44 protein-coding genes and 2 pseudogenes are annotated in these 57,671 nt (G+C 68.4%); 31 read left to right on the top strand and 15 right to left on the bottom strand.

Annotation, left to right across the window (positions count from 1 at the left end):
- Positions 1 to 620 precede the first annotated feature (620 nt).
- From ACFU6I_RS22145 to ACFU6I_RS22135, 3 genes are all read left to right on the top strand, one after another.
- Positions 621 to 2,402 (top strand): SpoIIE family protein phosphatase, encoded by a 1,782-nt coding sequence (locus ACFU6I_RS22145; protein WP_384369372.1) that lies wholly within the window; start codon positions 621 to 623, stop codon positions 2,400 to 2,402.
- A gap of 380 nt (positions 2,403 to 2,782) precedes the next feature.
- Positions 2,783 to 3,550, top strand: a complete 768-nt coding sequence (locus ACFU6I_RS22140; protein ID WP_384369369.1) for a hypothetical protein — start codon at positions 2,783 to 2,785, stop codon at positions 3,548 to 3,550.
- 497 nt (positions 3,551 to 4,047) lie between these two features.
- A complete protein-coding gene (locus ACFU6I_RS22135) occupies positions 4,048 to 4,272 on the top strand; it encodes a twin-arginine translocase TatA/TatE family subunit (RefSeq protein ID WP_384369367.1) in 225 nt (74 codons plus the stop codon).
- A 48-nt stretch (positions 4,273 to 4,320) separates the two neighbouring features.
- On the opposite strand, the gene ACFU6I_RS22130 is transcribed toward ACFU6I_RS22135, so the two are convergent.
- Entirely contained in the window at positions 4,321 to 4,515 is a 195-nt protein-coding gene (locus ACFU6I_RS22130) for a hypothetical protein (protein WP_384369396.1), read from the bottom strand.
- A gap of 59 nt (positions 4,516 to 4,574) precedes the next feature.
- Positions 4,575 to 8,237: a family 78 glycoside hydrolase catalytic domain gene (locus tag ACFU6I_RS22125; RefSeq protein ID WP_384369364.1), complete on the bottom strand. Its 3,663-nt coding sequence runs from the start codon at positions 8,235 to 8,237 to the stop codon at positions 4,575 to 4,577.
- A 457-nt stretch (positions 8,238 to 8,694) separates the two neighbouring features.
- Here ACFU6I_RS22125 and ACFU6I_RS22120 point away from each other — a divergent pair.
- Positions 8,695 to 9,116: pseudogene (locus ACFU6I_RS22120) on the top strand (transposase); the annotation flags it as partial.
- Between the two features lie 335 nt (positions 9,117 to 9,451).
- On the opposite strand, the gene ACFU6I_RS22115 reads toward ACFU6I_RS22120, so the two are convergent.
- The 4 genes from ACFU6I_RS22115 to ACFU6I_RS22100 all read right to left on the bottom strand — a co-directional run bounded on the left by ACFU6I_RS22115 (position 9,452) and on the right by ACFU6I_RS22100 (position 12,473).
- Positions 9,452 to 10,549, bottom strand: a complete 1,098-nt coding sequence (locus ACFU6I_RS22115) for a P1 family peptidase (protein ID WP_384369361.1) — start codon at positions 10,547 to 10,549, stop codon at positions 9,452 to 9,454.
- 230 nt (positions 10,550 to 10,779) lie between these two features.
- On the bottom strand, positions 10,780 to 11,565 hold the full coding sequence (locus ACFU6I_RS22110; protein WP_384369358.1) for an HpcH/HpaI aldolase/citrate lyase family protein: 786 nt from the start codon (positions 11,563 to 11,565) through the stop codon (positions 10,780 to 10,782).
- 81 nt (positions 11,566 to 11,646) lie between these two features.
- Entirely contained in the window at positions 11,647 to 12,039 is a 393-nt protein-coding gene (locus ACFU6I_RS22105; RefSeq protein WP_384369355.1) for a cupin domain-containing protein, read from the bottom strand.
- A gap of 32 nt (positions 12,040 to 12,071) precedes the next feature.
- On the bottom strand, positions 12,072 to 12,473 hold the full coding sequence (locus tag ACFU6I_RS22100) for a cupin domain-containing protein (RefSeq protein ID WP_384369352.1): 402 nt from the start codon (positions 12,471 to 12,473) through the stop codon (positions 12,072 to 12,074).
- Between the two features lie 648 nt (positions 12,474 to 13,121).
- On the opposite strand from ACFU6I_RS22100, the gene ACFU6I_RS22095 reads away from it, so the two are divergent.
- The 17 genes from ACFU6I_RS22095 to ACFU6I_RS22015 all read left to right on the top strand — a co-directional run bounded on the left by ACFU6I_RS22095 (position 13,122) and on the right by ACFU6I_RS22015 (position 34,721).
- Complete coding sequence (locus ACFU6I_RS22095) at positions 13,122 to 14,285, top strand: PucR family transcriptional regulator (protein WP_384369349.1); 1,164 nt, start codon at positions 13,122 to 13,124, stop codon at positions 14,283 to 14,285.
- 59 nt (positions 14,286 to 14,344) lie between these two features.
- Complete coding sequence (locus ACFU6I_RS22090) at positions 14,345 to 15,181, top strand: VOC family protein (protein WP_384369347.1); 837 nt, start codon at positions 14,345 to 14,347, stop codon at positions 15,179 to 15,181.
- Between the two features lie 311 nt (positions 15,182 to 15,492).
- The gene (locus ACFU6I_RS22085) at positions 15,493 to 17,052 is read left to right on the top strand and encodes an APC family permease (protein ID WP_384369344.1); all 1,560 of its coding nucleotides are present in this window, start codon (positions 15,493 to 15,495) and stop codon (positions 17,050 to 17,052) included.
- Between the two features lie 337 nt (positions 17,053 to 17,389).
- A complete protein-coding gene (locus tag ACFU6I_RS22080) occupies positions 17,390 to 18,682 on the top strand; it encodes a glutamine synthetase family protein (RefSeq protein ID WP_384369341.1) in 1,293 nt (430 codons plus the stop codon).
- A gap of 92 nt (positions 18,683 to 18,774) precedes the next feature.
- Positions 18,775 to 20,325 (top strand): aldehyde dehydrogenase, encoded by a 1,551-nt coding sequence (locus ACFU6I_RS22075; RefSeq protein WP_384369338.1) that lies wholly within the window; start codon positions 18,775 to 18,777, stop codon positions 20,323 to 20,325.
- The gene (locus tag ACFU6I_RS22070; RefSeq protein WP_384369335.1) at positions 20,322 to 21,059 is read left to right on the top strand and encodes a gamma-glutamyl-gamma-aminobutyrate hydrolase family protein; all 738 of its coding nucleotides are present in this window, start codon (positions 20,322 to 20,324) and stop codon (positions 21,057 to 21,059) included. The genes ACFU6I_RS22075 and ACFU6I_RS22070 overlap by 4 nt, the downstream gene beginning before the upstream one ends.
- A 106-nt stretch (positions 21,060 to 21,165) precedes the next feature.
- Positions 21,166 to 22,017: a fumarylacetoacetate hydrolase family protein gene (locus ACFU6I_RS22065; RefSeq protein WP_384369332.1), complete on the top strand. Its 852-nt coding sequence runs from the start codon at positions 21,166 to 21,168 to the stop codon at positions 22,015 to 22,017.
- Positions 22,018 to 22,057: 40 nt separating this feature from the next.
- A complete protein-coding gene (locus ACFU6I_RS22060) occupies positions 22,058 to 22,930 on the top strand; it encodes a catechol 1,2-dioxygenase (protein WP_384369329.1) in 873 nt (290 codons plus the stop codon).
- A 322-nt stretch (positions 22,931 to 23,252) separates the two neighbouring features.
- Positions 23,253 to 23,774 carry a flavin reductase family protein gene (locus ACFU6I_RS22055; RefSeq protein WP_384369327.1) on the top strand — a complete coding sequence of 174 codons (522 nt, stop codon included), beginning with the start codon at positions 23,253 to 23,255 and terminating at the stop codon, positions 23,772 to 23,774.
- Between the two features lie 210 nt (positions 23,775 to 23,984).
- The gene (locus ACFU6I_RS22050) at positions 23,985 to 25,385 is read left to right on the top strand and encodes an acyl-CoA dehydrogenase family protein (RefSeq protein WP_384369324.1); all 1,401 of its coding nucleotides are present in this window, start codon (positions 23,985 to 23,987) and stop codon (positions 25,383 to 25,385) included.
- A gap of 92 nt (positions 25,386 to 25,477) precedes the next feature.
- Positions 25,478 to 27,031 carry a 4-hydroxyphenylacetate 3-hydroxylase N-terminal domain-containing protein gene (locus ACFU6I_RS22045; protein ID WP_384369321.1) on the top strand — a complete coding sequence of 518 codons (1,554 nt, stop codon included), beginning with the start codon at positions 25,478 to 25,480 and terminating at the stop codon, positions 27,029 to 27,031.
- A 122-nt stretch (positions 27,032 to 27,153) separates the two neighbouring features.
- Positions 27,154 to 28,782, top strand: coding sequence for a 4-hydroxyphenylacetate 3-monooxygenase, oxygenase component (gene hpaB / locus ACFU6I_RS22040; protein WP_384369319.1), 1,629 nt, complete (start codon positions 27,154 to 27,156; stop codon positions 28,780 to 28,782).
- Positions 28,782 to 30,227 carry a fumarylacetoacetate hydrolase family protein gene (locus ACFU6I_RS22035; RefSeq protein ID WP_384369315.1) on the top strand — a complete coding sequence of 482 codons (1,446 nt, stop codon included), beginning with the start codon at positions 28,782 to 28,784 and terminating at the stop codon, positions 30,225 to 30,227. Before hpaB ends, ACFU6I_RS22035 begins: the two co-directional genes overlap by 1 nt.
- Positions 30,224 to 31,189: a 4-hydroxy-tetrahydrodipicolinate synthase gene (gene dapA, locus ACFU6I_RS22030; protein WP_384369313.1), complete on the top strand. Its 966-nt coding sequence runs from the start codon at positions 30,224 to 30,226 to the stop codon at positions 31,187 to 31,189. The genes ACFU6I_RS22035 and dapA overlap by 4 nt, the downstream gene beginning before the upstream one ends.
- Positions 31,186 to 32,673, top strand: coding sequence for a 5-carboxymethyl-2-hydroxymuconate semialdehyde dehydrogenase (gene hpaE, locus ACFU6I_RS22025; RefSeq protein WP_384369310.1), 1,488 nt, complete (start codon positions 31,186 to 31,188; stop codon positions 32,671 to 32,673). The genes dapA and hpaE overlap by 4 nt, the downstream gene beginning before the upstream one ends.
- Positions 32,670 to 33,683, top strand: coding sequence for a 3,4-dihydroxyphenylacetate 2,3-dioxygenase (hpaD, locus tag ACFU6I_RS22020; protein ID WP_384369307.1), 1,014 nt, complete (start codon positions 32,670 to 32,672; stop codon positions 33,681 to 33,683). The genes hpaE and hpaD overlap by 4 nt, the downstream gene beginning before the upstream one ends.
- Positions 33,684 to 33,764: 81 nt before the next feature.
- Positions 33,765 to 34,721 carry a helix-turn-helix domain-containing protein gene (locus ACFU6I_RS22015; RefSeq protein ID WP_384369304.1) on the top strand — a complete coding sequence of 319 codons (957 nt, stop codon included), beginning with the start codon at positions 33,765 to 33,767 and terminating at the stop codon, positions 34,719 to 34,721.
- 9 nt (positions 34,722 to 34,730) lie between these two features.
- On the opposite strand, the gene ACFU6I_RS22010 is transcribed toward ACFU6I_RS22015, so the two are convergent.
- On the bottom strand, positions 34,731 to 34,958 hold the full coding sequence (locus ACFU6I_RS22010) for a hexameric tyrosine-coordinated heme protein (protein WP_384369301.1): 228 nt from the start codon (positions 34,956 to 34,958) through the stop codon (positions 34,731 to 34,733).
- A 568-nt stretch (positions 34,959 to 35,526) separates the two neighbouring features.
- On the opposite strand from ACFU6I_RS22010, the gene ACFU6I_RS22005 reads away from it, so the two are divergent.
- The 3 genes from ACFU6I_RS22005 to ACFU6I_RS21995 all read left to right on the top strand — a co-directional run bounded on the left by ACFU6I_RS22005 (position 35,527) and on the right by ACFU6I_RS21995 (position 38,543).
- Positions 35,527 to 35,655, top strand: coding sequence for a GMC oxidoreductase (locus ACFU6I_RS22005; protein WP_384369298.1), 129 nt, complete (start codon positions 35,527 to 35,529; stop codon positions 35,653 to 35,655).
- Between the two features lie 40 nt (positions 35,656 to 35,695).
- A complete protein-coding gene (locus tag ACFU6I_RS22000; RefSeq protein WP_384369295.1) occupies positions 35,696 to 37,138 on the top strand; it encodes an aldehyde dehydrogenase family protein in 1,443 nt (480 codons plus the stop codon).
- Positions 37,139 to 37,424: 286 nt separating this feature from the next.
- Positions 37,425 to 38,543, top strand: coding sequence for a PP2C family protein-serine/threonine phosphatase (locus ACFU6I_RS21995; protein ID WP_384369292.1), 1,119 nt, complete (start codon positions 37,425 to 37,427; stop codon positions 38,541 to 38,543).
- Between the two features lie 230 nt (positions 38,544 to 38,773).
- On the opposite strand, the gene ACFU6I_RS21990 is transcribed toward ACFU6I_RS21995, so the two are convergent.
- The gene (locus ACFU6I_RS21990) at positions 38,774 to 39,481 is read right to left on the bottom strand and encodes an SDR family oxidoreductase (protein ID WP_384369289.1); all 708 of its coding nucleotides are present in this window, start codon (positions 39,479 to 39,481) and stop codon (positions 38,774 to 38,776) included.
- Between the two features lie 103 nt (positions 39,482 to 39,584).
- On the opposite strand from ACFU6I_RS21990, the gene ACFU6I_RS21985 reads away from it, so the two are divergent.
- Complete coding sequence (locus ACFU6I_RS21985) at positions 39,585 to 40,424, top strand: helix-turn-helix transcriptional regulator (RefSeq protein WP_384369286.1); 840 nt, start codon at positions 39,585 to 39,587, stop codon at positions 40,422 to 40,424.
- A 238-nt stretch (positions 40,425 to 40,662) separates the two neighbouring features.
- Here ACFU6I_RS21985 and ACFU6I_RS21980 read toward each other — a convergent pair whose 3' ends face one another.
- The 3 genes from ACFU6I_RS21980 to ACFU6I_RS21970 form a co-directional block, all read right to left on the bottom strand.
- Positions 40,663 to 41,847 carry an ArgE/DapE family deacylase gene (locus ACFU6I_RS21980; RefSeq protein WP_384369283.1) on the bottom strand — a complete coding sequence of 395 codons (1,185 nt, stop codon included), beginning with the start codon at positions 41,845 to 41,847 and terminating at the stop codon, positions 40,663 to 40,665.
- Between the two features lie 133 nt (positions 41,848 to 41,980).
- Positions 41,981 to 43,255: a M20 family metallo-hydrolase gene (locus tag ACFU6I_RS21975; RefSeq protein WP_384369281.1), complete on the bottom strand. Its 1,275-nt coding sequence runs from the start codon at positions 43,253 to 43,255 to the stop codon at positions 41,981 to 41,983.
- Positions 43,256 to 43,603: 348 nt separating this feature from the next.
- Positions 43,604 to 44,725: a diaminopropionate ammonia-lyase gene (locus ACFU6I_RS21970; RefSeq protein WP_384369279.1), complete on the bottom strand. Its 1,122-nt coding sequence runs from the start codon at positions 44,723 to 44,725 to the stop codon at positions 43,604 to 43,606.
- Positions 44,726 to 44,841: 116 nt separating this feature from the next.
- Between ACFU6I_RS21970 and ACFU6I_RS21965 the strand changes: the two genes are divergently transcribed.
- The gene (locus ACFU6I_RS21965; RefSeq protein ID WP_384369393.1) at positions 44,842 to 45,762 is read left to right on the top strand and encodes a LysR substrate-binding domain-containing protein; all 921 of its coding nucleotides are present in this window, start codon (positions 44,842 to 44,844) and stop codon (positions 45,760 to 45,762) included.
- A gap of 107 nt (positions 45,763 to 45,869) precedes the next feature.
- Here the strand turns inward: ACFU6I_RS21965 and ACFU6I_RS21960 are convergent.
- The 3 genes and pseudogenes from ACFU6I_RS21960 to ACFU6I_RS21950 form a co-directional block, all read right to left on the bottom strand.
- Positions 45,870 to 46,073 (bottom strand): annotated as a pseudogene (locus ACFU6I_RS21960) (saccharopine dehydrogenase); the annotation flags it as partial.
- Between the two features lie 44 nt (positions 46,074 to 46,117).
- The gene (locus ACFU6I_RS21955) at positions 46,118 to 47,617 is read right to left on the bottom strand and encodes a DUF6056 family protein (protein ID WP_384369276.1); all 1,500 of its coding nucleotides are present in this window, start codon (positions 47,615 to 47,617) and stop codon (positions 46,118 to 46,120) included.
- Positions 47,618 to 47,677: 60 nt separating this feature from the next.
- Positions 47,678 to 49,093, bottom strand: a complete 1,416-nt coding sequence (locus ACFU6I_RS21950; protein ID WP_384369273.1) for a glycosyltransferase — start codon at positions 49,091 to 49,093, stop codon at positions 47,678 to 47,680.
- 754 nt (positions 49,094 to 49,847) lie between these two features.
- Here ACFU6I_RS21950 and ACFU6I_RS21945 point away from each other — a divergent pair.
- Together ACFU6I_RS21945 and ACFU6I_RS21940 are read left to right on the top strand one after the other, a co-directional pair.
- On the top strand, positions 49,848 to 51,131 hold the full coding sequence (locus ACFU6I_RS21945; protein WP_384369270.1) for a DUF6056 family protein: 1,284 nt from the start codon (positions 49,848 to 49,850) through the stop codon (positions 51,129 to 51,131).
- 519 nt (positions 51,132 to 51,650) lie between these two features.
- The gene (locus tag ACFU6I_RS21940; RefSeq protein ID WP_384369267.1) at positions 51,651 to 52,946 is read left to right on the top strand and encodes a PIG-L family deacetylase; all 1,296 of its coding nucleotides are present in this window, start codon (positions 51,651 to 51,653) and stop codon (positions 52,944 to 52,946) included.
- A gap of 354 nt (positions 52,947 to 53,300) precedes the next feature.
- Here ACFU6I_RS21940 and ACFU6I_RS21935 read toward each other — a convergent pair whose 3' ends face one another.
- Positions 53,301 to 53,957, bottom strand: coding sequence for a TetR/AcrR family transcriptional regulator (locus tag ACFU6I_RS21935; RefSeq protein WP_384369264.1), 657 nt, complete (start codon positions 53,955 to 53,957; stop codon positions 53,301 to 53,303).
- A gap of 116 nt (positions 53,958 to 54,073) precedes the next feature.
- Here ACFU6I_RS21935 and ACFU6I_RS21930 point away from each other — a divergent pair, with 116 nt between their 5' ends.
- The 3 genes from ACFU6I_RS21930 to ACFU6I_RS21920 all read left to right on the top strand — a co-directional run bounded on the left by ACFU6I_RS21930 (position 54,074) and on the right by ACFU6I_RS21920 (position 56,507).
- On the top strand, positions 54,074 to 55,084 hold the full coding sequence (locus ACFU6I_RS21930) for a hypothetical protein (RefSeq protein ID WP_384369390.1): 1,011 nt from the start codon (positions 54,074 to 54,076) through the stop codon (positions 55,082 to 55,084).
- Positions 55,085 to 55,400: 316 nt separating this feature from the next.
- Positions 55,401 to 55,652, top strand: a complete 252-nt coding sequence (locus tag ACFU6I_RS21925; protein WP_384369261.1) for a hypothetical protein — start codon at positions 55,401 to 55,403, stop codon at positions 55,650 to 55,652.
- Positions 55,653 to 55,793: 141 nt separating this feature from the next.
- The gene (locus tag ACFU6I_RS21920) at positions 55,794 to 56,507 is read left to right on the top strand and encodes a hypothetical protein (RefSeq protein ID WP_384369258.1); all 714 of its coding nucleotides are present in this window, start codon (positions 55,794 to 55,796) and stop codon (positions 56,505 to 56,507) included.
- Positions 56,508 to 57,671: the final 1,164 nt, after the last annotated feature.

Here is a 57,671-nt window from a genome sequence, read left to right as displayed (position 1 = left end):
ACGAGCACCGCGATGTCCAGTGCCCCTCCCGGCAAGCCCTGCGCCGTCGCGCCGCCCGGCGCGCGCTCCCCCCAAGGCCTCAAGGGCCAGGGGCCCCTTCCACGTCGGCCAAAAGCCCTGATAGTTCCATCCCCAAGCCCTCGAATCCGTTCGAGCAGGGGAGACCCCATCCGAGGACTTCCGGCCGCCTTGCGATCGCACGCGCGGACACCCGGGATGGTGCAGCGGATGCCGCGTCGGCGCAAGTAGGCACGGTTCTTTCGGGACGCATACGCTTTGCCGGCGCGGACCCGGTCGGGCCGGGTCCGCGGACGCCCCGGTGACGGTTTCGGTGTCTGGGGTGCCCCAGGTGCCGGTCTGCCCGAAGACGAACTCGCCTCCGTTCCGGGGCGGCCGGCGACGGCCTCGCGAGGCCGGACGGTGCGATCGTGGGAATCCTCGGTCAAACTGCCGGGATGCGCACGATCAAGGCTGCGGAAGGCAGGATCTTCTGGGGCTGAGGGGGATGCGTGACGGGCTGTTTCGTGGACATCATGGAGGCTGCGAAGGACAACGGTCTCGGGTCCCAGGACGGAACCCGGAGGCAGCTGGGGTGACGGTTGCAAGAGGGGATGGCCGGGATGAACACATCAGAATCCTTTCGGGCCGAAGACGACACCCACAGAACGTCCCAGCCTCGCAGGCTGCTGAATGAGCTGTCCGGGAGGCTGGTCTCGCAGTCCCCGGTCGGGCTGGCTGTCATGGACACCGATCTGCGCTACGTGGCCGTCAATCCGGCGCTGGAGCGCATCAATGGCCTGTCGACCGAGGAGCATGTCGGCCGCCATGTCTCAGAGATCCTGCCGCGTGTGGACACCGGGGCCATCGAGTCCGCGCAGAGGCGGGTTCTGGAGACGGGAGTCCCGCTGTTGGACCTGAGCGTCGTCGGCCGCACCTGGGCCGATGCGGATCACGACCATGCATGGTCGGTTTCCCTCTACCGGCTGGAGGACCCCGTCGGCCGGACGTGGGGAGTGGCCGCCTCGATCGCGGACGTCACCGAACGGCACCGCCTGGCGACCGAAGCCGCCCGGGCCCGACGGCGCCTGGCCCTGATTGCTGATGCCTCGGCTCTCATCGGCACCGTGCTGGACGTGGACCAGACCGCCCGCGAGCTGGCTGGGGTCACCGTGCCCGAACTCGCCGACATCGCGGCGGTGGACGTCCTCGACACGGTCCTGGCCTGCCACCGCGCCGCCGGGCCTGGCAGCGGTCCGGAACCCTTCCGCGCCCTCGCCCTGGCCGCCGCGTACCCCACCGAGGCCACCCGCGCCGCCGAGCAGGTTGGCGACCTGGCCACCTACGCCGCGGACCGCCTGGTCACCCAGTGCGTCCGCACCGGGAAACCGGTCCTTGTACCCCACGTGACCGACCGCGACCTGTCCCGTATAGCGCGCGATCCCGAGGCCGCCACGCTCCTGGCCCGCGCCGGCATCCACTCCTACCTGGCGGTGCCGCTGAGCGCCCGCGGCATAGTGCTCGGCGCCCTGGACCTCAAACGCGCCCGTAACCCCCTGCCCTTCAACCATGACGACGCCGTACTGGCCGGCGAGCTGGCCAACCGTGCCGCGGTGAGCATCGACAACGCCCGTTGGTACCAGAGCGTGCGCAACACCGCGGTGACCCTCCAGCGCAGCCTGCTGCCGGAGCACCCCTCGCACCTGGTGGGCCTGGAGATCGCCTCCCGCTACCAGCCCGCCCAGGCCACCAGCGAAGTCGGCGGAGACTGGTTCGACATCATCCCCCTGACCGGCGACAAGACCGCCCTGGTCGTGGGGGACGTGATGGGCAGCGGCATCGACGCCGCCGCCACCATGGGACGCCTGCGCACCGCAGCCTGCACCCTGGCCGAACTCGACTTCGACCCCGCCCAGGTGCTCCAGCACCTGGACAGGATCACCAGCGGCCTGGAGCACTACATCGCCACCTGCCTCTACGCCGTCTACGACCCCCATCACGCCGAGTGCCACATCGCCAACGCCGGGCACATGCCCCCCGTCCTGGTCCACACCGGCCGACCACCCGAACTGCTCGACCTGCACCCCGGCGCGCCGCTGGGTGTCGGCGGCGTCACCTTCAACAGCAGCACGATCGATCTCGGTCCCGGCGACGATCTGGTCCTCTACACCGACGGCCTGGTCGAAACGCGCCACCATCCCATCGACGACCGCCTCGACACCCTCCTCGGCCTGCTGGACGGCTCTGCGTGCCGCCCCGTGGGAGAAACCTGTGACCTGCTCCTGCACGCCCTGCGGGACCCCGGCGACCACGACGACATCGCCCTACTCATCGCCCGGATCTGCCCGCCCAGTGCTGACTACCGGATCATCGGGGCCCCTCCCACGGTGACCTGGGGCCTCTGACCGCGCCGTGCCCACCGCGTCCTGACCGCCACGGGGCCCCAGCAATCACGGGTGCAGTGAGAACGAGACCAGCGAAGTGAGAGCAAACCCCACGAGCGAAGCAAACGCCATTGCTCAGCACGCGACGCGACGAGAATCTTGAACACCAACAGAGCCTTTTCGTCCCTCCTGGGGGGACCGGGACACGGGCCTGCGCCTCGCCGGGCCCGCCGGGGTGCCGAGACGGTAACCGGACGGCCACGGGTTGCCTCACCCGTGGCCGCCGCCTCGCCGGCGAACACCGGGCGCGCCGCACGCTCCACTGAGTACGCCTACTCATGCCGACCCGCACCGGGCCGGGGACGATGGGCTGCGTCGACGTACAGACGGGAGGCGGGGGCATGGGCAGATTTCTGGGGGCGGTGGCAGCCGTCGTGGCGGCGGCCGCAGCATTGGTCCTCGCATACGTGGCGGGGGCACCGCCCGCGGTCGTATTCGCCGTCGGGGCGGGCGTGCTGAGCCTTCTGTGGCTGCTGCTCCTGCTCACGCTGCCCTGGAATCTGTACTTCCGCGCGCATGCGGTACTCGCCGAGATCGCGGTAAGCCGTGAGAAGGGCATGGAGGTCTCCCCCGCCCGGGATGCCGAGGCCGCGCGCATCGCCCGCACGACGCTCCGAGCGGCGGTCGCGGGTCACGTCCTGACGGCGGTGGTTGTCTTCGCGGTCACCTGGGCGACAGGCGAGTTCACGGGTTACTGGTTCGCCACGTTCTTCCTGCTGAGCACCTTATTCCGTCCGGCCGGCGCTTACTTCGGCCAGCTCCGGCGGCGCCTGAGCACCCTCCTGAAGGACGTCACGTATCCGCGGGACGACGTCGTTGAGCTGCACGCCCGGCTGAACCGCGCCGAGGCCGGGACGCGGGTCCTGGAGGAAAAGGCGGAGGAACAGTACCGAGCCCTCGCCGAATTGCGCCGCACCGTGGACGCGCTGGCCATGAACACGTACGAGCGGACCGAGCAGGCGAACCGCAGGATCGCCGCGCTGGGGAGGGAGTTCGAGTCCACGGTGAACCGCCTCACCGACAACCAGGAGATCATCGCGGGCGTGAAGGCGTTCCTGCGCCTGCTGCGCTCCACCGACGCGGCCGACGGCGCCCCGGCCTCCGGTTGACCGGGCCTCATCGCTCGATGCGCGGCCGCGCCGCGTCATCCGCCCTCCTCGGTCTGGGGGCAACTCCGTCAGCGCCTACGAGGCGGCTTCGTTTGGATCAAGCGGGCCGACCAGAGAAAGGGCCGTTACGGCGTAAAGATGCACCGTCTGCTGTGGTGCGCCGGGCGCGTTGGAGCCCGCGCCGCCGTTGTCGATGCGCGGCCTTGGTGAGGATCACCGCGAACACTGTCACGGAGAACCACCATGCCTCCGTGACAGTGCGGCAGCGGCGCGCCACCGCGGCTCGGCTCGACGGACTCGCTGCCCCCGGTCGTCGTGTTCCGGCATCCTGCTTCCTCTGCTCCTTCGCGCATTGTGCCGCTCCCGGCGGGCCGAGCCGGGATGCGGGCTTGTTGAATGATCACGCTCCAGGAGAGACTTCTACAGCAATGTAGATGTTGCTGTGTTGCCGGTACCCCGTATCGGCCGTCGACCGTCCCGGGAAGAAGGCAGACCTGATGTTCGGCCTGAGTGAACTGGCCCTGATTCTCCTCGTCGTCGTGGTGGTCCTAGGGGTGAAGAAGCTGCCCGAGTTGACGCGTTCGGCAGGGACGGCGACCCGGATCTTCAAGAGCGAGGCGAAGGCGTTGAAGGACGAGGGCGGTGCGGAGGCCGGTCCGCGCACCGTCTCCGGGACCGTCGTCGGGCGGCCCGATGACGGTCCGTCCGCCCCGCGTGCCTGAAGCTGTCGAGGCGGACGCCGGTTGTGGCGCACACCCGACAGCTGCCGGTCAGGCCGCCTGCGGCTGCAGGTAACAGGCGAGCAGGTCGTCCAGGCTGACCATGCCGGTGGGGTGGCCGGTGTCGTCGCAGACGACAGCGAGCGAGGCGCTGCGCCTGCGCAGCAGGTCGTCCGACGCGGCCGTCGGTATCGCACCACCGGCCGGCTCCTCTACGGACTCGTGCTCGATCGTCGTCTCGCTCACTTCGTGTCTCTCCTTGATCAGCAGATCCGCCGTTGATCAGACGCTCCCAAAGTGTGTGCTCAGGAGTTGAAGCGGTATGTTCCTGCGGTAGCGGAGTAAACCCGGTAAGGCGCTCCACCAGCGGTGTCATTGCGGAGGAGGGTGACTCCGCTCGGGGCCGTAACCGATTTGCCCTGTGTGGGGACCCAGACTTCGGCTTCGGTGTTGTGGGGGATGAGGACGGTGAGGTCGATGCGACCGTCGGGCCGGCGTGTCCAGTGGGAAGCGACTTCCCCACGCACGGTGTTGATCGAGGCCGCGACCTGGTTGAGCGGCGCCGGCGCGAGGTCGGTGTCGGTCGTGGAAGTCGGGACCTTGCTGTTGACGGGAACCGACGGGATGAACGGACGGATACGCAGCGTCTCGTACGCGACGGAGGTGGGCTTGATGCCGGCCAGGCTCTGGTAGAACCAGGTCGCGACCTCGCTGCGGTAGTGGTGGTTGAGCGATCCGCCGTTCCAGTTCTCCCACAGGGAGGTGGCGCCTTGTGCGATCTGGCTGACGTAGCCGGGCGCGCCGCTCTGCGTGACGGCTTGGAGGAGGATGTCGGTGTAGCCGTACTCGGAGAGGATGTTGAATTCGTACCGGGAGCCGTACATGTCGCTCTGCAGATGATAGTTCGCGGCGACGATGCGGTCGGCGCAGAGCTTGGCGAGGGCCTCCTTGTTCTGGTCGACGGACTTGCTGCCCGCGAGGTAGCGGGGGTCGCTGCTGGGCAGGTCGGATCCCGGGACCAGGCCGAAGGCGATGGCCATGGCGTTCTCGCTGGAGATGCTTCCCTGGCCGAAGGTGCCGCTGGTCTCGTCCCAGTAGTTGGCGATGAAGGCTCGTCGCAGGGTCTCGCCCAGGTTCTTGTAGTAGGCGGCCCTGCCGGTGCGGCCGAGGATTTTGCCGATCTCGACCATGTAGTCGCAGAAGTGGATGTAGAACGCCAAGCTGATGACGGCGTTGTTTCCGGCACTCTCCGCGCCGGAGTAGGCGCCCAGCGCTGCCTTGAACTGGTAGTTGTTGTCGGCGGTGAACAGCTTCTCGTAGCCGGCCAGGAGCGCGTCCTGGTGGTCGTAGAGCTCGTCGAACAGCACGCTGTTGCCGTAGTACTTGTTCAGTTCCCACGGGATGACGAAGTAGGCCGAGTCCCAGGCGGGAACCGCTTTCCAAGTGGCGTTCCAGCCCGGCGTCCGGTCGTATCCGTAGCCTCCCTTGGCAGCGGGAAGGATCATCGGGAGTTGTCCGGTGGAGATCTGACCGTCGGGGAAGTGACGCAGGTACTTGGTGAAGGCCGCGTTCACGTCCCAGGTCAGCGACTGCGACTCCGAGCTGGACATGGTGTCGCCGGTCCAGCCGTTCTTCTCACGGGACGGAGTGTCGGTCGGCTTCTGGACGATGTTGTTCTGCTCAGCCCATTCCAGGTTGTGCTGGATGCGGTTGATGAGTGCGTTGCCCGTCGTGAAGGTACCGGTGCGAGCGAATCCCGATCTGGCCACGTTGACCGTGAACAGGTCGCGGTCGCGGTTGAGGCTCGGGGTGCGTCCCAAAATCGGTTCGAGGTTGCGGACTTCGAGGTACCGGAACCCCCAGTGTCCGAACTGAGGCTCCCAGTGCTGCTGGGAGGCGCTGCTGAGCGTGTAGTAGTTGGTCTGCAGGTTGGCGTCGTGGAAGTTGTTCTCCTCCCCTACGACCCAGGGGGAGGATGCGGTGCCGGCACCGGTCAGCTGGTTGCCGCCCCGCATGCGAAGCGTCAGTCCTTCCGTGGAGCGCGGCAGGCCGGTGAAGTGGACGGCGACGAAGCCGGTGAGGATCTGCCCGAAGTCGACGACCCACACGCCGGAGCCGGGCGAGGTCTCGACGATGGACTGGGCCTGCAAGGTCTGGTTGACCAGGACGGGTTCTGCCTCGTGGGCGCGGACCGTAGCAGGGACGAAGCCATCCGGGATCCTCGTCGTCGGCAGCACACCGTGATAGCGGGGGGAAACGCCCTGGCAGCTGCCGGGCGGAATCATCACCGTGGCCGACTGCCACTCCTTGCTCACAAAGTACTTGACGGATCGCCAGTTCCCGAGAGCGGCTGCACGGCGCGCGTCGTACTTCTCTCCGCTGTAGACGGAGTCGAAGAGAGTCGGACCGTCGGCCGTACGCCATGACCGGTCGGTGACCACGGTCAAAGGGGGTCTGTCGACGTACGTCACAACAAGCTTCGCCCGCATACGGGGAGCTCCGACGTAGGGGGCGAGGTTCCAGTACCACTCGGTCGGAGTGGTCAGCCCGTACCAGCCGCGGCCGAGCTCAGCGGCCAGCACGTTCTCCGTGCCATCCGCGAGGCTTCCGGTGACGTCGAACGTGTCGTAGAGGATAGTGCGGTCGTACGCGCTCTGGTCCGTCAACAGACGTGGGACGTTGGCGCCGTTGTCGGCAGCGGGCTTGCCGTCTGTCGTCAACGGCTCGCCGTTGACGGTGAAGGTGAAACAGCCGGCGCCGCTGATGTACAAGCGCGCGGACGATATCTCACCGCGCGGCAGCGTCACCGACTTGCGCAGGAGCGCGGACGGGTTCGCGATCGGCAGCATCGCGTTCTTTCCCACGAAGGTGAGTCCTCCGATCGTGCCGATACCGCTCTCGAACGGGTTCGCCCCCTCCGTCAGGTCGACCGAGAAGTCCGGGGCTCCAGCTCCCTTGACCTTGACGCTTCGGACGACAGCTGAGCTGTTCGCGCCAAAACCGATGGTGCCGTGCCTACGGATCTGATCACCCTGCAGGGTCCTGCTGTCGACGGTGACGCCGTTGATCGTCGCAGTCACGGTCAGCCCCTGCGCGGAGATCTCCACGGTGTGATCCTGGATGTTCCAGGTGTCCGGGGTGAGCCCCGTACTGACAGGCACGGGAACGGTGGCGATGGAGACCTTGCGGGTTCCGACTGCCGTGGGGTTGGTCTCGCTCTGGGGGTCGTAGTGGTTCACCCCCCAGTCGGGTTCTGACGTTCCGTCATCCACCCACGTGTTTCCCGCGTAGTGGTTGGTCGCCATGACCAACTCCATCGCGGTTCCGTTCTGGTGAATCGTCCAGCTCAGCGCCTCGCCCCAGGCCTTGCCGATCGGCTCGGCCCGGAACAGGAGGACCAGCCCAGTCGTGGGAGTCGCGCCGCCCCGGAAGATCACCGTCTCGGTCAGATCCGTCCAGTCGTGGTCCTGTGGCTGCCGGCCACCGATCCAGCGCGCTCCGCTCCAGTCGCCTTCGCCGAAGAGACCGGTCTCCCAGTGGGTCGTCTCACTCCAGGGCGAGGCGCTCCCGTCCTCGTCCCACGTCCGCACGCGCCACCAGTACGAGCCCTGCGGTGCAAGGGTCTTGCCGTCGTAGGCGACGAAAGTGCTGTCAGATCCGCGCACCTTCCCGCTGGACCACAGGTTCGCCCTCCCCGGAGCGCTGCCGACCTGGACTTCGTACGCCGACTGACGCTCCACGATGGGCAGCCAGCTGAACGACGGGGCAGTCTGGGTGCCCAGCGGCTCGGTCATCGAGTTGACCTGGAGACCTCGGGGCTCGGCGGTCTCGGTTCCGCTCTCGAGTGCTCCGGCGCCCTTGCCCAGCGCTTCGGCCGAGTCCCTCGCCGACAGCGGCAGCGCCATCCCTGCAGTCAGTGCACCGATGACACCGACGACCTGCCTGCGACTGAGCGCATTTTCAGACATACGCCTGACTCCTTTGTAAGCGTGGATGGCTGCCCGGCCCGGGAGGCTGGGTGAACAACGGAAGTGAGCGCAGACCTGGCCATGCCCATACGAAATCAATTCGCAGATCTGCCGGGCTTCTCGAAGTGGACCGTGTCGGCGGGGATCGGCTCGTACGGAGTGGTGCGGAGGCAACTGCTTTGGCGTGTGGTGCACCAGGGGCCGGGAGTCGGTGACCCGCTCCCCTGTTCGCCATCGACTCAGGTTCCAATGGCGCAGAAGCTGTGGCACGCCGAACTTGACGAGGACGAGGACGAGGACGGTAACCGCGGGGAAGACAGCAACTGGCACTCCGTTTGGTACGTTTCAATCGCTCGCCGGAAGGCTAACTATGGTCGTACGTTCAATCAATGGTTCAATCAGGATTTCTTCGGCTCCCTTGACGAAGCGAATGGATTGAACGATTCAACGACAACAGGGAGTCAACCGCCGCAGGAAGAGTGTCGCGAACCCGCCGGGCCGCGCTGAAGTCGATCCGCGCCGCCCGGCCCGACGGCGCACCGATCTCCGTGATCACGGACAACCTGTCCGCCCACAAGGGCGCCGACATCCGCCGCTGGGCGAAGAGGAGCGAGGCCGACTTGTGCTTCACCCCGACCTACGCCTCGTGGGCGAACCCGATCGAGGCGCACTTCGGACCTCTGAAGCAGTTCACCATCGCCAACTCCAACCACACTGTGCAGACCCGGGCCCTGCACGCCTGTCTGCGCTGACGCAACGCCAACGCCCGCCACCGCGACGTCCTGGCTGCCGAACGCAAGGAACGCGGCCCTCGTCCGCAGCGAGAAGGGCGTCCACTGGGGCGGACGCCCCCCTCAAAACTGCATCGTGATCACATAGCCCAGCCAGGGCATGGCTTAACGCCGACGCTCCCGCCGCCGCGGAAACAGCGCGCTGAGAGTCGCTGCTACGGCTGCTCCAAGCAACAACCCACTCCATGGCAGCGCCCCGGCCGTCCGGTGCGAGAGCAACCCGTACGCGAAAACGCCGAGGCCGCCGCCCACGAGGAAGAAGGCACCGCTTCGGAGCGCGAACCACCACCTGGGGCGCTCTGTCCCTGAAGTCACGACGAGCATTATCCACTCACGTCGGCAAGGCACCGCGCAGCCGGCCACCACCAGGTTCGCCGGCCCCTACCCCGGCGAACCCATGCGGTCACAGCACCTGGTCCGGTGTCAGTGCCCCGGCAGCGGCCTGTCGTCGGGTCCCGGTGGTGCCGCGGGACCGGTGAGGGCATCGATCAGCCGGTCCGCCGGCAGGGCCTTCAGTGTCCGGCCGCCGAAGCCGGTGGTCGTCACCGCTGCGAGCAGGGAGTTGAGCACCGCCTCTTCGACTGCGTCGAGTACGGCTTCGAAGAGCGGCCCCAGATCAGCGTCCGCCGCGGGGGCACCGGCGCCCGATCCCGTGGCGAAGGAGATGGCGTAGTCGCCGCTGCCGTGGCTGTAGGCCGCACCCGTGCGGGCGAGGGCGAACACGGCACGCCGGGCTACGCGGGTGAGCTGCCTGGCGTCGAGAGGGGCGTCCGTGGCCACCACGATCATGCAGGAGCCCGTCTCCTGGGCCGGCGCCGGCTCACCGGACAGTCCCAAGGACTGCGGGGTGACGGCGCGGCCGAACACCCGAAGCGTTCCGCCGAAGTTCGCCTGCACGAGGACCCCCACCGTGAACCGCTGTCCGCCCAGGTCCGGAGTGCGTGACGCGGTACCGATGCCGGCCTTGAATCCCAGTGCGCCCGTGCCGGTTCCGGCGCCGACGCAGCCCTCGGCCACCGGCCCGTCGGACGCTCCGTCGAGAGCGGCCCTGACGTGCTCCTCGTTGACCGGCCGTGCGCGGATGTCGGACAGGAGGCCGTCGTTGCACTCCCCCACGACCGGGTTGAGGCTCTGCACCGTCTCGTATCCGGGCCGCTCGAGCATCCAGCCGACCAGTGCGTCGGCGACGCGAAACGCCGACAGGGTGGAGGTGAGCAGCACGGGGGTTTCGAGGGTGCCGAGTTCGGTGAGCTGGGTCGTGCCGATGAGCTTGCCGTAGCCATTGCCGGTGAATACCCCTGCAGGCAGCGGTGTGCGGGGGCCGACGGCGCCGGGCACGACGGCGGTCACTCCGCTGTGCACGTCAGGGTGCCGGCGGACGGTGGTGTGGCCGACGCGGACGCCCGGCACATCGGTGATCGCGTTGAGTGGTCCGGTACCGGCCCGGCCGATGATGATGCCGAGGTCCCGGGCCCGGCGCCTGGTGCCGGGGGCGGACTGTGTGTGAGCCAGTGGTTCCATACGGCCGGACGCTACGCGCCCCGTGCTGTGGAGCGGTATGCGTAATGGTGCAGTGCACCGAGGAGGGCGCCTTGTGTCAGGGGTCCGGGGCCCGGGACGTGCTCCAGCTGTGCTCCCAGCTTCTGTCTGCGCGCTCTCGCCGCAACCGCCATCAGCAGCATGGCGACGGACCACGGCCCAGCCTTCCAGGCCGGAGAGCCAGGAACGACTCCCGAGCGTGGTGCAGGCGGTCATGCACCGGACCGCATCCCGTGGAGCAACTCACGGGCGGCGGTGCGCAGCAACGCCAGTTCGCTGCGTGCGCTGATGATGTGGAAGCCCTGTTCCGCCCGATGGGCGGCGTCGGCAGCGGTGGAGGTCTGGATGCCCGCTGTGATCCCTGCTCTCTGGCATGCCGCCAGGACGTGCTGTACGGCCTGCTCGTGAGCCGGATGCCCAGGGGGGACATCGGGTCCGAGCCCGAGGCTGATCGCAAGGTCGGTGGGACCGACGAGGATCCCGTCGACGCCTTGGGTGGCGGCGATGGTGTCGGCCTGGGCGACTCCGGCTGCGGTCTCGATCATGACCAGACAGGCCGTGTCTTCCAACCGCCGGATGTCCCCGCCACGCAGGAGTGCCGCTCGTGTGGGGCCGTAGCTGCGCGTCCCGCGCGGCGGGTAGCGGCAGGCGCGCACAGCTCGTTCCGCCTCCTGGGCACTTTCCACCATGGGGACGACTACGGCGTCGGCGCCGCTGTCGAGCGCTTTGCCGATCCATGCCGGGTCGTTTGCCGGCACGCGCACCACCGGTGCGGTGCCTCCGGCGTGCAGTGCCTGCAGCAAAGGGACGAGGGCGTCGCTGCCCGCCAGTCCGTGTTGCTGGTCGACCAGGACGAAGTCGAATCCGGTGGCGGCGACGGCTTCGGCTGCTGCCGTGCACGGCAGCAGCGCGAAAGTACCGAAAGCGGTGCCCTGCCCGGCCAGCGCCTGGGCCCATCCACTTGCGGAGGATGGGGATGTCGTGGATGTGCTGGCCATGGAATACCTCCGGCGAGTTTCGGCGACGGACGGGCCGGCCCGCACGCGGACGGGCGATGGGCGGCAGGCGACGGGCGGCGGTCAGCCGACGACGATCACCTTGCGGACGAATTCGAGCGTGTCGATCCGGCCGGACCAGCCCTTGGGCATGACCAGGACGTCGCCGGGGCCGATCTCGAAGGACCGGCCGTCGGAGTCGGTCACCTTGGCCCGCCCTTCGATGATGTGCATCGTCTCCGCCACCGTGGCGTCGGTGACGACGACGGCCGAATCGGCGTCGGCGGCCCATATCAGGGTGGCCGGGCCGCCCTCGGGGGTGTGCAACGGGCGGACTCGGACGTTCGGTTCGCCCTCGTAGGTCACATAGGCAGGTGGCGGACCGTCAGGCAGAAGCCCTTCGGCGGTTGCCCCGGCGGGGAGGTAGGCGGCGGTCACGGTCATTGCTGTGTTCTCCTGGAACTCGTTGGTGGACATGACGTGTGCGAGTGGGGCTGTGGCCGTAGCAGTCAGCAGCAGGTGGGACCGGCCAGATGCCGCCCTTCGGCGTCGACCGGGGCTTCGTCGGTCCATGCAGTGGTGCCCCAGGTGAAGCAGAGGAGCACCGCGTCGGCGCCGGGTGCGGCGCCATGCCAGTGCTCCTCATCCGACGGAGCCTCGATGAGGGTTCCGGCGTCGAGCAGCGTCTCATCGCCGCCGCGGACGCCGACTCGCGCGTGGCCGGAGACCACCCAGATCAGCTGCCCACCGGGGTGGGAGTGCCAGCACGTGACGGAGCCGTCGGGAAAGGACACCAGGGCCACGTCGGGCGCCGAGGCGTCCGATGCCTCCCGCAGCATGGACAGGGCCGCTCCGCCCGTGAAGCTGCCCCCATACACATCGGTGGGGGCAGATGATGCGACGACCCGCATGAATACCTCCTGGAACTGCTGGAACTGGACGGGAAGGGCGCGGGCGGTGAGTACCGCGACGTGAGCGTGTCCGGCGGCCGCACCCAGCCGGTGCCTGCGACGATCGTGGCCCGGGATCCGGCCCGAGGGCTATGTGCACGGCGCCCGAAGGATGAGGTCACGGCAGGTCGTACGCACAACGCCGTCCCGGCGCGTCGCTCGGTGGCCCGTCGCCAGGCAGCTCTGTGCACGGGCTCGAATGCTCCGGGTGGCCACTGTTCTCAGGAACATGGCAGCGCCTTTGCTGAGCACCACATGCTGGTGGCGGGCGGGAGGCCAGTGGCCCAGCACCGCGGAGGAATGCCGTTGTCCGCCCTAGCCATGGGCGAACCGACGACGAGCCGGACGACGCGGTGCCCCTCGGCCGTGGGCTCCCGCGGCGCCGGCCGTGCGTGTGCGCGGCTTGTTGCCCGGCCGACCAACGGGCTTTCACCGGCGGCGCCTACGGGCGTCCGGTGGCAGGTGGCTACAGGCGTCCGATGGCGGTGATCAGCTGATGCTCCGGCGCAGCGGCGGTACTCAGCCGGGCCCTCACCAGCCAAGGCCGCTTATGCACAGTCACCAAATGAACCCTAGGCAGAAAGGTTCTGGTAGTGCATGATGCACAGCATGCTCACTGCTTCGGCGGGCCCGAATCTGACTGACCAGGTGCGGGACTTGATCCGCACGGCGCAAGACGGTGGACTCCCAGCCGCCGTGCTCACCCTGCACCGTGCGCTGTCAGTGGAAATCGGAATTTTCGACCTCGACGGCAACACCCTGGCGGCGGCGCCGGACCGCACCCTGTGGGACTACGAGCAACTCCTCGCAGCCCGGCGTGGGGTCGACGAACGGCTGAGCGTGCGCACTGTACGTCACCAGGGTGAGCCCGCAGCACTGCTGGCCGCCGGCACCCCCGACCTCCCGGCCGCCGGTGCCGCCGCCCACTCCAACGCCCTGCTGGACATCGCGGTCGACGTGATGGCCATGGAGATCGCCCGGCTGCGCGGCCGACAGGAGGGCCGGCGCGAACTCGCCGCCACCGTCCTGGACGACATCATCGCCGACCGGCTGTCGGAGCAGGAGGCGATGGCCGCCCTGCGCCGCATCGGTGTGGACGGTGACCGCCCGCTGCGCGTCCTGCTCGGCTGGAGCCGGCGGTCCAACCCGCGCGCCAGTGCCATCCCATGGGGCCTGCACGCGCTGATGGGCAACCGCCCGGACCCGCTGGTCCGGGTGATGCGCGGCGAGAACGTGCTGATGGTGGTTCCCGACGACCCCATGGTGGAGCGAATCGCACACACCCTCCACCAGCACATGGCGGACCTGGGCACCTCGGCCCGCGTCGGAGTGAGCCTGCCGCACGTCGGCGGCAGCGGTCTGCGGGCGGGGTACCTCGAAGCACTCACCGCACTGCGCGAAGGCACTGGGGTGCGCGTGCCCAAACACGTGGACCTGGCCAAACTGCTGGTGATCAGCAACAAGGCGATGCCGCTGGACGAGGTGGCGCGCAGTGTGCTGGTACCGCTGCTGGAGTACGACCGCACCCGCGGCGGGTCCCTGGTGCAGACGCTGCGTGAGTACCTGGCCAGCAACCGGATAGCGTCGGAGGCCGCAGATCGGCTGTTCATCCACCGCAACACCTTGCGTTACCGGCTCCGCCAGATCGGCGAACTGCTCGAGATCGACATCGAGAGCACCCGCGGCATCGCCAATCTATGGCTGGCCCTCACCGCGCTGGGCCACCTCGACGAGGACGAACTCACGTCGCCGCAGAGGGAAGTTACAGAATGAGAGAGACTGCAGAAGTGTCCGAACACCGCTCGTCCCCAACGCCGCGGCAGGTGCGACCAGTGACGAAACTCCATCAGTACACGCTGGCGACCGAAGCACCCACCGAGGCAGCGGTCTACTACGAGTGGCTACTCGGTCTGCAGCCGCAGGACGCTCCCGGCGCCGCGCTGGCCGAGCTGGGGGTAGGGGTGGGCACCCCTCCGGCTCCCGGTGCGGCCGGCTGGAGCCCGGTCTTCCTCGTCCGCAGCGTCGACGAGGCGATCCTCCGGGCCTCGGCCGAAGGGCCGGTGGAACACCTGGTGTCGGGCAGCGGGGGGGCAGCACGGCACCTTGTCCGCGTGCGGGACAGCGCCTGGACTGTGCTGCAGGAGTTCTCCTCGGTGGGCGAGCACGAGCCGTCCGCCTACTGGCACGCCAACTGTGACTACTCCACGCCCGACCCGACGCAGGCCACCCGATATCTGGGCGCCCTGCTCGGGCTGGACCATCACGCCATCATCGGCGATCCGTACCACATGCGTTTCCTGCACGGCGACCGGATGATCGCCACCGGCATTCTGCGGATGCATGGCGTTTCGGCTTATCCAAAACGCCCGCACTGGCTGGTGTACTTCGAGGTGGGGGATCTGGTCACCGCCGTTGCGCGGGCGGTTGACTCCGGTTCGCGCATCCGCATCCCGCGGTCGAGGTCGCCGTTCAACGACTTCGCGGTGCTCACCGACCCGTGGGGCAGCCTTTTCGGGTTCAGCACCATGACGCCCTCCACGGCCGTTGGTCCCATCCCCACGCTCGGTGGCGACGGCGCGGTGTGCGACCTGCGTGACCTGGTCGACATCCACCCGCCGCATTCCTCGGACGAGTTCAGGCTGCCAGGGCCCTCCCACGAGACCGTCTGAGCCTCCGCGGCCCCTGTCGCTCCTCGGAGCCCGATGCTGCAGGCCGGCGGGTCGCTCTGCCGACGGCCGCAGTCGCGATGCCCGCCCGCAGCCGTTGCCGGCCCGCGATGACGTGTTCTCCGCTGGGTCTCATCGTGGCCGTGTTGTGCAGCACGCATAACGGAACCGGCCGAGACTGGCCCCGGGAACATATGGCTTGAATTCGTCCGGCTTCTAGGATCCCCGCATCCACGGCAGGCGATGGGCATACCGCCGGTGGCATTCCTGAGAAGTGCGGCAGAAGTGCGGCACACGAAATCCGCGGAGGACCCTTGTCCACAGAGCAGACCGCATCCCCACAGCGCCCCGGTGAGAGAACCGGAGACATGGGCGCCGGGCAGAAGCTTCAGGGCCGACTCGGCACCGCATCGATCGTGTTCATGGTGCTGGCCGCCGCGGCACCGCTGACGATCTTCCTCGCCTCGCCCGTCAACCTGCTGATCAGCAATGGTCCCGGCATCGTCTTCGACTACCTCGCCGGCGCTGTGATCATGATGGTGTTCGCAGCCGGGTACGCCGTGATGACTGTCCACGTCAAGAAGGCCGGCGCGTTCTACTCGTACATATCGGCGGCGCTCGGCCGCCGAGTGGGTGTGGGGGCCGGATTCCTCGCTGCCGGCAGTTACTTCGCGATGCAGTCGGGGATCTACGCATATTTCGGCTACTCGCTCAATGGTCTCGTGGTCCAATTCTTTGGAAAATCCGCGCCGAACATGCCGTGGTGGTGCTGGGGCCTGGTGGCACTGGCAGCGGTGAGCTGGCTCGGCTACCACAACATCGACCTCAGCGCCCGGGTGCTGGGAGTCGCGCTGCTGCTCGAGGTCCTGGTCATCGTGATCCTGGACGCAACGATCCTGATCCGGGGTGGCGGTGACGAGGGCATCTCGGCGACCTCGGTGTTCACCCACGACGCGATCACCTCGGGATCACTGTCCCTGGGCATCCTGTTCGGGCTCAGCGTCTCGCTCGGGTTCGAGGCCACCGCGGTGTTCCGCGACGAGGCACGCGACCCCTCACGCACCATTCCGCGGGCCGTCTACATCACTGTCGCAATCAGTGGGACCTTCTACGCCCTGGCCATGTGGGCTTACATCCAGGCCTACGGGGCGGACGGCATAGTCGGCGCGGTGTCCACCGACCCTGGCGGAATCGTGTATGCCACCACGACGGAGTACGTCGGCCAGGTACTGACCGACGTCATGCGGGTACTGGCGGTCACGTCCATGGTGGCGTGCACGCTGTCGTACCACAACATCCTCGCCCGTTACCTGCACTCGCTCGGATCCTCGGTGCTGCCGCAGGGGCTGACCCGGGTCCACCCCCGCTACGCCTCACCGCATACGGCTTCGCTCGTCACCTCAGGTGTCGCTCTGCTGATGCTCATCGGCTGGACACTGACCGGGTTCGACCCGGTGAGCCAGATCCTCCCGTGGCAGATCGCGGTGGGCACGGCCTGTTTCGTCATCCTTCTGATCGGCACCTCGGTGTCCATCATCGTGTTCTTCCGCCGTAACCCCGAACTGGAGCGCCGCCGCTGGCCCGTGCTCGTTTCGCCCGTCCTGTCCATCGTGCTCAACGTGGTGCTTCTGGTGCTGGTCACCCGCAGCTTCTCCACGCTGTCCGGCACGTCGTCCGCCGTGGTGAACTGGTCACTCAAGGCCGCCCCGCTGGTGCTGGTCGCGGCGGGAGTGATCACGGCGACCTGCGTCAAGAAGCTGCGCCCTGAGCGCTACGCCGCCCTGGACGACCACGGAACGGCAGACGGCGCGCAGCAGCCAGGCGCTCCTTCCGAGGACGGCCCCGCCGCCTCGCACCCCGGTCTGGTCTCTTGAAGCTCAACGTTTGCGCGGCCCCGATAACGCATTCCCTGAAGCAGCAGACGCGGTAGGGCCGGTGCCCCGGCGCCCCTCACACGGGCGTCGGGGCACCGGCCATTTCCGGCGTGCGGTCTTGTATCCGGCCAGGGGACAGCATCCTGACCTGTGCGGACGCCTCCGTTGGCGGGGGCGCCCCACAGGTCTTGTGTGCACAGGGATCAGAAGCACCTGGCAGTGCTGTCCCCCAGCACATCGCAACCGGCCCGCCCTGCGTCGCATCCTGTCGCCAGGCAGGCATTCCAGGCCGCCCACCCCTCGCCCCCACCCACATCCACACCCACAGGAGACCGACGTGTCCTATGAGTTGAGCAGCTCTCGAGCGCGGGTGCTGTTCTGTGACCTGCTCGGCCTCGCTCACGGACGCACCGTGCCGGCGGTCGCAGCCAAGGCTCCGATGCACTACTGCATGACGGTGATGGCGCAGGCCCTCGACCTGCGCGACGATCTCGTGGCGGGGTACGGCGAGGATGTGGGCAGCCCCGACATGGAGGCGCTGCTGGATCCCTCGACCCTGCGTCCCGGCTGGGACGAGGACACCGGGATCGGCGTCGCCGACCTCCACCGCATCGGTGGACTCGAGTCGTTCGAGCTGGATCCGCGCGGCCTGCTGCGTCGTGCGGTGGCCGCGTGGGAGCGGGAGACCGGCCAGTCTCCGGTCGCCGGTTTCGAGATGGAATTCTACGAGCTGGCCGCCGTTCCGGACGCAGAGGGACGTTCGCTTCGGCCGGTCGAGGTGCCCGCGCACCGCGTCTACGGTTCCGGGCTCGGCGGCGACCCGTCCGGGACCGGTCGGCTGATCCACGAGGCGGCCATCGCCGCCGGGCTGTCCGTGCAGGCGCTGACCGGCGAGTTCCACCCGGGTCAGCTCGAGGTCGTGCTCGACCACCAGCTCGCGTTGGCTGCGGCCGACGAGGCTTTCCTCTTCCGGGAGCTGGCCCGCGAGGTGGCCCACCGGGAGGGGCGCTGGATCACCTTCCTCGGCAAACCCTTCGCAGGGCTCGCCGGCAGCGGTCTGCATCTGAACCTCAGCGCGACCGGGACCGACGGCACCAACGCGTTCCACGCCCCGGACGAGCCGTACGGTCTGTCCCCCACGGCGCGGCATGCGATTGCCGGTGTGCTGGCGCACCACCGCGCGTTGTGTGCCGTGGCGGCACCGAACGTCAACGCGTACAAGCGGCTGCTTCCCGGGGCCATCGGACACCGTGGCAACTGGGGTCTTGACCACCGGCTGGCGGCCGTGCGGGTGCCGGGCGAGCGTGGAGCGGCAACCCGCCTGGAGTACCGGGTCGCGGACGGTGGAGCCAACCCGTACCTGCTGACCGCGGCTGTGCTGGCCGCCGCGCTGCTCGGCGTCCGCAACCGGCTGGAGCTCCCGGCCCCACGCGACACCGGCGCTGCGACGGCCACCTCTCCGGCGAATCTGTCCAAGGCGCTGGACGCCTTGGAGGCTGACGTGGAACTGACGGAACTGCTCGGTCCTGAGGCGGTGCGGACCTTCACCACCCTCAAGCGGTGGGAGTGGGAGCAGTGGGCCACCGCCGTGACGGACTGGGAACTCCGCTACTACGGCCGTCACTTCTGAGCGCTGCCGCTCCCCGTGGACGAAGGCCCAGTCCCCCGCGCGCAGCCGTGGCGACACAGACAAAGACTTACCTACTCCGATCAGGTGACGACATGACAGCTGTCCTCCAGCAGCCATCAGGCGATACGCAGAAGCCCTCCGAGCCGGAGGCGGAGCGTGCCACGTGGCTGGCGCGCGCCGCCACGCTGCCCCTTCCGACCAACGCCATCGTCGACGGTGCCGAGCTCTCCGCCGGTGGCGGGAGCCTCCCGGTGATCGGCCCCCGTGACGGAAACGAACTGACCCGGGTCTTCGCCGGTGACGACGCTGCCGTGGACCACGCCGTGCGAGCCGCCCGGGTGGCCTTCGACTCCGGCCCCTGGCCCCGCATGTCTCCCCGCGAACGGGCCGCGGTGCTGCTGCGACTGGCCGACCTGGCCGAGCAGCACCGTGACGAACTCGCGCTGCTCATCACCCTGGAGATGGGCAAGCCGATCACCCACAGCCGGGACATCGAGATGCGCGCGGTCGTCAACTGCCTGCGCTGGTATGCCGAAGTCGCGGACAAGGGTCATGGTGAGGTACGCGACACCGACCCGCAGGCACTCGCCCTGGTCACCCGCGAGCCGGTCGGCGTCGTCGGAATCGTCACCCCGTGGAACTTTCCGCTCACGCTGACCATGTGGAAGCTTGCCCCTGCACTGATCGCCGGATGTACCACGGTGGTCAAGCCGGCAGAACAGTCGCCACTGTCAATCCTCCGGCTGGCGCAGCTGGCTATCGAGGCCGGTCTGCCGCCCGGCGTTCTCAACGTCGTACCAGGAACCGGGCCGGTGGCCGGGCAGGCACTGGGTCTGCACGCGGGAGTTGACGCCCTGGCGTTCACCGGGTCGACCGCCACCGGACGGGCGTTCGCCCGCTACGGCGCGGATTCCAATCTCAAGCGGGTGTGGCTCGAGCTGGGCGGCAAGTCACCCAACATCATCCTTCCCGATGCCCCCGATCTGCAGAGGGCCGTCGACACCGCGGTATGGGCCTTCACCTTCAACAGCGGCCAGATGTGCACCTGCGGCTCTCGGCTGATCGTCCACCGCGATCTGGCCGACGAGGTCGTCGAAAACGTGGTGCGGGGCGCTCGCGCCGTCCCTGTGGGCGACCCGCTGGACCCCGCCGTGGAGATGGGCCCGATCGCCACCGCCGCTCAGCTGGCCTCGGTGCGCGGATATATCGACCGGGCCGTGGCCGCCGGGGCCCGTCTTCTGACAGGGGGCAGCCACGCACCGGACCGAGCCGGCCTGCCGGCCGGGGGGAACTGGCTGGAGCCCACGATCCTCACCGATGTCGCCCCCGACAGTGAGCTGGCCCGCACCGAGGTGTTCGGTCCGGTGCTGGCCATGACCGTGGTGGACAGCACGGACGAGGCCGTCGAGATCGCCAACGACTGCGAGTACGGCTTGGCGGCTGCGGTGTGGACCTCGGACCTGTCCACCGCGCACACCGTTTCGCGGCGGCTGCGCGCCGGGACGGTCTGGGTGAACTGCTACGAGGAGGGGGACATGGGTGTCCCCTTCGGCGGGTTCGGGCTGTCCGGGAACGGACGCGACAAGTCCGCGCACGCCCTGGACAAGTACACCGAACTGAAGACCACCTGGATGCAGCTGTGAGTACTGTCCTGGACGCCCGTCCGCTCGTCGTCATTCCCGCCCGCTTCTCCTCCTCGGCCTCGGCTCTGCGCTACGCCGCCGAGGTGACCGCCCGCGCTCTGGTCGAGTCGGTGTGGCGCGCGGGGGGCGAACCGGTGGTCGTCCACCCCGATGCCGGAGCTCGTTCTGACGACCTGGACGCGCGATTCGCGTTCGCCGATGCCGTACTGTTGCCCGGCGGGGGCGACCTGCACCCCTCGCACTACGGCGTCGACGAGGAGCACGACGCGCTCTACGACGTCGACACCGACCAGGACGCCTTCGATGTCGCCCTGGCCTCATGGGCCCTGGAACGGGGCGTCCCGACACTCGCGATCTGCCGCGGCCTGCATGTGGTCAACGCGGTGCTCGGCGGAACCCTGCGGCCGCACATCGGCGAGGGGCACCGACACACGCGACGGGCGATCGTCCCCGAACCCGGCGTCCTGCTCGCCTCGTTGTGCGCGCCCGCCGACAAGGTGGAGATCTCCTGCTACCACCACCAGGCGATCGACCGGCTCGCGCCCCGGCTGCGCGTCACCGCCCGGGCCGACGACGGCGTGCCCGAGGCGGTCGAGTCGGCCGACCTCGTCGGCTGGTTCCTCGGGGTGCAGTGGCATCCGGAGGACCTGGCCGCCGAGGACCCGGCCAACCAGGCGGTCTTTGACGCGCTGGCCGAGGCGAGCCGGCAACACCGGAACAGCCGCCTTCCTTGATCCACCGCAGCCGCGACGACGACTCGGCGCACCACGGCCCCTCAGCCACCACCGAGCTTCCGGCGCCCGCCGGACACATCACTCAGAACGAAACCGGAGCATTCTCATGCAACTTGCCAATGTCGGCGGCCGTGCGTCGATCATCCTCGGCGACCGCGTCCTGGACGTCCACACCGCGTCGGCCGGCGAGCTGGGCCCGGACCCGGCCGTCCTCTCCGACCTCGCCCACCACCAGCTGCTGCAACAGCTGGCCGATGCCGCCGACTCGGAGACGCTTCCGGTGCTGGACCCGGTCCTGCTCGGCGCGCCCACCCCCAAGCCCGGCAAGGTCATCGCGCTGGCTCTCAACTACCGTTCGCACGCCGAGGAGTCGGGCAAGGCAATTCCGGACGAGCCGCACGTGATGGTGAAGTTTCCCTCGTCCATCTGCGGCCCGTACAACAACGTGATCCTGCCGGAGGGCCGGAACATGATCGACTACGAGGCCGAGATCGTCCTCGTCGTCGGCAAGCGCTGCACCGCGGTCTCGGAGGCGGAGGCCTGGGACGTCATCGCGGGCGTCACCTGCGGCCAGGACATCTCCGACCGGGGCGAGCAGTTCCGCCCGCCCATCAAGCAGTTCTCGATGGCCAAGTCCTACGACACCTTCGGCCCGACCGGACCGTTCCTGGTCACCCCCGACGATCTGGCGGACCGGGACGACATCGAGATGACCTGCCGGGTCAACGGCGAGCAGGTGCAGTACGCGCGCTCCAGCGACTTCATCTTCTCCGTACCGACGCAGATCGCCTGGCTGTCCCGGTTCGTCACCCTGGAGCCCGGTGACCTGATCTTCACCGGCACCACCGGCGGCGTCGGGGAGTCCCGTACCCCGGAGCTGTTCCTCCAGGACGGCTGGACCGTGGAGACCGAGATCCCCGGCATCGGCAGCACCCGGAACACCTGCGTCAGCAAGTAAGTAACACCACTGCAATCAACGCCTAGGAAAGGAGGCCGTGATGGGCGAGGTCGTCGGTGCCGCACTGTTGTCACACGTCGCCACCATCATGCTTCCGGAAACCACACGCCGGGAGCTCAACAACGGCGAGGACTTCAGCCTCGTCCCGGGACTGCACCGGCTCAAGGCCGAAGTCCTCGACCGGATCGACTACGACACGGTCCTGGTCTTCGACTCCCACTGGGCCACCACGGTGGAGTTCGTCATCGCGGCCCACGAGCACCGCTCCGGGTTGTTCACCTCCGACGAACTGCCGCGCGGCATGCGCCAGGTCCACTACGACTACCCGGGGGACCCCGAACTCGCCCACATGATCGCGGAACTGGCCGACAAGCACGGCACCCGCGGTACCGCGATCAACGACCCGTTGCTCCCGGTCCACTACCCGACCATCAACCTTCTGAAGTACCTGCAGAAGGACGACGAGTCCTGGGTATCGATCGGTGTCTGCCAGACGGCCGAGACCGAGGACTACATGAGGATCGGCCGGGCGGTCGGCGACGCCATCGCACAACTCGACCGCAAGGTGCTGCTCATCGCCTCCGGTGCGATGAGCCACCGGTTCTGGCCGCTGTCGGTACTGCACAACTACGAGGCGGCCGATCCCGCGCTCATCCGCACGGCCGAGGCCCGCGCGGCGGACGAGGAGCGGATCGCCTGGTTCGAGCAGGGAGACCACGCCAGCGTCCTGCGCACCATGCCGGAGTTCCGGGAGTTCAAGCCGGAGGCGAACTTCGGGCACTACCTGATGATGGCCTCGGCCATGGGTGGGGAGTCCTGGGAGTGGCGGGGACGCAGGTTCAGCGCGTACGAGAACGCGCTCGGCACCGGTCAGATCCACATGTGGTTCGACCCGCCGACCGCCTCGTCATGACAGCGGGACGCAGCTGTGCGGCCGTCGGCGTTCACGCCGGCGGCCGCTCGCGTTCGCGCACTCGGGGCGGCCGCCACTCTCAACACCCCGCGGTCGCTGCCGTCTTGGGCAACCGACCCCCGCACTGTTCCGCCGCACAACCGCGCCGCAAGCCTTGCGTACCGGGTACATCGACGCGGCTGCACAGTGTCCATCAGGCTGGACGCACACGCTTCGACGCAGGCGAACGCCCGCGAAGCCGCACTTCCGCCTTCTGAGGCATCCCGTTGCCTTCCGAGGCTTCCCGCGAAGCATCCCTTGTCCCGATGATCTGGAGGCTGCCATGACAACCGAGACCCTCGTCGCCGCCGATGCGGCGCAGAAAGAGGTGGACCCGGCCGCGTTCCGCGCGACCATGCGTATGATCCCGACCCCGGTGACCATCGTCACGGCCGCCGGCCCGGACGGTGCCCCCCTGGGACTCACCATCGGATCCTTCGTCTCCGTCTCTCTGGAGCCGACTCTGGTGTCCTTCTGCGTGATGAAGTCCTCGTTCACCTGGGCCGCGATCCGCAGCCAGGGACGATTCGCCGTCAACGTACTCGCCAGCGACCAGGCCACCCACTGCCGGAACTTCTCCTCTGCGGCGGCCGACCGGTTCGACCACGTCACGTGGAGCCCGGGTCCCCACGGACTGCCCATGGTGGAGGGCTCGTTGGCCTGGCTGACCTGCGAGATCGACACCGTGCACGAGGCGGGCGACCACGACCTGGTGATCGGACGGGTACTGGCCGTGGAGACGTCCCGCGACTCAGACGCACTGGTGTTCGTCCGGGGTGGTTTCGCCGCGCCTGCCTCGCTCTGAGGGCGTCCCCATCGGTCACGGCAGCCACGCTTCCGTGCCCTGTGCCCTCCAACCGCCCCCGGTGTCCGGCGGGGCGGCTGTGCCCGACGCACAAGCAGCGGGGTAAACGCTGGCCCGAACCATATGGTCCCGGTTCGTGGCCCCTGAAGAAACTTGCCTCACCGCTCAAGAACCTTGCAGCACCCACCCGTTCTCGAAGGGACGTTCCCCATGACACGAGCCAAGGCCGCGCCGTTCGCGAACCCGGCGGCTTCGCAGAACATCACCGGCACGGCTCCCCTCATCTCGGAGCCCGGCCTTCAGGGCCCGTACAGCCAGACCGTCGTCACCGAGCAGGACCCGCGGATACGCACCGAGTTGCAGCGGCTCCTCGACCGAGCACGGGAGATCCGGCCGCTGCTGCGCGAGCGCCAGGCCCAGACCGAAGCCGACGGCCAGTACTCGGCCGAGGTGCACGCCTACTTGCTTGAACACGGCTTCTACAAGGTCCTGCTGCCCAGCCGGTTCGGCGGTCTCGAGTTGGGAGTCCCGGCCTTCTTCGCGGTGATCTCGGAGGTCGCCCGTGGCTGCCCGTCCACCGCGTGGTGCCTGTCGTTGTCGGCCGCGCACACCCTGACCCTGTCCTCGTACTGGAGCGAGGAGGCCCAGAAGTCGGTCTTCGGCAAGCACGGCTACATGATCGCTCCGGCCAGCGGCAACCCTCGCTCGGCGACGGTCAAGCACACCGAGGACGGCTATCTGATCTCGGGCACCTGGCGGTACTGCTCGGGCGCGCCGTACTCGACCCACTTCTTCCCGACCATCGTGGTGCCCGCCACCGAGACCGAGGAGGAGTTCCGCGCCTGGGCGGTCATCGACCGTGAGGACTACACGGTGCTGGACGACTGGGGCCGGGTCATCGGCATGCGCGGCAGCGGGTCCAACAGCATCACGATGGCGGACGTCTTCGTTCCTTACGAGCGGGTCTGCGCGGAGACCTGGACCACCGACGCCGACGGCCCAAGCGTCGGCTACGGCATCCACGGCAACCGCGCCTACTCGGGCGTGTTCATGGGTTTCGCCGAGGGCGAGGTGGCGGCGGCGGCGGTCGGTCTCGGTTACGCGGCACTGGACGAGTACGAGCGCATCATCCGTACCACCAAGGCCCCCTTCGTGGACGGCGACGTGCTCCGCGCCGACTCCACCGACTGGCGTCGCGTGCTCGGCATGGCAATGGCACAGATCGACGCCGCGTCGGCCGCGCTGATCCGGGCCGGTCAGCTCTACGAGGAGTACGCGGCGCGCTCGGCGGACGGCACCGAAGCCTTCGACGGGGCTCGCGCGATGCGCCTGAACAACCTCTACTTCGTGGTGGAGGAGCTGGTGTGGGAGGCCTTGCAGTCGCTGATCCGCACGGCGGGCACCGGTATCTCCGCCGACGGCCAGCCCCTGCAGCGCTACTTCCGCGACATCTGGACCACCCAGAGCCGCGCCGACCAATTCCAGTTCTTCGCGGCGCCGGCCATGGCCTACCACTTCGCCGGACAGGCCGCCTTCGACGAGGCACAGGCGTCCGACCGCGCCGCGGCGCACGAGGACGACACCCCTGCCGTGCCCACCGCGGTCGGCTGACCGTCTCGCCCCGCCCCGGACCATCCCGTCGCGCCCGGACCGGCCACACAGAGACGCCCGCCCCCTCTCACAGACGTTGCAAGGAGCACCCCGTGACCACCGCAGCACTTCCCCGCACAGCCACGAAAACCGCCCGCCCGCAGACGGGCGAGGAGTACCTGGAGAGCCTCCGCGACGACCGCGAGGTCTGGATCTACGGCGACCGCATCGAGGATGTGACGACCCACCCGGCCTACCGCAACTCGGCGCGGTCGATCGCCCGGCTCTACGACGCCCTGCACGACCCGGACCGGAACACGAAGCTGGTCGCACCGACCGACACCGGCAACGACGGATACACCCACGCGTTCTTCAAGACCCCGCGTACCAAGGACGAGCTGCGAGCCGGACGCGACGCAGTCCTGGGCTGGCAGGAGCTGGTGCACGGCTGGATGGGCCGCACACCCGACTACAAGGCGGCCTTGCTGACCACGCTCGGCGCCGATCCCGATTTCTTCGGCGAGTACGCGGCCAACGCGGAGCGCTGGTACCGCCGGGCGCAGGAGGACGTGCTGCACATCGGGCACGCGATCGTGCACCCTCCGGTCGACCGTGACAAGGGTGTCGAGGAGGTCGGCGACGTCTTCATCCATGTCGAGGAGGAGACCGACAACGGCCTGATCGTCAGTGGCGCCAAGGTCGTGGCGACCGGGTCCCCCCTGACCCAGTACGTCTTCATCTCGCACTTCGGCGCGACACTGGGCAAGAAGGAGTTCGCTCTCATCTTCATGGCGCCGACCGGTGGGCAGGGCGTGAAGTTCTTCTCGCGGGCGTCCTACGAGGCGGTCGCCGCCAAGGCCGCCGGCCCGTTCGACTACCCGCTGTCGAGCCGCTACGACGAGAACGACTCGATCATCGTCCTCGACCGCGCACTGATCCCGTGGGAGAACGTGCTGGTCTACGACCCCCAGAAGGTCACCCGGTTCAACGAGGAAGCGGACTGGAGTGGCAGGGCAGCGCTCCAGGCGTCGTCCCGGCTGATGGTCAAGCTCGACTTCATCACCGGGCTGGTCAGCAAGGCGCTGGACATCACCGGCTCCGGGCAGTTCCGCGGGGTTCAGGCGGGACTGGGCGAGATCATGGCGTTCCGCCACATGGTGGCCGGCCTCAACGCCGGCATGATCGAGGACGCCAGGCCCGGCTTCGGCGGGGCGATGGCCCCGTCCCCGGAGTTCGCCTTCGCCTTCGCCGCGCTCACCCCGGGGATGTACACCCGGATGAAACAGATCGTCGAGACGATCATCGCCTCGGGGCTGATCTACCTGAACTCCAACGCCATCGACTTCGACACCCCCGAGGTGCGACCGTACCTCGACCGCTTCCTGCGCGGGTCAGGCGGCAGGACCGCACTGGACCGTTCGAAGGTCATGAAGGCGCTGTGGGACTCGATCGGCAGTGAATTCGGCTCCCGGCACGAACTGTACGAGCTCAACTACTGGGGCCAGCCGGAGAAGACCTACCTGGACATCCTCGGCCTCGCCCAGAGGAACGGCGGCCTGGAACGTGCTCGCGGCTACGCGGAGGGCTTCATGTCCGACTACGACCTCAAGGGATGGACCGTCCCGCATCTGATCACGCCCTCTGACGTGACCACCATCCGCCGCTGAACTGAAGCCACCGAACCCGCTGCCGGAGGGCCCTACCGCCGGCAGCGATTCGTTCAGGCGCAAGGCCATGGTTTCCGCTTCGCACATCGGCTGAGCCCGCTCGCCCGGGTGCAGTGCGAGCCGTGGCGCTCGTACGACGGCGGGATCACACCCTGGTCCTCGGGCGCGTCACCGACCTCGGCATTTGCGAGGGCGACGCCTTTGCTCATGCCCGGAGCCGCTTCGGCACCGCCGTCGAGTCCACCGACGGTATCGAGCACCTCTTCTTCCCTTACCGCACTCTGTCCAGGAGACCGCACATGCCTGCCCGCACCGGCAAGGAATACCTCGAACGACTCTCCGCCTCCCGCCCCGTCGTGCACATCCAGGGCGAGACCGTCACCGGCGGCGTTCAGGACCACCCCGCGTTCCGCAACGTGGTCCGCACCTACGCCGAGTTGTACGACCTTCAGCACTCGGACGAGCACAAGGACGTTCTCACCTACACCTCCCCCACGTCCGGCAACCCGGTCGGCACCTCCTTCCTCGCCCCGAAGACGGCCGACGACCTGGTCAAGCGCCGCAAGGCGTTCAAGGTGTGGGCCGACCACAGCAACGGCATGCTCGGCCGCACCGGCGACTACATGAACAGCTCGCTGATGGCCCTCGCCTCGGCCGCCGACTGGTTCGCGCAGGCGAACCCGGACTTCGGCGAGAACATTCGCCGCTACTACGAGAAGGTTCGCGAGGAGGACCTTCTGTGCACGCACACGTTGATCCCGCCGCAGGTCAACCGGTCGGTCGCGGGGACTCAGCAGGTCGGCGGCAAGCTCGCAGCGCGGATCGTGCGGGAGGACGACAACGGCGTGGTGATCCGCGGTGCCCGGATGCTCGCCACCATCGCGCCCTTCGCAGACGAGATGCTGGTCTTCCCGTCGACGGTGCTGCGCGGCACGCCGGAGGACAAGCCGTACTCGTTCGCCTTCGCCATCCCCAACGACACCCCCGGCCTGCGCTACGTCGCCCGCGAGCCCCTCGACCACGACCGCCCGCGCCACGACCACCCGCTCGCCTCACGCTTCGAGGAGTCGGACTGCGTCGTCGTCTTCGACGACGTGCATGTGCCGTACGAGCGCTGCTTCGCCCTCGGTGACGCCGAGCTGTGCAACGGCTTCTACTCGCAGACGTCGTCAGTGGTGCACATGACCCACCAGGTCGTCACCCGCACCACCGCGAAGACCGAGTACATCCTCGGCCTGGTCTCCCTCCTCACGGAGGCCATCGGCATCGAGCATTTCCAGCACGTCCAGGAGGACGTCGCCGAGATCATCGCCACGCTGGAAATGCTGCGCGCGTTCCTGCGGGCAGCAGAGGCCGACGCCGAAGTCAACGAATACGGGGTCCTCACACCCGCATTCGCCCCGCTCAACGCCGCCCGCAACCTGTATCCCAAGCTGTACCAGCGCTTCCCGCAGATCCTGCGCAAGCTCGGCGCCTCAGGCCTCATGGCCACCCCCACCGAGCTCGACATCACGGGCCCCGCGGCCGCCGACATCGAGGCGTACCTCCAGTCGGCGACGCTCACCGGACCGGAGCGCGTGAAGCTGTTCCGCCTGGTGTGGGACACCTGCATCTCCGCGTTCTCCAGCCGCCAGGCGCTGTACGAGTACTACTTCTTCGGCGACCCGGTGCGGATGGCCGGCGCGTACGTGAAGTCGTACGACCGTGAGCCCTACAAGGCCAAGGTTCAGGCGTTCCTGGAGCGTCCCTGATGACGCATCCGCTGGGGAGTCCTCCTTCGAAGATCATCGCGATCCACCTCAACTATCCCAGCAGGGCGAAGGAGCGCGGCCGGATCCCCGCCCAGCCTTCCTACTTCCTCAAACCGCCGTCATCCCTCGCCGGCACCCAGGAGGCGATCGCCCGGCCCGAGGGGTGCGAACTCCTCGGCTTCGAGGGCGAGATCGCACTCGTCATCGGTGCGCGCGCCCAGCGTGTGCGACCGGAGGACGGCTGGAAGCACGTGCGGTGGGTGACCGCGGCCAACGACGCGGGGGTGTACGACCTGCGGTACGCCGACCGTGGCTCCAACCTCCGCTCCAAGGGCGCCGACGGCTTCACTCCGATAGGCCCACGGCTGCTGGATGCGCGTCGGCTCGACCCCGCCGCGCTGCGTCTGCGGACCTGGGTCAACGGCGAACCGGTGCAGGACGACACCACGGACACCCTCCTCTTCCCCTTCGGGCAGCTGATCGCCGACCTGTCGCGGCTGGTCACCCTGGAACCCGGCGACGTGATCCTGACGGGCACTCCCGCCGGAGCGTCCGTCGTCTCACCCGGCGACCTGGTGGAGGTCGAGGTCACGGGCGGCGGGCTGTCCACCGGACGCCTCCGCACCCCGATCGCCGCCGGTCCCGTGCTGGAGACGTACGGTGCGATGCCCAAGGCCGATCCCGTGGAGCGCGAGGCCGCGTACGGCACTGCCTACGCGCCCGAGCCCCTACTGGACAAGCACATCGAGGAAGGGCTGCGCTCGGTGGCCGTCGCCACGATCAGCGCGCAGCTGCGGGGGCGCGGTCTGCCGCACATGTCCATCGACGGCGTACGTCCCACACAGCCGTTGACGACGATGGTCGGCGTCGCCCACACCCTGCGCTATCTGCCGCTGCGCGAGGACCTGTTCAAGCAATACGGCACCGGAATGAACGCCCAGAAGCGGGCGATCGAGGAGCTGCGGCCGGGCCAGGTGCTGGTCATGGACGCGCGCCGGGACACCTCCGCCGGAACGCTCGGCGACGTCCTGGCGCTGCGCGCCCAGCAGCGGGGCGCGGCCGGGATCGTGACCGACGGAGGCCTGCGCGACAGCGCCGCCGTCACCGCGCTCGGCCTGCCCGTTCACCACGGCGGAGAACACCCTTCGGTGCTCGGCCGCCGCCACGTGCCGTGGGACACGGGAGTACCCATCGCCTGCGGCGGAGCGCTCGTCCAGCCCGGCGACCTGCTCGTCGGCGACGCGGACGGCGTGGTCGTCGTCCCACCCGACCTCGCCGGCGAGCTCATCGCCGACTGCCGGGAGCAGGAGATGCAGGAGCGGTTCATCACCGAGCAGGTGCAGGCGGGGCACGGCATCGACGGGCTGTATCCGCTCGGACCCGACTGGCGCGAGCCGTACGAGCAATGGCGCAAGCAGCAGAGCACGCAAGGAGAATCCGCATGAAGTTCCGCAGTGACCCCTCCACCATCCGCGGGTCCATCGCCCCAGTCGTCACCCCGTTCACCGCGGAGGGCGCCGTCGACCAGGCCGGCCTGCGGTCCCTGATCCGCTTCCAGCTCGAGTCCGGTTCGCATGGCATCTCGCTGGGCGGGTCAACCGGCGAGCCCAGCGCGCAGAGCGGGGCCGAACGGATCGAGGCCATGCGCACGGCGGTCGAGGAGATCGGTGACCGAGTGCCGTTCCTGCCCGGCACCGGCTCCCACAAGCTCGACGAGACACTCGAAATCACCGCAGCGGCACGGGAGTTGGGAGCCGACGCGGCCCTCGTCATCACCCCTTACTACGCACGCCCCACGCAGGAGGCGCTGTACCAGTGGTATGCCACGGTGGCCCGCGAGTTCCCGGACCTGCCGATCGTCGCATACAACGTGCCGTCCCGCACGGCGGTCGACATCGCGCCGGAGACGGTGAAGCGGCTGTTCACCGACTTCGACAACTTCGTCGGTGTGAAGGAGACGACGAAGGACTTCGAGCACTTCTCCCGTGTCCTGCACGCCTGCGGACGATCGTTGCTGGTGTGGTCCGGCATCGAGCTGCTGTGCCTGCCGCTGCTCGCGCTCGGCGGAGCGGGGTTCGTCAGCGCGGTGGCCAACCTCGCGCCGTCCGCGGTGGCACGGATGTACGAGCTGTGGGAGGCGGGCGAGTTCGACGCCGCTCGTGACCTGCACTACCGCCTCCACCCCCTCGTCGACCTCCTCTTCGTCGAGACGAACCCGGCGCCCGCGAAGTGGGTGCTGCACCAGCAGGGCCGTATCTCCTCTCCTCACGTCCGGCCACCGCTCACCGCTCCGACGGACGCGGGCCTGGCGAAGATCCGCGCGCTGCTCGCCGAGGGCGGCGACCTGACGCAGCAGATCAAAACCCAGCGGGCCCATCAGGACCGGCAGATCGGAGCAGCCGAGTGAGCACCACCCCCGAGGGCCTGCCCTCCGTCATCCGGCACTGGATCGGCGGCGAACTCGTCGACGCCGACGACGGCCGCACATTCGATGTCTCCGACCCTGTCTCCAACTCGGCGTATGCGCAGGCCTCACGCGGATCTGCGGCCGATGTCGAGCGGGCCGTCTCCGCCGCGCGGACCGCCTTCCCCGCCTGGTCGGGCATGTCCAACCGCGATCGCGCCATCGTACTGAACCGCATCGCCGACGCCGTCGAGGCCCGCCACGACCGGCTGGCGACCCTCGAGTCGTACGACTCGGGACTGCCCATCACCCAGGCGCGCGGCCAGGCGCGTCGAGCCGCCGAGAACTTCCGCTACTTCGCGGACGTCATGGTGGCGCTCGGCGAGGAGGCCTTCCGGCAGGGCGACGACCAGTTCAGCTATGTGGTGCGCACGCCGGTCGGGGTCGCCGGGCTGATCACGCCGTGGAACACCCCGTTCATGCTGGAGAGCTGGAAGTTGTCTCCGGCGCTGGCTTCCGGCTGCACCCTCGTCCTCAAGCCGGCCGAGTGGACCCCGCTGTCGGCCTCGCTCTGGCCGGAGATCTTCGAGGAGGCCGGGGTGCCGGCCGGTGTCGTGAACATCGTCCACGGCATCGGCGAGGAAGCGGGCCAGGCCCTGGTCGACCACCCCGGCGTACCACTGATCTCCTTCACCGGCTCGACCGACACCGGCCGCCACATCATCCGCTCCTCCGCCCAGCACCTGAAGACCACCTCGATGGAACTGGGCGGCAAGTCCCCCGTCGTCGTCTTCGCCGACGCCGATGTCGAAGCCGCCCTCGACTCGGTGGTGTTCGGCGTGTTCTCGCTCAACGGGGAGCGGTGCACCGCCGGTTCACGGGTTCTCGTCGAGCGTCCGCTGTACGAGGATTTCACGCGCCGCCTCGCGGAGCGGGCCTCCCGTGTACGCGTCGGACTCCCCTCCGACCCCGCCACCGAAGTGGGCGCGCTGGTCCACACGGAGCACTACGCACGCGTCCTGAGCTACGTCGAGATCGGCAAGAAGGAGGCTCGCCTCATCGCGGGCGGCACCCGGCCGGAGCACCTCGCCGAAGGCAACTACCTCCAGCCGACCGTCTTCGCCGACGTCGAACGCGACGCCCGTATCTTCCAGGAGGAGATCTTCGGCCCGGTCGTCGCCGTCGCCCCGTTCGACGACGAGTCCGAAGCCGTCGAGCTCGCGAACGCCACGCGGTACGGCCTGGCGGCGTACATCTGGACCTCGGACCTCAAGCGCGGCCATCGCATCGCGCACGCCGTCGATTCCGGCATGGTCTGGATCAACTCGCACAACGTACGCGACCTGCGGACCCCGTTCGGCGGGGTCAAGGCCTCCGGCGTCGGCCGCGAGGGCGGCGCCCACAGCATCGACTTCTACACCGAATCGAAGATCGTGCACGTCGCGCTCGGCGACGTCCACACGCCCCGCTTCGGAGCTTCCTCATGAACGCGTCCAGCACTGCACAAGCCCCTGATGTCGTCCGTTCCTCCTACGCCCAGCTCGCCGTCACCGACCTCGGCGCCGCCCGCTGGTTCTGGGTCGACATGCTCGGCTTCCACGTCCAGTACGAGGACACCGACTCCCTCTACCTGCGCGGCACCGACGAGCTGACCCACCACTCCCTCGTGCTGCGCAAGGGCGACCTCGCCGCCCTCGACCACATCGCCTATCGCGTGCGCACCCCGGACGACGTCGACAAGGCCGAGAAGTTCTTCACCGGACTCGGCCGCCCGGTACGGCGGTTGAAGAAGGGCGAGGGCACCCACGGGGTCGGCGAGGCTGTACGCGTCATTGACCCGCTCGGCTTTCCCGTCGAGTTCTTCCACGAGATCGAGCACGCCGAACGCCTCATCCAGCGCTACGACATCCGCCACGGCGCCGAGATCGCCCGCCTCGACCACTTCAACATCTGCACCTCCGACATCCCCGCTGCCTACGCCCACTACAAGTCCCTCGGCTTCGGCTGCTCCGAGACCATCGAGGGCGACGAGCACGAGCTGTACGCGGCCTGGATGTACCGCAAACAGACCGTCCACGACGTCGCCTTCACCGGCGGCGCGGGGCCGCGCCTGCACCACCTGGGCGTGGCCACCCACGAGTCCCACCAGGTGCTGCGCTGCGCCGACATCTTCGGCTCGCTGCGCAAGGAGCGCCACATCGAACGCGGCCCGGGACGGCACGGCGTCTCCAACGCCTTCTACCTGTACCTGCGCGACCCCGACGGCCACCGTGTGGAGATCTACACCTCCGACTACTACACGGGCGACCCGGACCACGAGACGTACCGGTGGAACGTGCACGACGACCGCCGCCGGGACTTCTGGGGCAACGCGGTCATCGAGTCCTGGTACAAGGAGGCCACACCGGTGCTCGGCCTGGACGGCCGTCCGCTGCCCGTGACCGACGCCCTGCTGGACGAGTCCGCCGTACAGGTCGGCGCGGACGGCCTGGGCTGACTCAGCGAAGGGGCGGGCACGACCGGGCCCGCCCCTTCGCTCTCGTCATACCGTGCACACGTCGGCGGAAGGGAGCCTTCGATGCCCACGATGACCACGCCGCAGGACGAGACCGCCGCGGAACGCTTCGACTTCTGGCGGACACTCATCGGCCGGAGCTTCGTGCCACTGGAGGCACTGCCCCACGAGACCCCCGACTTCCACGCCGCCCTGCGCAGCGCCCAGCTGGGCCCGGTGCAGGTCTCGGTCGTCGACGCGGATCCTCACGTAGTCGCGCACACCCGGCGGCACCTCGCCTCCGACCTCCCGGACTTCGTGAAGCTCAGTCTGCAGCTGGCCGGGCAGTGCGTGCTCACCCAGAAGGACCGGCAGGTGCTCCTGGAGCCCGGTGGGCTGACCCTGTACGACACGCGTCTCCCGTACACGCTGGACTTCAACCGGCGCTATCGCATGCTCGTCGTCATGTTCCCCAGGCCCATGCTGAGGCTGCCCGAGCGGGAGCTGGAGCGGGTGACGGCTACCGCGGTGTCCTGCCAGGGCGGTCTCGGACCGGTCGTCCTGCCGTTCCTGAAGGGGCTGGCGGATCAGGTGGAGGAATTGGACACGGTCGGCACTCCACGGCTCGCGGACACCGTGGTTGACCTGGTCGGTGCGCTGCTGGCACCGCACGCCGAGAGCGCGCGCAGACCGGAGGACGACGGGCGGGACCAGCTCACCCGGCGCATTCTCTCGTACATGGAACAGCGGCTCGCCGACCCGTATCTCGGCCCCGACCAGATCGCCGCCGTCCACCACATCTCCCGCCGCTATCTCTACAAGCTCATGGCAGAGCAGGGCCACACCGTCTCGGGCTGGATTCGGGAGCGGCGCCTGGCCCAGTGCCACCGTGACCTAGCCGATCCCGTGCTCGCACACCTCCCTGTGAGCACCGTCGGCGGCCGCTGGGGCTTTCCCGACCCCGCCCATTTCAGCCACGCCTTCAGGACGGCGTACGGCATCAGCCCCAGCGAGGCGCGCGTGGCCGCTCAGAACCAATAACACGGCCCTTCAGCGCCAGTAGTCGTCCGCTGCCGCGACGGTGGCGAATTCGACGGCCACCACGTGCGCGACGGCGACGAGCAAGTCCTGGTTCTCGGCGTACTCCGGGCGCAGCCGTGCGCGCATGTCGTCGTCCGGCTGGGCCGCCCTGACCACCAGCCGGGCCGTCTTCAGCGCCTGCGCCCGGCGCTCCTCGGGCGTGGCGGTGATCCGTGTGCCGTTCGGGAACAGTTCCACGAGGACTCCTTCGTAGGGGTGCGCGGACTGCGGAGACGCGCCTGGCGATACGTCCGGAAGCGGGTGTGCCGGACGAACTCGTCCTGGCCCACCGGCGCGCGCGGTCGCCGAGAGCGCAACACCTGGGCGCGGCGCCGTGGGCGCATCGTGCCCGCTCACACAAACGACGGTGCACCGCAGCACAAGCCGAGGCCGGGACCTGCGGCGCAAGCTGCCGGTATGGGAGCCGCACACACTGCTTACGAGCACATCGTGGTCGGTGCCGGATCCGCGGGCTGCGTGGTGACACGCAGGCTGGTGGACGCCGGCCGGAGAGTACTGCTCGTCGAAGCGGGCGGCCGGGACGGCAACCCCGCCATCCACGCCCCGGGGCGCCTGTGGGAACTGTGGAACTCCCCACAGGACCACGCCTGCACGACAGTTCCCCGGCCGAACGCATCGGGGACCGGGGGCCCCTGGGCCAGCGGCGCAGCCGGGAAACCGCGCCCGGACCGAACCTCCGCACGGACGACGAGCTCCCCGCATAGACCAAGCGGACCCTGCTCAGTGACCACCACCAGGTCGAGACGTGCCGCAACGGCATCAACCGCTGGTCGACCCACACCTGCGTGTCGAGGCCGTGCCCGGCCTCCCCGTGGCCGACGCCTCGGTCATGCCGTCCGTCGCCTCAGGCACCACCTACACACCCACCTCATGATCGGCGAACGGTGCGCCGACTTCACTCCAGGAGCACAGCAATGAGCACAACGAACACCCTCTTCATCGGTGGTGAGTGGCAGTCCGCCGCCTCCGGCGCGGAGTTCGACACTCTGGACCCGGCGACCGGGCAGCCGAACGCCCGGGTCGCGGACGCGGGAACCGCCGACGCTGACGCGGCCGTGACAGCCGCCCGTGCCGCGCTCGGCAGCCCCGAGTGGGCAGGGATCGCCCCTGCACAACGAGCGCGAATCCTGTGGCGTATCGGTGATCTCATCGAGGAACACGCCCAAGAGCTGGCGGAGTTGGAGACCCGTGACCAGGGTCAGCCGATCGGCATGTCGAAGGCTGTCAGCGTCAACGGCGCGGCCGAGCACTTCCGCTACTACGCGGGCTGGGTCACCAAGATCTACGGGGAGACGGCTCCCCTGTCGTTCCCCGGCGTGCTGCAGTACACCAAGCGGGAGCCGGTCGGGGTGTGCGCACTGATCACCCCGTGGAACTTCCCCTTGATGATCGCCACGTGGAAGATCGCACCCGCCCTCGCCTGCGGGAACACGGTCATCGTCAAGCCGGCCGAGCAGACCCCGTTGACCACGGTCAGGCTGGTCGAGCTGTGCCGCCAGGCGGGTGTGCCCGCCGGAGTCGTCAACCTCCTGACCGGAGGCCCGGAGGCGGGCCGCGCCCTCGTCGAGCACCCGGGCGTGGACAAGGTGTCCTTCACCGGCTCCACCGAGACCGGCCGCGCAATCATCCAGGCTTCGGCCGGGAACCTCAAGCGCGTCTCACTCGAACTCGGTGGCAAGGCACCCAGCATCGTCACGCCGGACGCCGACCTGGACGCGGCGGTGGCAGGCTGTCTTCAGGGCTCGCTCCTCAACAGCGGTCAGGTGTGCGCCGCATACACCCGCTTCCTGGTGCACCGCTCCCTCGCCGACGAGTTCGCGGAGCGCTGCGCCAAGACCGTCGCCGGAATGCGCCTGGGGCCCGGCATCGCACCGGACACCGAGCTCGGCCCTCTGGTCAGCGCCGAACACCGCGACCACGTCGACGCCTTGGTGCGCAGCGGCGTCAAGGAAGGAGCCACGCTGCTCGCGGGCGGCTCACCTGCCGACGACCTGCCTGGCTTCTTCTACCGCCCGACGGTCTTCATGGGCGTCCGCGACGACATGCAGATCGCCCGCAAAGAGATCTTCGGCCCGGTACTGTCCGTCATGCCGTACGACGACGAGGACGAAGCCGTGGCCCGTGCCAATGACACCGAGTACGGCCTGGCCGCGGCCGTGTGGACCCGTGACGTCGCCTCGGCGCACCGTCTGGCGGGGGCGATCCGCGCCGGCACGGTCTACATCAACATGCCGAACCCGCTGGACGCCTCCGCTCCCTGGGGCGGGTTCAAGTCCAGCGGCTGGGGCCGGGAGATGGGCCGGGGCGCCATCGACCTCTACACCGAGGTCAAGAGCGTATGGACCTCACTCGCATGAGGGGGCACGATCCGACCCGTGATGCCGCAACGTCGCAGGCGGCGGAAGCCTCGGCGGTCGGCCTCTTCACCCAGCAGGCCGAACGCACGGGACACCATGTACGGGCCGCACTCCCGTGACCTCGGCTTGAAGCTCGGCGTCGCCGAATGATGCCTGACTGTGAGCGCTGCTCAGGGGACAGCGTCATCAGGAAGAAAACGGTTCCTTCCCGTGTTGGGACCGGACGCAGAACGATGATTCTCGGCCGCGCGGGATCAGGGTGCGCGACGGGAAGGGATGAGTCTGGATGCGCTTGTGGTCCCGTCTGTCGACGATGCAGGAGCCCACGGGGGCGGGCGGGTATGCGTTGCCCGCGGTGTCCGCCGGGCTGATCATGGCCGTGCCGGTTGTGGATTTCTTCCTGCCGCCGGACATTCACCTCGCCCACATCCTGGTCGTCCCCGTCGCACTCGTCGCCGTCTTCTCAGGCCCCCGTCGCGGCGCGGTGACCGCCCTTCTGGCTGTGCTGGCCCTTGTTGTCGCGGGAGTCGAGCGAAGGACTTTGGCCACCGAGAACGTGCTCGTGGAGCTCGGCTCCCTGATCCTGCTCTCGGTGCTTTTGGTGCTCTTCAGTCATCTGCGGGAACGGGGGCAGCACGAGATGGCGGGCCTGCGCCGGGTGTCCGAGGCGGCTCAGGGTGTCGTGCTGCGCTCGCTGCCGAAGCGCGCCGGACCGGTTGTCATCGCCTCGGCGTACCGGTCCGCCGAGGCGGGCGCGCGCCTCGGCGGTGACCTGTACGCGGTGGCCCGCGCCGCCAACGCCACGCGGCTGCTCATCGGCGACGTACGCGGCAAGGGCCTCGGCTCGATCGGCGACTCCGAGACCGTCCTCGGCGCCTTCCGCGCAGCGGCCCACCGGCAAGCGCCGCTGCCCGAGTTGGTCGCCACTTTGGAAACGAGCGTTCGCTGGGGCCTGGCGGAGTTCGCCAACCCGCGGGTCGAAGCCGACGTCGGCGAACGGTTCGTGACAGCGGCCGTCGTCGAGATTCCGGACAACGAACCGTATGTACACATCGTCAGCTGCGGGCATCTCCCTCCCCTCCTGCTGCACGAAGGCACCGCCACTTTCCTGAACGTTGCCCAGCCGGCACCTCCCCTGGGCCTGGGAGGCCTGGCCGAGAGCGCCTACACCCCGACCACCTTCGTCTTCGCCCCCGGCGACCGTCTGCTCCTCTACACCGACGGCATCACCGAAGCCCGCGACCGGCACGGCACCTTCTATCCGCTCCTCGAGCGCGCCGCAGCCTGGGCCGACCTGCGCCCGGGGCCGCTCGTGGAGGCAATGACCAAGGACCTGCAGGCCTACGTGGCCGGCCCGCTGGACGACGACATGGCCGCGGTCGCCCTCCAGCGCGAGGGGTCCTGAGCACCGGAAACACCGGGCCGCGGTGGTCGGGCGAGCCCGGACCGCAGCGGTGGCGCCGCCGGCTCCGCCGCCGCGCTACGGGGGCGGGTACGTCCTGCTGTGATCATTTCTCTGGTCGGTTCGAGGTGCGTCGCCGGACCGCTCGGGTACCCGTCCCCCTCCTCTACCGCCCGGCCGCCGCCGAGGCCACCTGTGAAAGTCATCCTGGGTCCACACCCCGCGAGTGACGCTTACCAGGGCAGCGCGCCCTCCGCGTCGAAGTAGCCCCCCGTCGGGCCGTCAGGGCCCACCTGCGCCATGCGGACGATGATCTCGGCGCCCTGCTCGACGGTCTGGATGCCGGTGTTCCCGTTCAGGTCCGTCTTGGTGTAGCCGGGCTCCACCGCGTTGATCCGCATGTTCGGGAACGCCTTCGCGTACTGCACGGTGATCATGTTGACCGCGGTCTTCGACGCCGGGTAGGCGACCCCCGGGTAGGCGTAGGTCGAGGTGCCTGCGGTCGTGACCCGGGTGAGCGAGGCCAGGCCGCTGCTGAGGTTGACCACGACCGGGGCGGCCGACCGCTGCAGCAGCGGCAGGAACGCGTGGGTGACGCGCACAGTGCCGAATACGTTGGTCTCGAACACCTGCCGCATCATGTCGACGGTGACGTCTGCGGCGCCGGCCACGTCGTTGTTCGCGCCCCTCCCCTCGACACCGGCGTTGTTGACCAGGACGTCCAGTCCGCCGTCGGCCTCGATGGTCTTCACCGCGGCCGCGACGGAGGTGTCGTCGGTGACGTCGAGCTGGACAGCCCGCGCGCCCAGTTGCTCGGCCGCGCGGCGGCCGCGCTCTGGGTCCCGGCTGCCGATGTAGACGGTGTGGCCCGCGGCGATGAGGCGGCGGGCCGTCTCGTAGCCCAGGCCCTTGTTCGCTCCGGTGATCAGTGTTGTTGTCATACCCACACGTTCCGGCAGGACGGCGCGGTCAGCCAGACGCCTCGTGTTCCTGGGACTGCTGGTACCAGGCAGGCTGCTCGGCAGGCGATGCACACTGGTGGGCATGGCGACGGCGGAATTCGGCAAGGCGGTGCGCCGCTGGCGCGACCGGGTCTCACCTGAGGCCGTCGGGCTGCCGGCAGGCAGGCACCGGCGGGCGGCCGGACTGCGCCGGGAGGAACTTGCCCTGCTCGCAGGGATCTCTGTCGACTACGTCACTCGTCTCGAACAGGGCCGCGCGTCCAACCCCTCGGCGCAGGTCGTCGAGGCCCTGGCCAGGACGCTTCGGCTGTCGGGGTCCGAGCGCACCCACCTGTTCCGGCTGGCCGGGCTGGCACCGCCGGGTCCGGAATCGGTCCCCGCGTACATAACCCCGAGCATCCAGCGACTGCTGGACCGGCTGACCGGGACACCCGTCGCGGTCTACGACGCGTCCTGGACTCTGCTCCTGGCCAACCCGCCGTACGCGGCCCTGATGGGTGATCCGTCCGGTTGGCGGGGCAACGAGCTCAACGGCGTGTGGCGGCAGTTCGTCGGACCGGGCTCGCGGGCCCGCCACACGCCGGAGTCGCTGCGCCGGTTCGAGGCCGCGCTGGTGGCCGACCTGCACGCGGCCGCCGGGCGCTATGCGGCCGACCCGCGGCTGCGGCAGCTGGTCGCTGAGCTGCGCGCGCGCAGCGAGCGGTTCGCCGAGCTGTGGGACTCCGGCACGGTCGGACAGCACGAGGCCGCACGCAAAACCATCGACCATCCCCAGGCCGGCCCCCTGACGCTGGACTGCGACGTGCTCACCGTCGCGGGCAGCGACCTGCGGATCATGGTCTACACCGCCGAACCCGGCACCGAGGACGCCGAACGCCTCGCCCTGCTCACTGTCCTCGGCACCCAGGCGCTCAGCAGCTGAGCGCTTCGTGGCAGTCTGAAGGGCGGACAGTGCGGGAGCGCTGCCGGCCGCAACCGAGATCAGTCAGGCCGAGTCCGGTTGGAAGATCTCCCGGCCGTCACAGAACGGCTCCCAGACCGCGACGATCAGCAGACCTGTCGGCGGTGTGGCCACTGTCTTGGCGCTGGTCTGCCTGGGTGGTCATGGCGCTGCATCTTTCGTTCCGTGCCGAACCCGTGGTCCGGGTCCGGGTGAGAGTTCAGGAACAGAAGTCGGCGATGGTGCCGGTGAGGATGTCGGTGAGGCGGTCCAGCGAGGCGAGGTCGACATACTCGGTGGCCGCGTGTGCACCCGCGCCGTCGACGCCGAAGAGCAGGCAGGGGATACCGGCACGGTCCAGGAGGGCACAGTCGGTCCAGAACGGCTCGGCGCGTACCACGGGCGGGTGGCCGAGTACCTGCTCGGCGTGGCGGGTCAAGGTGCGCACAATCAGGGCTTCGGGGTCGGCCTCGAAGGGCTCGCGGTGCAGGCCACGGGTCAGCCGGTAGCGGAAGTCGGAGACCCTTTCGGCAAGGCGGTCGAGCACGTCGGTCAGTTCGCGCTCGACGCTGTCGGCACTCTCGCCGGGAATGGTGCGGCGCTCCAGGGTGATGCGGCAGTGCGCCGGGTAGGTGGAGGTTTCCTCGCCGCCGTGGATGACGGAGGCGTGCACGGTGCCGGTGCCCAGGAGGGGGTGTACCGGGCCCTGCGTGAGGCTCTGTCCCAGCTCTTCCAGCGCGACCAGGAAGTGCCCGGCCTTGGTGATGGCGTCGATACCGAGCTCGGGCCGTGAACCGTGGGCCGCGCGGCCTTCGATCTCCACGTCGAACCAGGCGAAGCCCTTGTGGGCGAGGGTCACTTCGAGGTGGCTCGGCTCAGTGACGATCGCCGCGTCGGCCGTGAAGGACTCCAGCACTTCCTCGGTGCCCGAGCTGCCGTGCTCCTCATCTGCGACGCAGGCGAGGATGACATCGCCGCGCAGGGGTCCGTGGGCGGTGGCGCAGGCTGCGGCGACCATCATGGCCGCGATGCCGCCTTTCATGTCGAAGGTGCCGCGGCCGTACATCCTGCCGTCGCGGATCTGCGGGTCGAGGGGGTCGCCGTCGTAGTCGGCGAGGCCGACCGTGTCGAGGTGGCCGTTGAGCATGAGTGACCGGCCTCCGCCGGTGCCGCGGGCGATCGCGACGATTGAGGGCCGGCCGGGGCGCTTTTCCAGGCTGTGGACCTCGAAGCCGCGGGTGGCCAGCCATTGACTGCAGAAGTCGGCGATGACGGTTTCACCGTTCCCGCCGGGAACGAGGTCCGGGTTGACGGAGTCGATGGCGATCAGCCGGGCCAGCAGGCGGCTGGGATCCGGCTCCAGGGGATCATGGGCCGCCGGGGTCGAGGGGGTCTCGGGGAGCATGTGGGCCTTCCGAAGTTCTGATGCCACCCCGTGAGTCGGGGGCGGGACGGTGGGCACGGCACGTGGGGAGAGGCGACGTTGCCGAGCACCGTGCATCGTGCGTGTGCGGTGGTTGTGTTCAGGCCGTGGGCGGTCAGTCCTGGTCGGCCAGGCGCAGGAGGGTGGTGGCCAGTACGTCGACGCCGTGGGCGCATGCCTCGGGGGTGGAGTACTCGCGGGGGTTGTGGCTGATGCCGTCGTACTCGCCGCGGACGAAGATCATGGCGGTGGGGCAGAGCGCGGCGATCTCCTGGGCGTCGTGTCCGGCGCCGGAGAGCAGCGAGATGTGGTCCAGGCCGTGGTCGTCTGCGGCCTGCGCGATGACCTTCTGCAGCCCCTCGTCGAAGGGGACGTAGGCGGTCTTGGCCATCCGCCGGACGGTCAGCGACAGGCCGGGCCGGCTGTCCTCCAGGTCGCGCAGGAACGCGGCGAGGGCTTCCTCGGCGCGGGCCATCTGGACGTCGTCGGGGTTGCGCAGGTCGACGGTCAGCTCGGCGCGGGCCGGGACGATGTTGGTCAGGCCCGGATGAACGATCAGATGGCCGACCGTGGCCCGTAGATCCCCGTACTCGCCGGAGTCGACCAGCTCCCGCAGGCAAACAATGATCTGGGCGGCCGCGAGGCCGGCGTCGACGCGCATGTGGGTGGGGGTGGTACCGGCGTGCGCGGCACGGCCGTGGATGGTGATCTCCTGCCAGGAGATGCCCTGCACGCCGGTGACGACGCCGATCTCGACGCCGTTCTCGGCGAGGACGGGGCCCTGTTCGATGTGGCATTCGACGTAGGCGTGCGGAGAGTCGAGGCGTACGTCGGCGGAGCCGTTGAAGCCGGTGCGGGCGAGTTCGCCGCCGAGGGTGAGACCGTCGCGGTCGGTCAGGGCGTGGGCGTACTGCAGTGTGAGGCGCCCGGCGGCGACGGCGCTGCCGAGCATGTCGGTGCCGAAGCGGACGCCTTCCTCCTCGGTGAAGATACCGACCTCGACCGGGCGGCGGGTGGTGATTCCACGTTCGTCGAGGGTGCGGACGACTTCGATACCGCCCAGCACGCCGAGGCAGCCGTCGAAGGCGCCGGCGGTGGCGACGCTGTCGATGTGCGAGCCGGTCAGAACCGGGGCCGCAGTGGGGTCGGTGCCCTCGCGGCGGCCATAAACATTGCCCATCCGGTCGATGCGGACGGTCAGGCCGGCCTGTTCCATCCAGGCGATGACCTGACGGCGGCCAGTCGCGTCGGCGTCGGTCAGGGCGAGGCGGTTGACGCCGCGCAGGCCGGTTCGCTCGTCGTCGTACGCGCCGATGTCGGCGAGGTCCATCAGCGACTGCCACAGGCGGTCGCCGTTGACAGTGATCTTGTCGGGGGCGGGGCTCGTCATGATCTGTCTCCCGGAGTTGTCGAAAACGGTGGAGTGGGTGGCGTTGCGGATCAGCCGGCTGCGGTCGCGCCGCGGGCCGGGCCACGGTCAGCGCGCCCCGGACCGGCGGCCCGGTCGTCATCCCGCCCACGGTCCGCAGCGCGCCGCGGAGACAGGCCGCGACGGCGCACTGGGGCACCGCCGCCATGTCCGGGCCCGGCACAATGGTCAGGGGGCCGAGGACACCGAGTGCGGCTGTGAAGAGGGTCAGCACGCTGCCGGCCTTCACCTGACCGAACCGGTCGAAACCGGTCGGCAGCCGGGGAGATGAAGGCGCGGTGGCCCAACGCATGGGTCTTTCAGGTGTGTTCAGTGATCGGCGGTGGAGTTCGGGTTGGCAGCCGCGCCTTCGGTACTCAACAGCACGACCACTGAGGTCGCATCGAGCCCCAGTGCCGAACGACGTTCCTCGGCGCCCACGCCAGTGAGCACCGCACGAAAACCGGCGAGCGCCGCAGCCCCGCAGGGACCCGAGGAGACGCCGAGGGCCCCGAGGTGAGCGGCCGCGCGGGCGCTGTCGGCGTCGGGGATGGCGACGGCGGCGTCCAACCCGCTGTGCAGGTAGGGCCAGGCGATGCTGGACGGGGTGCCGCAGTTCAGCCCGGCCATGGTGGTGTCGCCGGTGGTGACACTGACGGGTTCGCCGACGATGAGGCTTTCGAGGACGCAGGCCGCGGCCTCCGGCTCCACCGACAGCAGTGCCGGAGCCCACCCGGAGGGGCGGCTGCGGTAGTGGGTGACCACGGCCTGAGCCAGTGACCCCACGCCCACGGGTATGGAGACGAGGTCGGGCCCCTCGACGACCCCTTCGGCGGCCAGCTGCTCGTCGGTCTCGGCGCAGAGGGTGGAGTAGCCCTCGACGATCCACCTCGGAATCTGCTCATAGCCCGCCCAGGCCGTGTCCTGGACCAGGACCGCGTCCGGCCCGGCAGCCGCCTCGGCCGCACGGCGCACGGCCTCGTCGTACGGCGCCGAGACCTCGGTGACCTTCGCCTGCTCGGCGACGATGGCCGCCACAGCCCGCGGATGCACGCCCTGCGGAACGAAAACGTGGGCGCGCTGCCCAAGCAGGCGTGCCATGCGGGCCACTGCCCGGCCGTGATTGCCGTCGGTGGCAGTCACCAGGGTGACCGGGCCGGGCTCTCTGCCGCTCGTGGTCCGCTCGGCAAGGGTGCGGTGGACCGCCCAGGACGCGCCCAGAGCCTTGAACGCGGGCAGGCCCAGGCGGCATGACTCGTCCTTGACGAAGACCCGGCCGACCCCCAACTCAGATGCCAACGAGGGGAGTTCGGTCAGTGGAGTGGGTGAATGGCCAGGCAGCGCGGCGTGGAAGCCCCGCACCTCGACGGGTGCGGGTTCACACCGCCAGGTACGGGCGCCGGGCCGCAGAGACCACAGCAGCGCACGGGGGGAGGAAGCGTTTTCAGACACACGATCAGGGTCCGATGCCCTCCTACGATCGGTCCAGCGAATGTTTTCGACCTATACTCATCGAAGAAACCGACGATTAATGTTTGCTCGGCGACGGCGAGGGGAGCGGTCCGGCCGTGCTCGACCTGCACCGACTGCGACTGCTGCGCGAACTCAAGCACCGCGGCACGCTCGCGGCCGTGGCCGCCGCCCTCTCCTACGCTCCCTCCTCCATCTCCCAGCAGCTCTCTCAACTGGAAGCCGAAGTCGGCGTCCCGCTGCTGGAACCGGTCGGGCGGCGGGTGCGGCTGACCGAGCAGGCCGAGATCCTCGTCGCCCACACCGAAGCGGTCCTCGAACGCCTGGAGCGCGCGGAGGCGGACATCGCCACCTCCCTGACCGATCTCACCGGCACCCTGCGCATCGCCTCGTTCCAAACGGCCGCCCTGGCCCTGGTCCCGACCGCGCTCGGCCTGCTGCGCGACCTGCACCCGCACCTGCGCGTCCACGTCACACACATGGAACCGGAAAAGGCCCTTCCCGCCCTCCAGGCCCGCGACTTCGACCTGGTCCTCACCGAGGAATACCCCGGCAACCCCAACCCACGGCCCGCCGAACTCGAACAGGAAGACCTGCTCAGCGACCCCCTGCACCTGGCACTGCCCCAAACGGCCGACAATCTGGACACCGAGAGCCCGATGGCGGCGCTGCGCTCTCTCGCCAACCACGCCTGGGTGATGGAACCCGAAGGCACGGCCGCCCGGCACTGGGCCATGACCCTGTGCCGCAACGCCGGCTTCGAACCCGACGTACGGTTCGAGACCACTGACCTCCTGCTCCACCTCCGCCTCGTCGAGCAGAATCACGCCGCAGCTTTCCTTCCCGACCTCGTCTGGAGCGGACAACCTCCGACCGTCACCCTGCGGCAACTCCCCCGCGACCGGCGCACCCGCCGCGTCCTCACCGTCGTACGCCGCGGCCGCAGCCAGCACCCGGCCGTCCTCGCGTGCCGCGACGCCCTCCTGCGCGCGGTCAACCTCCGCTCCCACCAGGCATAGAGCAGCACAGCTCATCGTCGGCCCAAGGCCCCTCACAACCATGCGCGGAACGAGGCGAAGGGACGGTGGACGCCGGACATGGGCCCACCCGGCTCCCACATGACCAGCTACGGACGCGGTTCAAGGGAGACGTGCGGGGACAGCGCGCCGAGGAAGTCGGGCGCATCGAAGATCTTGCCGGCGGAGGCGACACCGACCGTCCTGGTCTGTCCCGTGAGGATGCGGCAAACCGCTTCCGCCGCGAGCGGTGCGGTGACAGCGTAGATGTCCTGGCCTCGCGCCACTGCGCGCCGTTCGGTGCCGCCTGAGCCACAACCCTCGGCCCATCGGGTGTCATCGGACGGCCCGGCTGCGTTCAGGGAAACCGGGGTGAGTAGGTGATGCGCTTGAGGTGATACCACTGGGCAACGCACTTGGCCGGCCACGGCTTCTGACCGTGTCGGCCGAACGGTTCGCCCAGTCCACTGACCGAGACCGGTGTGTAGGGCAGCACCTGGTCGCCGTGTGCCGCGTGGGTGCGCAGCCACCGGTCCTGGCGATCCCAGTGCTGGGCCCGTACCTCCATCTTCCGCTCCAGGTGGGCCAGCGGGACGGCAAGTCCGACGCAGGCCATGACGCAGACCGCTGCCGCGGCCGCCGTCGCGAGGCCGGGCAACCACTGGCGTGTGCGCAGAACGCGGCCCAGCATGGCACCGACGGTGACCAGGAGCATGACGTAGAGCAGCAGATAGTCGTTCCAGGTGCGAGAGGCGGTGACCACGCTCGCGCCGAATGCCGGATGGGCGACGACAGTGCAGAGATATCCGGAGAGCAGGAACGCGACTACCCCGACCACGACCGGAATGAGAGGCCGCCGCCATAGGAGCCCCTGCGTCCGCGGGCCGTCTCCGCGCACCAGCAGTCCCAGGAGGAGACCGGCCGCGAAGGCCCCGGCGTACTGCCACGTCGAAAGGATCGTCCCCAGGATGTCCATGAACGCGCGCAGACATGTCATGAGCGTGTCCGGGCTGAACATTGACGTGGCATCGGCGTCGAACCGCTCGCGCCTGATGCGCGCGCCGGGCGACGTGTAGAGGATGAGGGTTCCGATCGCGGTACCGACGAAGGCGACGGCGCACCACAAGCGGGCCAGAGCCCGGCCGGGGCCCGGCAAGGCCCAGTAACTCGTCAGCAAGACAAGGGTGAGGACGACGAACACCACGACCGCCGTCTCCTCCGACAGTGTGCCGATGAAGACTCCGGCCACGAGTGCGGCACCGAGGGCTAAGACGCGGCCCTTGCGGGTGCGCGCGCGTAGCAGCGGGATGACGGAGCCGGCGGCCAGAACTGGCGCGAGGGTGTGCGAGACCGAGGAGGCCGGCCAGTAGAACGTCTTGTAGGTGTTCTGCGTGGCAAAAAGGAAGACCACTGTCATCAGCGCCGCCACCAGCGGCGGGATCGCGCGCGGCGCACGCATCCCGATGCTGCGGAGCGCAGAGGCGGTCACTGCCCAGAGAATGCCCAGGACGAGAATGCCCGTGCTCAGTGCGAACCACCTGTGGCCCGGGACCCCGAACGCGGCGTAGGCGACGACGAGCAGTGCGTTGGCGACACGTCCGTTGTCCTGGAAGTAGAACTTGCCGATCAGACCGGATGCGCCGTCGTCCCGGACTACCGGGAGGAAGCACCAGTCGTCCGCTCCTGGGCGGACCAGGCGGCCGATCCAGACCGCCGCGCCCAGAAGGCCGAGTGGCAGCAGTACGAGAACGGTGGTCCAGACCGTCGTCCACCGTGACGCGAGCCACCTGTTGCTCCTGGCACCGGATCCGTCTTCCGGGTGGGAGAGGCCAGGGGCCTTCGATTCGTCTGTGGTCATGTGTCCTGGTGCCCTTCGTGATGGAGGCGCCGTTGGGGTCCGGCCGACGTGGGTTTCCGATCAGCGGGCACGTTGCTGGGTGAGGGCAGCGCCGGAGTTGATGGCCCATCGGGCGAGCAGGAACGAGAGCGGGGTGGCAAGGAGTCCTGCCGCCACGGCTGCGACGTTCTTGCCCATGCCCAGGGCATTGACACCGGCAAAAAGGAGAACGCCCGTGAGTACGAGGTTGACGAGACTCGAGACGGGATACCGGAAGAATCCGTGCCACGTCGGTTTCGTACGACAGGTGATGTACGTATTGAGGAAGAAGGACCCCACGATGCTGACGGCGAAACCGATGACGTGGGCGATCAAATAGGGGATCCATCGGTTCAGGGAGGCGTACACCCCCAGATAGACTGCCGTATTGACGATTCCGATCGACGCGAAGACGAAGAACTGACGCAGGGTGCGCCCCTTGGACGATCCGATCGCCGAGGCTCCCAAATCCGTCACTGAAGATAATTCGGGAGGATGAAGGTCCGCAATGTCCTGGCGCTCCTGCCGCACGCTCACGTCCGTCTCGCGCACCACGTAGAGCGGCCGGTGCTTCGTTTCGAAGTAGATGCGCCCGACGTATTCACCGATAATTCCGAGCGTGGCCAGCTGGACCCCGCCGAGTGCTACGACAGCGGTCAGCAGGGTGGCGAATCCCGGGACGCGCACACCGTGCAGGGCAACGCCGATGACAATCCACAGCGCGTACGCCAATGCTGCGGAGAAGAGCGTGAGACCGGTGTAGACAGCCAGACGCAACGGTCGACTGTTGAAGGAGATCAGTCCGTCGATGCCATAGTTGAGCAGGCGTCTTCCGCCCCATTTCGAGGTGCCGGCGGCGCGGCTGACGTTGTGGTAGGTGAAGCTGACGGTGTCGAAGCCGATCCAGGAGAAGATTCCCTTGGAGAACCGGTTTGCTTCGGGCAGGGCGAGCACCGCTTCGACGGCAGGACGGGACAGCAGCCGGAAGTCTCCCTCACCGTCGGTGATGTCGATATCCATGCACCGCCCCATCACACGGTAGTAGGCCGTGCTGACGGCGCTGCGCAGCACGCCGTCCCCCGAACGGTCCCGACGCGCGACGACCTGATCGTAGCCGTGCTGTCGCAGCTCCAGTATCCGGGGAACGAGTGAGGGCGGATGCTGAAGGTCGGCGTCCATGAGAATCACGGCGTCCCCCCGGGACATACGCAATCCCGCAAGCATCGCGGCCTCCTTCCCGAAATTCCGACTGAAGGAGGTGTAGCGGACCCGCGGATCCGCGGCGGCGAGAGCACGCAGCAGCTCCCTGGTCGCGTCCCGGCTGCCGTCGTCGACGTAACAGACCTCGAAGCTGCGCCGAGTCGTTTCGAGGACGACAACCAGTGTTTGGTGAAATCGCTCGATCACCTCGTCCTCATTGAAACAGGGAACTACGATCGAAACCTGGCACGCTGTCATTCGGACCCCTGGGAGATGTGGTCACGGCATCTCGGAGCATGCGCCTGTGCCCTCCTGACGCATCTCGGTCCGAGGCATCGTCAAAGGAATTTTGCAGGCCCCATCGTTCTAGGCGATGCCTTCCGACCGAATCACGCCACGGGATGGCACCGAATGGGTGAAGCATCCGTCCCGCCGCCGCCCGAACGGCCCTTGGCGATGCACCCGACCGGTCGGCTCCTGATTCCTCCCTGCTGCGTTGCAGTGTTCTTCGAACGGAGAGTTGTGCAGACTCGGCTCCGATCAACGGCATGTGCGCTCATGTTCTGCTGAACTGTGTGACACATGGCCATCTTCTGGGACTGTTCGGGCCTGCCCGGCCCTGGTTGTCCTGGTCGCTGTCGGTGAACTGCCGTGCCCGGTCGGACAGCGAGGGCCGTGGGGCCGACGATCCCTGCCGGGTTCGGCACCCCGAGAGCTGCGACACTCCGGAGCAAACTGGTCCCGACTGCGCCAGCCGTGGACGGGACCGGACGCGAGGGCCGCGGCGCGGTGTCGGACCCGAGCGAAAGGAACACCGGTCGTGGAACGTCCCCCAGGTGAATCCGTCGAGGAGGGACAAAGGGACGGTGTTCCGGACCGCAGGACAGCTCGGCGGTGGAGATCTCTGTGGGTCGGTTCGCTCCCCGTTCTCCCCATCGCTCTACTGACGGCCGCGGCCTGGTTCGGCCGTTGGGTGCGTCCATCCGGTGACGACTGGTGCTTTCTGCCCGTCGTGCGTGACGGGGGGCTGTCCGCGATCGTCGGGAAGTTCTACTACCTGGACAACGGGCGCGTCATGAACGCAGTGCTGGTCTGGTGCTATGCGCGGTTCGGAGTCGCCGGGCAACAATGGTTCGGCCTGATCAGCGGTGTGCTGATGCTCGGGCTCCTCTGGGCCACGGTCGCCGCCGCTCTGCCCAGGGCAGGGATGACGGTGCCACGAGGGGTCCCCCTCCTGCTGGCATCGATGGTGACGGCGATGTTCCTGTTCGGGTCCCCCAACACCTACAAGACGTTCTACTGGCCGGCCGCGTCCGTCTCGCACACCCTGCCGCCCGTGTTCGCCTGCGCAGCGGCCCTTCCACTCCTGCGGGCCACATCACGACAGGGCAGAGGCTTCGCCCTGCTCACGGTCTTCGTGGCGGGGTTCCTTCTGGGCACTCTGTCGGAGGAGACCTGTGTCGTCGGTGTGGTTGTACTGAGCTGTCTGCTGCTGATCAGCGGCCGGATCTTCCCGCAGGAGCGACGTACCTTCTTTCGCGGCTGGTGCGTCGCCGGGATCACTGGAATCGTCATCGGAAGCCTGATCCTGCTCAGTTCTCCGGGCTCACGACATCGGCGTGAACGTCACGATGCCGCGTCGATACTCACTCCCGAATCGCTCCTCGCTTCGCTGCGCGGTTTCGCGCACATCGCGGCCGTCCTTCTCACGACATGGCAGTACCTGGGGGCCTTCGTGGCCGGACTGCTCCTGGGTCTGCTGGCCCGGCAGCACGAAGGTCGCCTTCCCTCGATGAGATGCGGGACGCTGCTCGCCCGGACCGGCGTCTGCGCCCTCCTCGTATCCGGCTACCTGTGCACGGTCATCGCCTATCCGGTCTTCGGGCCGAGCGTCATGACGTCCACACGACTCTGGAACGACTACCTGCTGCTCTACATCCTGCTGCTTGTCCTCGTGGGCACACTGCTCGGCCGCGCGTGGAGAGAGAGCGGGCGCCCCACCGCGCTGCCGAAGGCCGCCTCCGCGTCCGTGTACGCCCTCGTCTGCCTCGCGCTTGCGGTTTCTCTCATGCAACTCGACGCCGACATGGCGGTACGCGCGCGGAAATGGGACCACCAAGATCACTGGTTGCGCAGCCGGTCCGCGGCCGGCGCGAAGGTACTCCCCTACACACGACTGCCCATCAGCAAAATGACCGAACCGTTCGGTGACGATGGCCGCAAGCCGTGGCCCGCATCATGCGTGGCCCACTACTACCATCTGGAACGCGTGGTTCTGGCGACAGGACGCCCCTGAGCACCCGCGCGTGCGGACTCAGTCGATCACTTGCCGCGACCGGTCCAGCCCAGCGCGGGCTCCGAGCTCGGACAGCACACAACGACCTGAGGCACTGCTCAACCCGCGGTCATTCCGACGACTCCCTTCACTCACTGGATATTCGGTCATCCCGGCGAGTCGGTCGTTTTGCGCAGACCGACTACAGGTACCCCTATGAGTTGTGCGCTTCGGCGAAACCGAAGGGGCCCTGCCGAAGCTGTCACACTCGCTACCACCATCCGCCCAGGACCACCCCGAGCATGGACCTGATGCGGGTCAAAAGGACGAGAAGGACGGAACGGTCGAGTGGAGTGGACGAAGGACATCGACAAAACGCGCTCGGCACGCCGGCTCATTCCCGCTACGGTCCTGGTGATGTGCACAATTCTGGGATCATCGTGCTCTTCGAATGATTCTCCTCTCGCAAACAGGGTCGCGGGCCCCACGTCGCACCGGACGTCGAAGGGAGCACAAGAACCTCACGGATGTCAACGCACCATGATCGGTGTCGCACATCCCGACGACGACCTCTACTTTGTGGACCCGGAGATCAGGAAGACCATCCGTGCGGGATGCGCGGTCACCACCGTCTATCTCACCGCGGGCGATGACGGGAAGAGCCCACAGGCAGCCCGGGACTACGTCGCAAGAAGAGAGAACGGGCTGCGCGCGGCCTATGCGGAGCTTGCCGGGGCCCCGGATCGCTGGACCGAGGACAGCACACAGGTCAACGGACGCAGAATCAGATCCTTCAGCCTTGGCAGCGGTTCCCCATCACCCGTCAAACTGCTCTTCCTGGGACTGCACGACGGGCTCCCCCACGGACAGGAAAGTGAGAGCATGCTCAAACTGTTCCTGGCGACCCGCAAACGGATTCAGCTGTTCCAAAGCGTGGAAAGCTACACCGAGGACCAGCTCCTGCAAACCCTGTCCGACCTCGCCCGGCAGGAAAGAGCGCAACGTATTCTCACGCTGGACTACGACAACGCTTCCTTCGCCTTCGGTCTCCGCGGCAAGGTCGACCACAGCGACCACGGCATCGGTGCCAGATACTTCAGAAAAGCCGGATACCTCTCGGGCATCCCCGTCACGTCCTACCTCGGATACACCATGTCGTCACTTGAACCCAACCTGCCCCCTGAACAAGTGGCCGAAAAGGAAGCGGCCGTCAGGCGCTACATCGCACATGTCGAGTGCCATTCCAAAAATAGCTGCGCCACGGCTGACACCTACAGGGGGCCGCTCCAACTCGACGATTCGGACTGGGTTCACCGTCAGTACCAGCAAGAGCACCGGAGCCCACGCCTCGGGGAAATCATGGGAGACATCGGAAGAACTACCGAGTTCAGCAGCAGGGATCCGGAGCAGTGCCTCGAAGCAGTGAGCACGCAACCGAAGTACGGCGCAGTCCGGATCAACTCCTGCAATGGAACCAGCGCCCAGAAATGGGAAATCAGAGACGCCGGAACGATCAGAACACAACTCTACAGAGGATATTGCCTCACCCAACTGACCAGCGGCGCCGGTCTGGCACCGTGTAACGCATCACGTCCAGAACAGAAATGGGCACACAGACCCTGGAAAAGTACCACCTGGAAGCGCACGGCATGGCGAATCGTGGGAGAGAAAGACATGTGCCTCTACCAGAACGACCGCTCGCTCCCCCCTTACTGGAATTCGAGGACGGCGCAGCACCCCCGACTCGGTCTCGTCAGCTGCAACAAACAGCCTGAGCCGGAGCTCTATTGGCGATGGACGGCAGGAACGGCTCACAATGACCCAAACATTGGATAGTTTGATCCGCAACCTCGATCTTTCGCGAGATGTCCGGCAGCTTGTTGACGGGCATCTCGCGTTTGCTGGGTCGGGAGTCGGGGTGTGGAGGCAGACTCTCGAGTCGGGTGGGCGCCGGGTTCCACCCCTCCGGTCAGGGAGGATGCGGCGACGGGCGGTGGTCACGAGTTGGTCGGCGACGGATTCGGCGCAGCAATCCGACACCGGCTCGCAGCCCTGCAGAGCACTCCAGCCGTAGATCGCGACCTGACACGGTGTCATCTACGTTGAATTGGCTGACGCGGATGATGACGGGGTGCAGCGGCATGTTCCGGATCTACCGTTTGTCCAGCGGATGCCCCAGTTGGGTCGACTTCACGGCTGGGTGCGTCGCTCGGCGGCGTCGAACGCGGGCGCGAGCGGGGCCAGCGCCGCGCGGAGCTGGTCGGGCAGTGAGCCGGAGGGCACGACCAGTCCTCCGGTGCCGAAACTCCCGGCGGCCTCTGCGTTCGCGGCCGGCCGGAGCCAGCCTTCCAACGCGATGCGAACCGCCGCGGCCACGCTTGCCGCGAGAACGCGGGCCGTGTGCGCTCCTGCGTCACCCAGGCGTTCGGCGATCACCGCTGTGAGAGGGGGCTCGATTCCGGCGGTGGTATCGAGGAACGCGTCGCGCAGCGCGGTCCGGGTGGTGATCAGCAGCAGCGCCTCATGTTCGCGCTCACCGGTGTTCGTGTACTGCTCGACCACTGCTTCGGTGACGGCGTCAGCCAGGCGCACTCCTGCGGGCCGGGCCGCGACCGCCGCCGCGATCCGCGCCTCCCGGTCCGCGGTAACAGCGGACACGATCGCCTGCTCGCGGCTGGCGAAGTAGTTGTTGTAGGTGCGCGGCGAGACCCCGGCCGCCTCGGCGATGTCCTCGACCCGCACCTGGTCCGGTCCGCGCTCCACGGCCAGGCGCAGGGCCGCCGCGCGTAGCGCCTCGCGCGTGGCCTGCTTCTTCCGCTCCCGCAGCCCTGGTGGTGGTGTCGTCACGGTGTCAGCGTTCCACACGGGGATGCGTGCACGCAAACTTGCGCGCACGCACTTTTACTGTCAGCCTCGACCTGTCCGAGGCCGACAGGGAGGACGTCACCATGCGAGCAAGAGGAATGACCTACGACACCGGATTCGTCGTGCACGACCGGATATCCCGCCAGCACTTCGACCCCGCGGTGGTCAGGCGCGAGCTCGCCATCATCCGCGACGACCTGCAGTGCAACGCGGTTCAGATCATCGGCGGGGACCCGGACCGACTGGAGCTGGCCGCCGGTGCCGCCGCCGAGCTCGGCCTGGAGGTCTGGTTCTCGCCCTATCCGCTGGAACTGGATCCGGAGCAGATCCTCACACTCTTCCGCGACTGCGCCGAGCGAGCGGAACGGCTCCGGCAGCAGGGGGCCGCAGTCGTGTTCGTCGCAGGGGTCGAGCTGAGCGTGATGAACCGTGGGTTCCTGCTTGGAGAGAGCCCGGAGGAACGGGTTGAGCAGCTGATGAGCCAACCCGATCGGCGGGCCGAAGCCATGCGCGAGCTCGGCGTGCGCATCAACGCATTCCTCCGCGACGCCGCGACCACGGTCCGCCAGCACTTCCTGGGCAGGCTCACCTACGCATCCATCCAGTTCGAGCAGGTCGACTGGACTCCCTTCGACATTGTGACGTTCGAGCTGATCCGCTCCGCCGAGGTCGCCGACCGGTTCCGGGACGCGGTGCGCACCCTGGCCCAGGGCCCGAAGCCGCTCGCTGTCACCGGGTTCGGCACCGCGGCCTACCGCGGCGCGGGAGACCGCGGTGGGCGGGTGCTGGAAGTGGTCGAGTACCACCCGGAGACCAAGGCCCCTGTACGTCTGAACGGCATGTACGAGCGCGACGAGGCCGGCCAGGCCGCATATCTGAGCGAACTGCTGGAGATCTTCGAGACCGAGGGCGTGGACAGCGCGTTCGTGTTCCTGTTCGCCTTGCCTGGCTACCCGCACCGCCCGGACGGCAACCCCCGGGACGACTTGGACCGGGCCAGCCTGGGCATCGTCAAACTCCTCGAAGGGCGCCGGGGGCGGACCTACCCCGACATGGAATGGGAACCCAAGGCCGCCTTCGCGGCAGTGGCGCAGCGGTATCGGAGGTGATCGGGCCCGCGCACGGCGACCACGGCTCGGGATCTGTACTGCGGCGCAGTGCAGTGCAGTGCAGATGGAAGCAGTACTCGCCGAACTCGCCGCAGACCTCTCGCCGGTCCACCGCCGCCGCGACCTGTGGGCCAACGGCATGTTGCACCTGAGCGGGTTACCGATGCCGGGCGTTGCGGGCAACTGCTGGTCGATCCCTGAGGCAGTCGGCCCGGACCGGCGGTATCGCCTGCACCACCTGCTCGAACGCGCCTTCCGGCCGCAGCATCAGAGACGTGGTGCGCGCGTTCCTGATCCGGCACCTCGCCCTCGATGAGTGGCACTGCGTCAGGTCGTGATCCAGGACTGGCGCAAGAGGCTGACTCACCTGCTGGACCTACTCGTCAGCACGCGGTTCCTCCAGTCCTGGACGCTCGATCTGGGCACGTATGACGTGGCGGAATCCTCGCGGCTCCGAATCGCCCCACTGAAGGTCGGCCCCTTTCTGCCGAAGCGAATAAAGCTCACGATGCCCGTCGATGAAGGAGGCAAGGGGAAGGATGTGCCATCATTCGGTCCTTTCAAATGATCGAGTTCCTACCGAACCCGGAACGGTTCAACTCAACTGCCCCGGGAAAACAGGCTGAGCCGGACGGAGGGCACAACACAACATCCCCTACGCTGCACTGCATCGGTCACCAACGGGCGACCGGAACAGAAAGGCGGCATCATGACCTCCGCAACCAGCACCCCGGGCAGCGTCGAAGCCACAACAGCTCTCCTGCAGGCGGAACTTCCGCGTCTGGAAGAGCGCAAGCAGGCCCTGGAGAAGGAGCTCGTCACAGTCACCGAACGCCTGGATTCGGTGCGCACCGCCCTGACCGCTCTGCAGGCGCTGTCCGCCGCACCCCTCGTGCCGCCAGCCGCTGTGGTTGACGGGGAATCCGACACCCGGCCTGCTTCGTCGGCCGGCAGCGACGCAGACGCCGCATCGGACTCGAAGGCCACACCGGAAGGTCACCACGAACCCGGCCCCTCCGCCGTAAGTGAAGACACACCGGAAGCAGCAGCCATCCCCAGCCCTCGCAAGGCCCGCAGGACTGCTGCTGCCAAGGGCAGGAAGGCAGCTCCCAAGGCTCCTGCACAGCAGAAGAAGGGACGCCCGTCCAAGAAGGCCACTCCTGCCAAGTCCGAGAAGGCACAGACCGCCCGGAATGCAGCTCCTGGGGAGGCCAAGGACGGGGGCCGTCTCATCGAACAGGTCATGGAAGTGGTGTCCGCGGCCGCCGGCACACCCCTCCGGGCGCGCGACGTCACCGAGGCCCTGGGACGCGAGCTCACAGCCGGCAGCATCAACACCGTGCGCAGCACACTCGACCGGCTCGTTGCCACATCCAGGGCTCATCGTGCCGGACGCGGCCTCTACCAAGCCCCCGCCAAGTAACGCTTCCCGCGCGTGAGCACTTTCGTGGCACGTGGACGGCAGCGCGTCGGCGCTGCCGTCCACCATCGAGAAGCCGTTGCCTGCCACAGCCGTGAGTGAGCGGAGGCAAAGCTGGAACGATCTGCCGGTCGGAGCGATCCGGCTGATTGAGGCAACGAAGCGCATTCACCGCCTCGCTCAGGGGCCAGGGCGCCATCGAACGCGCATGGCCATGTTGTGCCGCCCGGACTGCCGGCGTTGACCGAGCTCAGGGCCCGGCCCCACCCGCGGATGCGACCTCGGCGCCGCATCACGCCGGTCAGTTGCTGCGCCCGACAAGGATGCGAACAATGCGGTGCACCAGAGATCACCGTCACTGTCCGCCAAGCCGGCCAGGGCCCCGCCGCGGCCATGACGGCTTCTCGGCTCAGGAGACCCCCGGGTAGTCCGGTCCGGCCAAGGTTCACAACTGCGGCAGTTTTCTTCGCAGATGGCCTGACCGGCCCAGCCGACACGCCCTGCGCCGACGTGGCCCTGTCGCCGACAGGGGCGAGATGTTCACCACCGGGGATGACTGTGAGCTCCCTTCGGACAAGCCATGTCCACCGAGCAAGCCATGAGTTCCAGCCGGCGACGACCCTTCCGCCGTCCTGTCGGCGGTTCTGACGCTGGATCAGTCCGTGACGTGCCCGACGCCGCGCGGCACGGGTGCGGCGAGCAGTACGGCGCTCAGGGTGGCGGGACCGGATGGCGGGAGACGACACCGGCTGCCGACTGCTCCGCGGCCCCGCCTGCGAGCGCGGACGATGCGGATGCAAGGGGGCCACCGCAGGCAACGGCGCTCCGCTTCGCCGCAACGCCCCGGAGCCGAAGAGGACCCTAAAGGTGATGAAATATGTCACAGGAGACAACGTTCAACGTTCAACTTATTTGGGAGTAGCGTCGCTCCTGCCCCACCACCCTGGGGCACCCGCCAGGGCCCCCATCCATGGGGCTCCGGCACAGAACAAGGAGAAAGATCATGAATCACGCCTTTGGACGTCGCGCCGTCACCACGGCCGTCGCTCTCGCCGCCGTGGTCGGCACCCTGCTGACGACGGGCGGCGCCGCCTCGGCAGCTCCGAACCCTGCGGCCGGCCATGCCGCGCCGACCTCCTCCCACGCCCCGACCGCCACGTCGTACGG

This window comes from Streptomyces sp. NPDC057486 (assembly GCF_042802415.1).
GTDB classification, from domain to species: Bacteria; Actinomycetota; Actinomycetes; order Streptomycetales; family Streptomycetaceae; genus Streptomyces; species Streptomyces yanii.
This window is presented reverse-complemented; position numbering and strand designations above follow the sequence as displayed.

Bases quoted from the DNA above. Each gene is read 5' to 3' on its own strand.
- ACFU6I_RS21990 (WP_384369289.1), bottom strand. From the start codon at position 39,481: ATGACAACAACACTGATCACCGGAGCGAACAAGGGCCTGGGCTACGAG.
- ACFU6I_RS22055 (WP_384369327.1), top strand. From the start codon at position 23,253: ATGACAACCGAGACCCTCGTCGCCGCCGATGCGGCGCAGAAAGAGGTG.
- ACFU6I_RS22135 (WP_384369367.1), top strand. From the start codon at position 4,048: ATGTTCGGCCTGAGTGAACTGGCCCTGATTCTCCTCGTCGTCGTGGTG.
- ACFU6I_RS22105 (WP_384369355.1), bottom strand. From the start codon at position 12,039: ATGTCCACCAACGAGTTCCAGGAGAACACAGCAATGACCGTGACCGCC.
- ACFU6I_RS22125 (WP_384369364.1), bottom strand. From the start codon at position 8,237: ATGTCTGAAAATGCGCTCAGTCGCAGGCAGGTCGTCGGTGTCATCGGT.
- ACFU6I_RS22110 (WP_384369358.1), bottom strand. From the start codon at position 11,565: ATGGCCAGCACATCCACGACATCCCCATCCTCCGCAAGTGGATGGGCC.
- ACFU6I_RS22060 (WP_384369329.1), top strand. From the start codon at position 22,058: ATGGGCGAGGTCGTCGGTGCCGCACTGTTGTCACACGTCGCCACCATC.
- ACFU6I_RS21955 (WP_384369276.1), bottom strand. From the start codon at position 47,617: ATGACCACAGACGAATCGAAGGCCCCTGGCCTCTCCCACCCGGAAGAC.
- ACFU6I_RS22145 (WP_384369372.1), top strand. From the start codon at position 621: ATGAACACATCAGAATCCTTTCGGGCCGAAGACGACACCCACAGAACG.
- ACFU6I_RS21980 (WP_384369283.1), bottom strand. From the start codon at position 41,847: ATGCTCCCCGAGACCCCCTCGACCCCGGCGGCCCATGATCCCCTGGAG.
- ACFU6I_RS22100 (WP_384369352.1), bottom strand. From the start codon at position 12,473: ATGCGGGTCGTCGCATCATCTGCCCCCACCGATGTGTATGGGGGCAGC.
- ACFU6I_RS21950 (WP_384369273.1), bottom strand. From the start codon at position 49,093: ATGACAGCGTGCCAGGTTTCGATCGTAGTTCCCTGTTTCAATGAGGAC.
- hpaD (WP_384369307.1), top strand. From the start codon at position 32,670: ATGAACGCGTCCAGCACTGCACAAGCCCCTGATGTCGTCCGTTCCTCC.
- dapA (WP_384369313.1), top strand. From the start codon at position 30,224: ATGAAGTTCCGCAGTGACCCCTCCACCATCCGCGGGTCCATCGCCCCA.
- ACFU6I_RS22035 (WP_384369315.1), top strand. From the start codon at position 28,782: ATGACGCATCCGCTGGGGAGTCCTCCTTCGAAGATCATCGCGATCCAC.
- ACFU6I_RS22095 (WP_384369349.1), top strand. From the start codon at position 13,122: ATGCTCACTGCTTCGGCGGGCCCGAATCTGACTGACCAGGTGCGGGAC.
- ACFU6I_RS21920 (WP_384369258.1), top strand. From the start codon at position 55,794: ATGACCTCCGCAACCAGCACCCCGGGCAGCGTCGAAGCCACAACAGCT.
- ACFU6I_RS22015 (WP_384369304.1), top strand. From the start codon at position 33,765: ATGCCCACGATGACCACGCCGCAGGACGAGACCGCCGCGGAACGCTTC.
- ACFU6I_RS22140 (WP_384369369.1), top strand. From the start codon at position 2,783: ATGGGCAGATTTCTGGGGGCGGTGGCAGCCGTCGTGGCGGCGGCCGCA.
- ACFU6I_RS21930 (WP_384369390.1), top strand. From the start codon at position 54,074: ATGACCTACGACACCGGATTCGTCGTGCACGACCGGATATCCCGCCAG.
- ACFU6I_RS22115 (WP_384369361.1), bottom strand. From the start codon at position 10,549: ATGGAACCACTGGCTCACACACAGTCCGCCCCCGGCACCAGGCGCCGG.
- ACFU6I_RS21995 (WP_384369292.1), top strand. From the start codon at position 37,425: ATGCGCTTGTGGTCCCGTCTGTCGACGATGCAGGAGCCCACGGGGGCG.
- ACFU6I_RS21975 (WP_384369281.1), bottom strand. From the start codon at position 43,255: ATGACGAGCCCCGCCCCCGACAAGATCACTGTCAACGGCGACCGCCTG.
- ACFU6I_RS22050 (WP_384369324.1), top strand. From the start codon at position 23,985: ATGACACGAGCCAAGGCCGCGCCGTTCGCGAACCCGGCGGCTTCGCAG.
- ACFU6I_RS22075 (WP_384369338.1), top strand. From the start codon at position 18,775: ATGACAGCTGTCCTCCAGCAGCCATCAGGCGATACGCAGAAGCCCTCC.
- ACFU6I_RS21985 (WP_384369286.1), top strand. From the start codon at position 39,585: ATGGCGACGGCGGAATTCGGCAAGGCGGTGCGCCGCTGGCGCGACCGG.
- ACFU6I_RS22000 (WP_384369295.1), top strand. From the start codon at position 35,696: ATGAGCACAACGAACACCCTCTTCATCGGTGGTGAGTGGCAGTCCGCC.
- ACFU6I_RS21940 (WP_384369267.1), top strand. From the start codon at position 51,651: ATGATCGGTGTCGCACATCCCGACGACGACCTCTACTTTGTGGACCCG.
- ACFU6I_RS22065 (WP_384369332.1), top strand. From the start codon at position 21,166: ATGCAACTTGCCAATGTCGGCGGCCGTGCGTCGATCATCCTCGGCGAC.